At 70.1% G+C, this 57,671-nt stretch carries 42 protein-coding genes, 1 tRNA gene and 3 rRNA genes (1 of these 46 running past the window's edge); 21 read left to right on the plus strand and 25 right to left on the minus strand.

All coding sequences use genetic code 11. From position 1 onward, the window contains the following. The 4 genes from QHF85_RS23690 to QHF85_RS23705 all read left to right on the plus strand — a co-directional run. A 23S ribosomal RNA gene (locus QHF85_RS23690) occupies nt 1-123 on the plus strand; the annotation flags it as partial. Between the two features lie 128 nt (nt 124-251). After that, nucleotides 252-368, plus strand: a 5S ribosomal RNA gene (gene rrf / locus QHF85_RS23695). 177 nt (nt 369-545) lie between these two features. After that, nucleotides 546-662: ribosomal RNA gene (gene rrf, locus QHF85_RS23700) — 5S ribosomal RNA — on the plus strand. A gap of 270 nt (nt 663-932) precedes the next feature. Continuing rightward, nucleotides 933-3,299 (plus strand): biosynthetic peptidoglycan transglycosylase, encoded by a 2,367-nt coding sequence (locus QHF85_RS23705; RefSeq protein ID WP_281329561.1) that lies wholly within the window; start codon nt 933-935, stop codon nt 3,297-3,299. Between the two features lie 52 nt (nt 3,300-3,351). Here the strand turns inward: QHF85_RS23705 and tadA are convergent, their stop codons facing one another. The 3 genes from tadA to QHF85_RS23720 all read right to left on the minus strand — a co-directional run bounded on the left by tadA (nt 3,352) and on the right by QHF85_RS23720 (nt 5,198). After that, entirely contained in the window at nt 3,352-3,888 is a 537-nt protein-coding gene (gene tadA, locus QHF85_RS23710; protein WP_281329562.1) for a tRNA adenosine(34) deaminase TadA, read from the minus strand. 64 nt (nt 3,889-3,952) lie between these two features. Then, nucleotides 3,953-4,029: transfer RNA gene (locus QHF85_RS23715), tRNA-Arg, on the minus strand. A 635-nt stretch (nt 4,030-4,664) separates the two neighbouring features. Further along, nucleotides 4,665-5,198, minus strand: coding sequence for a hypothetical protein (locus tag QHF85_RS23720; protein WP_281329563.1), 534 nt, complete (start codon nt 5,196-5,198; stop codon nt 4,665-4,667). Nucleotides 5,199-5,220: 22 nt separating this feature from the next. Here QHF85_RS23720 and QHF85_RS23725 point away from each other — a divergent pair, with 22 nt between their 5' ends. From QHF85_RS23725 to QHF85_RS23740, 4 genes are read left to right on the plus strand one after another with little or no spacing between them, the layout of a single operon-like run. Beyond that, nucleotides 5,221-6,102: a redoxin domain-containing protein gene (locus QHF85_RS23725; RefSeq protein WP_281329564.1), complete on the plus strand. Its 882-nt coding sequence runs from the start codon at nt 5,221-5,223 to the stop codon at nt 6,100-6,102. A gap of 10 nt (nt 6,103-6,112) precedes the next feature. After that, the gene (locus QHF85_RS23730; protein WP_281329565.1) at nt 6,113-7,513 is read left to right on the plus strand and encodes a VWA domain-containing protein; all 1,401 of its coding nucleotides are present in this window, start codon (nt 6,113-6,115) and stop codon (nt 7,511-7,513) included. Between the two features lie 18 nt (nt 7,514-7,531). After that, nucleotides 7,532-9,067 carry an acyl-CoA carboxylase subunit beta gene (locus QHF85_RS23735; protein WP_281329566.1) on the plus strand — a complete coding sequence of 512 codons (1,536 nt, stop codon included), beginning with the start codon at nt 7,532-7,534 and terminating at the stop codon, nt 9,065-9,067. Nucleotides 9,068-9,088: 21 nt separating this feature from the next. Further along, a complete protein-coding gene (locus tag QHF85_RS23740; RefSeq protein WP_281329567.1) occupies nt 9,089-11,563 on the plus strand; it encodes a S8 family serine peptidase in 2,475 nt (824 codons plus the stop codon). A gap of 4 nt (nt 11,564-11,567) precedes the next feature. Here QHF85_RS23740 and QHF85_RS23745 read toward each other — a convergent pair whose 3' ends face one another. Next, nucleotides 11,568-12,509 carry a CAP domain-containing protein gene (locus tag QHF85_RS23745; protein WP_281329568.1) on the minus strand — a complete coding sequence of 314 codons (942 nt, stop codon included), beginning with the start codon at nt 12,507-12,509 and terminating at the stop codon, nt 11,568-11,570. Between the two features lie 140 nt (nt 12,510-12,649). Here QHF85_RS23745 and nagZ point away from each other — a divergent pair, with 140 nt between their 5' ends. Next, entirely contained in the window at nt 12,650-13,768 is a 1,119-nt protein-coding gene (nagZ, locus tag QHF85_RS23750; RefSeq protein WP_281329569.1) for a beta-N-acetylhexosaminidase, read from the plus strand. Further along, complete coding sequence (hutI, locus tag QHF85_RS23755) at nt 13,765-15,024, plus strand: imidazolonepropionase (RefSeq protein WP_281329570.1); 1,260 nt, start codon at nt 13,765-13,767, stop codon at nt 15,022-15,024. The genes nagZ and hutI overlap by 4 nt, the downstream gene beginning before the upstream one ends. Nucleotide 15,025: 1 nt before the next feature. Here the strand turns inward: hutI and QHF85_RS23760 are convergent, their stop codons facing one another. The 4 genes from QHF85_RS23760 to QHF85_RS23775 all read right to left on the minus strand — a co-directional run bounded on the left by QHF85_RS23760 (nt 15,026) and on the right by QHF85_RS23775 (nt 20,652). Next, nucleotides 15,026-16,381, minus strand: coding sequence for a sigma 54-interacting transcriptional regulator (locus tag QHF85_RS23760; RefSeq protein WP_281329571.1), 1,356 nt, complete (start codon nt 16,379-16,381; stop codon nt 15,026-15,028). A 133-nt stretch (nt 16,382-16,514) separates the two neighbouring features. Further along, nucleotides 16,515-18,374 (minus strand): acyl-CoA dehydrogenase, encoded by a 1,860-nt coding sequence (locus tag QHF85_RS23765; RefSeq protein WP_281329572.1) that lies wholly within the window; start codon nt 18,372-18,374, stop codon nt 16,515-16,517. Between the two features lie 206 nt (nt 18,375-18,580). Next, entirely contained in the window at nt 18,581-19,987 is a 1,407-nt protein-coding gene (locus tag QHF85_RS23770) for a HAMP domain-containing sensor histidine kinase (RefSeq protein WP_281329573.1), read from the minus strand. Continuing rightward, nucleotides 19,984-20,652, minus strand: coding sequence for a response regulator transcription factor (locus tag QHF85_RS23775; protein WP_281329574.1), 669 nt, complete (start codon nt 20,650-20,652; stop codon nt 19,984-19,986). Before QHF85_RS23775 ends, QHF85_RS23770 begins: the two co-directional genes overlap by 4 nt. Before the next feature lie 220 nt (nt 20,653-20,872). Here QHF85_RS23775 and QHF85_RS23780 point away from each other — a divergent pair, with 220 nt between their 5' ends. Genes QHF85_RS23780 through QHF85_RS23790 form a run of 3 tightly spaced genes read left to right on the plus strand, consistent with a single transcriptional unit; the run spans nt 20,873 to nt 26,463 of the window. Beyond that, nucleotides 20,873-22,192, plus strand: coding sequence for a TolC family protein (locus QHF85_RS23780; RefSeq protein WP_281329575.1), 1,320 nt, complete (start codon nt 20,873-20,875; stop codon nt 22,190-22,192). Beyond that, nucleotides 22,189-23,331 carry an efflux RND transporter periplasmic adaptor subunit gene (locus QHF85_RS23785; protein ID WP_281329576.1) on the plus strand — a complete coding sequence of 381 codons (1,143 nt, stop codon included), beginning with the start codon at nt 22,189-22,191 and terminating at the stop codon, nt 23,329-23,331. Before QHF85_RS23780 ends, QHF85_RS23785 begins: the two co-directional genes overlap by 4 nt. A gap of 3 nt (nt 23,332-23,334) precedes the next feature. After that, a complete protein-coding gene (locus QHF85_RS23790) occupies nt 23,335-26,463 on the plus strand; it encodes a CusA/CzcA family heavy metal efflux RND transporter (protein WP_281329577.1) in 3,129 nt (1,042 codons plus the stop codon). A 20-nt stretch (nt 26,464-26,483) separates the two neighbouring features. Here QHF85_RS23790 and QHF85_RS23795 read toward each other — a convergent pair whose 3' ends face one another. Next, nucleotides 26,484-28,103: a RecQ family ATP-dependent DNA helicase gene (locus QHF85_RS23795; protein WP_281329578.1), complete on the minus strand. Its 1,620-nt coding sequence runs from the start codon at nt 28,101-28,103 to the stop codon at nt 26,484-26,486. Nucleotides 28,104-28,244: 141 nt separating this feature from the next. Here QHF85_RS23795 and QHF85_RS23800 point away from each other — a divergent pair, with 141 nt between their 5' ends. The 5 genes from QHF85_RS23800 to QHF85_RS23820 all read left to right on the plus strand — a co-directional run bounded on the left by QHF85_RS23800 (nt 28,245) and on the right by QHF85_RS23820 (nt 36,060). After that, complete coding sequence (locus QHF85_RS23800) at nt 28,245-29,711, plus strand: amidase (protein ID WP_281329579.1); 1,467 nt, start codon at nt 28,245-28,247, stop codon at nt 29,709-29,711. Further along, nucleotides 29,708-30,382: a YqiA/YcfP family alpha/beta fold hydrolase gene (locus QHF85_RS23805; RefSeq protein ID WP_281329580.1), complete on the plus strand. Its 675-nt coding sequence runs from the start codon at nt 29,708-29,710 to the stop codon at nt 30,380-30,382. The genes QHF85_RS23800 and QHF85_RS23805 overlap by 4 nt, the downstream gene beginning before the upstream one ends. Before the next feature lie 170 nt (nt 30,383-30,552). Further along, nucleotides 30,553-32,142: a PAS domain-containing protein gene (locus QHF85_RS23810; protein ID WP_281329581.1), complete on the plus strand. Its 1,590-nt coding sequence runs from the start codon at nt 30,553-30,555 to the stop codon at nt 32,140-32,142. A gap of 94 nt (nt 32,143-32,236) precedes the next feature. Beyond that, the gene (locus QHF85_RS23815; RefSeq protein ID WP_281329582.1) at nt 32,237-33,823 is read left to right on the plus strand and encodes an Ig-like domain-containing protein; all 1,587 of its coding nucleotides are present in this window, start codon (nt 32,237-32,239) and stop codon (nt 33,821-33,823) included. Continuing rightward, nucleotides 33,820-36,060 (plus strand): hypothetical protein, encoded by a 2,241-nt coding sequence (locus tag QHF85_RS23820; RefSeq protein WP_281329583.1) that lies wholly within the window; start codon nt 33,820-33,822, stop codon nt 36,058-36,060. The genes QHF85_RS23815 and QHF85_RS23820 overlap by 4 nt, the downstream gene beginning before the upstream one ends. Before the next feature lie 81 nt (nt 36,061-36,141). Here QHF85_RS23820 and QHF85_RS23825 read toward each other — a convergent pair whose 3' ends face one another. The 16 genes from QHF85_RS23825 to rpmH form a co-directional block, all read right to left on the minus strand. Beyond that, nucleotides 36,142-36,348, minus strand: coding sequence for a KGG domain-containing protein (locus QHF85_RS23825; RefSeq protein WP_281329584.1), 207 nt, complete (start codon nt 36,346-36,348; stop codon nt 36,142-36,144). A 212-nt stretch (nt 36,349-36,560) separates the two neighbouring features. After that, nucleotides 36,561-37,268: an STAS domain-containing protein gene (locus QHF85_RS23830; protein ID WP_281329585.1), complete on the minus strand. Its 708-nt coding sequence runs from the start codon at nt 37,266-37,268 to the stop codon at nt 36,561-36,563. 10 nt (nt 37,269-37,278) lie between these two features. Next, nucleotides 37,279-37,848, minus strand: coding sequence for a hypothetical protein (locus QHF85_RS23835; protein ID WP_281329586.1), 570 nt, complete (start codon nt 37,846-37,848; stop codon nt 37,279-37,281). A gap of 60 nt (nt 37,849-37,908) precedes the next feature. After that, nucleotides 37,909-38,142, minus strand: a complete 234-nt coding sequence (locus QHF85_RS23840; RefSeq protein WP_281329587.1) for a hypothetical protein — start codon at nt 38,140-38,142, stop codon at nt 37,909-37,911. Between the two features lie 2 nt (nt 38,143-38,144). Further along, the gene (locus tag QHF85_RS23845; protein WP_281329588.1) at nt 38,145-39,221 is read right to left on the minus strand and encodes a hypothetical protein; all 1,077 of its coding nucleotides are present in this window, start codon (nt 39,219-39,221) and stop codon (nt 38,145-38,147) included. A gap of 25 nt (nt 39,222-39,246) precedes the next feature. After that, nucleotides 39,247-41,949 carry a TonB-dependent receptor gene (locus tag QHF85_RS23850; protein WP_281329589.1) on the minus strand — a complete coding sequence of 901 codons (2,703 nt, stop codon included), beginning with the start codon at nt 41,947-41,949 and terminating at the stop codon, nt 39,247-39,249. A 4-nt stretch (nt 41,950-41,953) separates the two neighbouring features. After that, nucleotides 41,954-45,022: an FHA domain-containing protein gene (locus QHF85_RS23855; RefSeq protein WP_281329590.1), complete on the minus strand. Its 3,069-nt coding sequence runs from the start codon at nt 45,020-45,022 to the stop codon at nt 41,954-41,956. A gap of 106 nt (nt 45,023-45,128) precedes the next feature. Then, nucleotides 45,129-46,496: a protein phosphatase 2C domain-containing protein gene (locus QHF85_RS23860; RefSeq protein WP_281329591.1), complete on the minus strand. Its 1,368-nt coding sequence runs from the start codon at nt 46,494-46,496 to the stop codon at nt 45,129-45,131. Nucleotides 46,497-46,547: 51 nt separating this feature from the next. Then, nucleotides 46,548-48,728 carry an FHA domain-containing protein gene (locus QHF85_RS23865; protein WP_281329592.1) on the minus strand — a complete coding sequence of 727 codons (2,181 nt, stop codon included), beginning with the start codon at nt 48,726-48,728 and terminating at the stop codon, nt 46,548-46,550. A 256-nt stretch (nt 48,729-48,984) separates the two neighbouring features. Next, entirely contained in the window at nt 48,985-50,253 is a 1,269-nt protein-coding gene (locus QHF85_RS23870) for an FHA domain-containing protein (protein ID WP_281329593.1), read from the minus strand. Between the two features lie 377 nt (nt 50,254-50,630). Then, nucleotides 50,631-50,987 (minus strand): 50S ribosomal protein L19, encoded by a 357-nt coding sequence (gene rplS, locus QHF85_RS23875; RefSeq protein WP_281329594.1) that lies wholly within the window; start codon nt 50,985-50,987, stop codon nt 50,631-50,633. 183 nt (nt 50,988-51,170) lie between these two features. Then, on the minus strand, nt 51,171-51,746 hold the full coding sequence (locus tag QHF85_RS23880; protein ID WP_232379609.1) for a R3H domain-containing nucleic acid-binding protein: 576 nt from the start codon (nt 51,744-51,746) through the stop codon (nt 51,171-51,173). Next, the gene (gene yidC / locus QHF85_RS23885; RefSeq protein ID WP_281329595.1) at nt 51,739-53,508 is read right to left on the minus strand and encodes a membrane protein insertase YidC; all 1,770 of its coding nucleotides are present in this window, start codon (nt 53,506-53,508) and stop codon (nt 51,739-51,741) included. The genes QHF85_RS23880 and yidC overlap by 8 nt, the downstream gene beginning before the upstream one ends. Nucleotides 53,509-53,620: 112 nt before the next feature. Then, nucleotides 53,621-53,980, minus strand: a complete 360-nt coding sequence (gene yidD, locus QHF85_RS23890; RefSeq protein ID WP_281329596.1) for a membrane protein insertion efficiency factor YidD — start codon at nt 53,978-53,980, stop codon at nt 53,621-53,623. 123 nt (nt 53,981-54,103) lie between these two features. Further along, nucleotides 54,104-54,541: a ribonuclease P protein component gene (gene rnpA, locus QHF85_RS23895; protein ID WP_281329597.1), complete on the minus strand. Its 438-nt coding sequence runs from the start codon at nt 54,539-54,541 to the stop codon at nt 54,104-54,106. Nucleotides 54,542-54,545: 4 nt separating this feature from the next. Then, the gene (gene rpmH / locus QHF85_RS23900; protein ID WP_271917600.1) at nt 54,546-54,695 is read right to left on the minus strand and encodes a 50S ribosomal protein L34; all 150 of its coding nucleotides are present in this window, start codon (nt 54,693-54,695) and stop codon (nt 54,546-54,548) included. A 298-nt stretch (nt 54,696-54,993) separates the two neighbouring features. Between rpmH and QHF85_RS23905 the strand changes: the two genes are divergently transcribed. The 3 genes in view from QHF85_RS23905 to QHF85_RS23915 are tightly spaced (at most 52 nt apart) and all read left to right on the plus strand, a layout consistent with a single transcriptional unit that may run on beyond the window. Further along, nucleotides 54,994-56,811 carry an OmpA family protein gene (locus QHF85_RS23905; protein WP_281329598.1) on the plus strand — a complete coding sequence of 606 codons (1,818 nt, stop codon included), beginning with the start codon at nt 54,994-54,996 and terminating at the stop codon, nt 56,809-56,811. After that, the gene (locus QHF85_RS23910) at nt 56,789-57,100 is read left to right on the plus strand and encodes a hypothetical protein (RefSeq protein WP_281329599.1); all 312 of its coding nucleotides are present in this window, start codon (nt 56,789-56,791) and stop codon (nt 57,098-57,100) included. Before QHF85_RS23905 ends, QHF85_RS23910 begins: the two co-directional genes overlap by 23 nt. A gap of 52 nt (nt 57,101-57,152) precedes the next feature. Beyond that, nucleotides 57,153-57,671 carry the 5' portion of a PEGA domain-containing protein gene (locus tag QHF85_RS23915; RefSeq protein ID WP_281329600.1) on the plus strand. Its footprint extends 138 nt past the window's final position, so the window shows 519 of its 657 coding nt (coding positions 1-519); its start codon is at nt 57,153-57,155; the stop codon falls past the right edge of the window.

The following is a 57,671-nucleotide window of genomic DNA, read 5'->3' on the forward strand; positions in this document are numbered from 1 at the left end:
TAGGTGTCCCGAGCCGCAAGGCTCCTAAAGACCCCTCGTAGACCACGAGGTTGATAGGCCGGGTGTGGAAGCGAAGTAATTCGCGGAGCTAACCGGTACTAATCGGTCGTGCGGCTTGACCATACCTCTAAGGCAACATTGAAGCTCGCGCGCGGAGTTCGGGTGACGAATCCGCGCAGCTCGAAGCTGCAATAGGACGCAACCATGAAGACAACCCCACAGCCACGGGGCCTTCGTGGTCACCCAAATTTTCCGGTGGTGATATCGAGGAGGCCACACCCGATCCCATCCCGAACTCGGAAGTTAAGCTCCTTGGAGCCGATGGTACTGCTGGGGTGACTCAGTGGGAGAGTAGGACGCCGCCGGGTCTTTTTCTAAAGCCTGCAAACGAAAGTTTGCAGGCTTTTTCTTTTCCATCGCCGCAATTTCCCTGAAGCTCCCGCGGGGAGTATGGATGAGATGACGTGTCCGCGCAGCTCGAAGCTGTGAGGACGCAACCATGAAGACAACCCCACCATCAAGGGGCCTTCGTGGTCATCAAGTTTTCCGGTGGTGATATCAAGAAGGCCACACCCGATCCCATCCCGAACTCGGAAGTTAAGCTTCTTGGAGCCGATGGTACTGCTGGGGCGACTCAGTGGGAGAGTAGGACGCCGCCGGGTCTTTTCTAAAGCCTGCAAGCGAAAGCTTGCGGGCTTTTTCTTTTCCATCACCGCGCATCGCGTCCAAGGTCTCACCCGCGCAGCGGCTCTCCAGGCCTCGCGCCCGCGGTCCCGCAGCGCCGCCACTCGGCCGACCTTCGGACCGTCGAACGGCCCCTCTGTCCGTCCGCACGCCCGCCGACTGTGGTGCAGATCGCTTCGGCGGTCTACTGCTCGGCTCGCTGATTTATTTTCCTGCGGACAGGCGTTGCTACCCTAGGCGAGGGTTTCGTGGCTTCTCGGCGCGTCAAGGTGGCACTGGCAGGAGGCGCGGTCGCAACGCTGGCGGCCGTCGTTTCCTTCGGTCCGATCGTGCGCCACGAGGCCGCGCGCGCCGCGGAACGTTATGGCGCGGTCGTCGCCATCGACGAGGTTCGTCCTTCGCTGCACGGCGTGAAGCTGCGCGGCGTGGAGGTGTCGCTGCCAGACGTGCCCAGCGCGCACGTGCGGTTCGAGACCATCGACGTCGCGCTCGGCTGGAGCGGCAAGAAGATCGCCCTGCAAGGCGGCGACGTCTCCGCCGTGGGGCCGCGTGACGTCGTGCTCCGCGAGGCCGAGCAGTGGCAGAAACGCTACCTCGGGAGGTCCTCCGCGGGCAGCGGGGAGAGCACGAGTTCGGGCAAGACGGACGCCGAATTCGAGGGGCTGCGTCTCGCCTGGCAGGACCGCAAAGACGCCCCCACCGAGTCCGTCCGCGCGAACGACGTGAATTTCGCCCGCCAGGAGGGCAAGGTCGGGCTCTCGGCGGCCGAGGCGACGATCACCGTTGGTCCCGTGTCCGTGGCGGTGCAGGGCGGGTATCTCACGCTGATCAAGCAGCAGGAAGGTGGGTACCGCGTCGCCGCCCTCTCGGCGCGTTCGCTCGACGCGACCCTGACGCTGCCCGCTCCGCTCGAGGAAGCGAAGCCCGTCGAAGGGGCGTCCGCGCCGCCGAACGAGCCTGAGCCCCGGGAGCGACGCGAGCCCGCGCCGAAGCAAGCGAAAGCCGCGCAGCGAGGCGCCGCCGTGCGGGCCCAGCTCGTCCGCGGCGCGACCTTGCTCGACGCCGTCCTCGAGCAGGGAGCGAAGGTCGAGCTCGATAGCCTTCACGCGCAGGTGCGTCGCGGGCGCGACACGCTGAACCTCGGCCCGGGATCGCTCGTGGTTCGCCGCGACGCGGGCCGCATGCTCGTCGAGCTCTCGCCGCGCGCGCGCGCCGAAAAAGAAGAGCAAGCGCTCACCTTCTCGCTGAGCGTGCCGTTCGGCGAGGCCGACGGCGAGATCGTCGCCGACGTGAAGGGCGGGCCCCTGTACCTGTCCACGCTGGGCATCCGCGACGGGGATTTTGGCCTCTTCGACGTGGCCAAGACCTCCCTGACCACGCGCTCGCACCTCGTCCTTTCCGCGGACGGCAAGCTGCTCCGCGCGGACGGAGACGGCCGCGTGCAGAACCTCTCGCTCCGCAGCGACGCGCTCTCCGACGAGCCGATCGCGGGCCTCGAGCTCGCCTTCCGGCTGCGCGGCGAGACTGCGCTCGACGGCTCGTCGATCCGCGTCGACGAGGGCGAGGTCGATCTCGGCGCCGTCCGCCTGCTCGGAAGCGGGCGCTACGATCGCGTGGGCGAGGGGCACCGTGTCCGTGCCGAGTTCGACGTGCCGCTCACGGCGTGCCAGTCGATCCTCGACGCCGCCCCGCGCGGACTCGTGCCGAAGATCGCGGGCATGCGCATGGCCGGTTCGTTGGCGGTCAAAGGACATGCGCGCTTCGACACGGCGCGGCTCGATCGTGACTTCGACGTCGCGTGGGATCTTTCGAACACGTGCCGGATCACCGAGGTGCCGCCCGAGGTCGACGCAGCGCGGTGGCGCAAGCCGTTCCGCCGCTCGGTGCTCGGCCCGGCCGGCGAGCGCGTCGAGATCGAGAGCGGGCCCGGCACGCCTGGCTGGGTGCCGTTCAGCGTGATCTCGCGCTTCATGGAGACCGCCGTGCTGACCACCGAGGACAGCGGCTTCCGGCGGCACAGCGGCTTCGACAACGAGGCCATCCGGAACTCCATCCGGGAGAACCTGCGCAAGGGCCGCTTCGTGCGCGGCGCGAGCACGCTCAGCATGCAGCTCGCGAAGAACCTCTATCTCGACCGCGTGAAGAACCTCTCGCGCAAGCTCCAGGAGGCCGTGCTCACGACCTACCTCGAGCAGGAGCTCACGAAGGAGCAGATCCTCGAGCTCTACCTGAACATCGTCGAGTTCGGCCCGATGATCTACGGGATCGGCCCGGCCGCGCGGTACTACTTCAACACGTCGGCTTCCCAGCTCTCGCTCGGGCAAGCGCTCTACATCTCGTCGATCCTGCCGAACCCGAAGCAGCAGCACTTCGCGGTCGGCGGCGCCGTGAGCCCGGGCTGGATGAACTACCTGCGCAAGCTCATGGACGTCGCGCATCGCCGCAAGTGGGTCAGCGACGAGGAGCTCGAAGAGGGGCTGCGCGAGACCGTGGTCCGCGGGCAGCCCGCGCCGGAGCGCGCCGCGCGTCCGTCAGAGCCCTCGGGGAGCGAGGGGGCGCCGGCGAGCGAGGGGAGCGGCGACGCGCCGGAGGCGCCGACGCCGCCCGAGGATTAGGTGCGTCCTCCTCCCTCGCTCCAGGGCGCTCGCGGCGTTTCTTGACAGCCTGCTAGCGGCCGGGCTCGGCCTTTTCCTTGCGGCGCGGGGCGAAGAAGGCGCGCAGGAGACCGGCGCATTCGTCGGCGAGGACGCCGCCCGTGACCTCGTAGCGGTGGTTCAGGCGCAGGTCGCGGCCGATCGTGAAGAGCGTGTCGACGGCGCCCGCCTTGGGGTCGGTGCAGCCGTAGACGAGGCGCGAGACGCGCGCGTTGACGAGGGCGCCGGCGCACATGGGGCAGGGCTCGAGCGTCACGTAGACCGTGAGCCCTGCGAGCCGCCAGGCGCCGCGCTGGCGGGCCGCGTCGCGCAGGGCCTCGACCTCCGCGTGCGCCGTCGGGTCCTGGAGCAGCTCGCGCCGGTTGCGCCCGCGGCCCACGATCGTGCCCGCCGCGTCCACCAGCACGGCGCCGACGGGGACGTCACCCGAGTTGGCAGCGGCCACGGCTTCCTCGATCGCGGCGCGCATGAAGGCCGCGTCACGTGCGAGGGCCGACTCGTCGGCGGTCGCAGCGACCACGAGTGCTGTGGGATTCTCGGAGCTCGTCATCGAATGACCCATCCGTCAGGCGAGCCGCTCACGAGCGGCCGAAAGGATGGGGTTTGAAGAGGTTTGGCGCGCCCAGGAAGATTCGAACTTCCGACCCCCGGCTTCGTAGGCCGATGCTCTATCCAGCTGAGCTATGGGCGCAATCGTCGAGTTGTACCGCGGGATACACGAGTTCCCCCGCGGGTGCGTCGCGTATTGCTGCGCGACAACGAGGTGGGGCGTTTAAGCGGCTCGCGCGGTTATGTCAAGAAGAAATCGTCCGGCTCTTCGACGACCCCTGTTTTTCGGGGCGTTTCGCGTGGAGATTTTTTGGCCATCGCCCGGACGAGGGCGCACAAAAAGCAACGCGCGGCGGTCCAGGGGATCCGCCGCGCGCTTTGTACGCTCGTTCAAGCGATGTCGAGGGAGGCAAAGACAAGAAGTCAGACGAGCAAGCCAAGCGTCAGCAAGCCAAGTGTCGTAAGCCAAGCGATCCGCCGGGCGTAGCCCAACACCCGGGGGATAAGCGAAAGCAGCGGCCGAAGCCGGGGCTCTCGTAAAAAGCGGTCGTGCAGAGGAAGGTAAGCGGACACCGCCGGAGACCGACGATGCAGCGACCTCGGCTAGAGCAGCAGCCGTGCCATCCGATCCGGTTTCCCCCGTCCCGCACGCGCTCTCCAAGGAATGCGGGCGTTTCCTCGCGGGTTTCGTGCTGGAACGGGCGACGACGTTCCCGCGGATCCGGGCATCGGTGTCGTGGTGCTCGATCTGGGCCGCAAAGTTTGCATACCTGGGGCTCAGCGCGCCCGACCGAAGATGTGGTCCTCGGGCGCCTCGGCGTGGCAACGCTCACACAAGGGCAGCCGCCCGCGTTGCTCGACCTGGCCGTCGGCACGTACGACGAGGTACTCCCACGTCCCACCCTGCGCCGGGGCCTGTTTGGCCATGGCGAAGTACAGGGCGACGTCCGAGCTGCCCGCCGTGTAGAGCGCCTCGACGAGGACCGCGCCGGCGGCGAGCGGGCGCTGCGGGCCGAGCCCCGGGTAGGCGGCGGCCTCGTCGTTGGTGAGGACCTCGGCGTCGTGCTCACCGGCCAGGTGCTGCGAGCGCGCCCGGGGCGTGGCCTTGCGGAGCGAGCTCAGCCGATCGGCGAGCTCCCAGCGATGCGGAGCCCTGGAGACGGCCGGGGCGGAGGAGGTCGGGCGTGGCGCGGCGCCTTCGGTCGACCATGCGGACGGGTTGGCGGCGGAGGAGCTGCTCGTGTCGGCAGAAGGCGTGCAAGCGGCCGTGAGCGTGGCGAAGACGGCGAGCGCTCGGCAGGAGCAGCGCATGGCCGCATGCTACACTCGAACGATGCAAAACGCTGAATCCCGGGCGAAATCCCGCAGGGGACGGTCTGCGGCGAAGGCGGCCGTGCTCCGCGGGGTGCTCGGGATCGGGGTCGTCGCGGCGATGACCGTGGCCCCGGCGGAGCAGGCGTCGGCCGAGCAGCGAGCCGCGCGGCGCGCCTGGATCGGGGTCGAGCTCGCGCCGGGGCCCGCAGGCAAAGGGGTCCTCGCGAAGCACGTGGTGACGAGCTCGCCCGCGCGCTCGGGCGGGCTCGTCGATGGAGACGTGATCCTCTCGGCGGACGGCGTCGCGCTCGACAAGCCGGAGCAGCTCATCGCGCGCGTGGCCATCGCGGGGCCCGGCGCGGCGCTCAAGCTGCAGATCCGGCGCGGAGGGGCCGAGCGCGAGCAAGTCGTGGTCCCGATCGAGCATCCGGGCACGGACGAGGTCCTGCGCCTCGACAAGGTCGGGACGTTCGCGCCGACGTGGAAGGCGCTCGACCAGGTGGCGGGGAGCGTACCGGACAACATCGGCAAGCTGCGCGGCCGCGTGGTCGTCCTCGATTTCTGGGCGTCGTGGTGCAAGCCGTGTCGCGCGATCTCCAAGGATCTGACGCGGCTCCACGCAGCGTACGGGGACAAAGGGCTCGCGATCGTGGGGCTCACGGGCGAGTCGAAGTCCATCGCGGAGAAGGCGGCGACGGAGCTCGGGATGAGCTACTCCGTGGCCTCGGATCCAAACGACGGGACGGCCGTTTTGTACGGGATTCGCTCGCTTCCCACGATGTTCGTGGTGGACAAGAAGGGCGTCATCCGCGAGGTCTTCGTGGGATACGGGCCCGGTCAGGGCGCGACGCTCGAGAAGGTCGTCGCGAGCCTGCTCGCCGAGCCCTCGCCTTCGGGCTGAGCGAACGAGCGTGTTACGCGTCCTCGACGAGCTTCTGTGGGTGCTGCGCCGCGAGGGCCTGCCGGTCTCGACGGCGCAGGCCATCGACGCGGCGCGCGTGGCCGCGCTCGTGGGGTTGTCCGATCGGCAGACGCTGCGCGACGGGCTCGGCTCGGTGCTGGCGACGAAGAAGGACGAGCTCACGCTTTTCCGGGCGTGCTTCGACAGGTTCTTCGCGGAGGAGCGCGCGCACCTCGGGGACCTCTGGAGCCGGCTGCGGGTGCGAGGCTTCTCCGAGGCCGAGCTCGGCGCGCTGCGGGAGCTTCTTACGGCGGCGGCGCAGCGCTCGTCGGGGGACGCGGCGGGGATGCTGGCGTTCACCGGGGAGGCGTTGGAGCTCGATCAGCTGCTCGCGTCGGCGGGGATCGCGCGCGCGCTCGCGCCGATGACGAGCGCGCTGCAGACGGGGTTTTTCACGCAGGACGTCAACAAACGGCTCGGCATCCCGGCGCTCGGGAGCGCGCTCGCGCGGATGCGTGACGCGCTGCGCGAGGCGCTCGGCGAGGAGCGGGGCGCCGAGCTCGCGGCGGCGCTGCGCGAGGAGCTCGACGCGATGAAGCGGCGCGTGCGAACGCACGTGGAGGTGTCGCTCGCGCGCAAGCTCGGCGAGGCGGACGAGCAGGCGGCGCGGGCCGTGGATCGGCCGTTCTCGTCGCTGTCGCCGGAGGAGATGGCCGAGGTGCGGCGGGCGCTCCGGCGGCTCGCCGAGCGGCTGCGGGGCGCCGAGCGGGTGCGGAAGAAGCGCAGCCGGCGAGGTCGGATCGATCCGCATCGCACGCTTCGCCGGAGCCTGCGCACGGGAGGCATCCCGTTCCGGCCGGCGCGGCGCGTGCGTCGCCGGGACAAACCGCGGCTCGTGCTGCTCTGCGACGTGTCGGACTCGGTGCGGCTCGCGTCGCGCTTCATGCTGGAGCTCGTCGCGGCCTCGCAGGAGCTCTTCGCGGAGACACGCTCGTTCGTGTTCGTGAGCGACGTCGGCGAGACGACCGATCTCTTCCGGCGCAAGTCTCCCGAAGCGGCGCTCGCGGCCATCGAGAGCGGGCGCGTGGTCGATCGGACGCGCAACTCCAACTACGGCCGCGCGCTCGTCGCGTTCGAGGAGCAGCTCGGGCGCGGCGTGGACCGGCGTACGACCGTCGTGATCCTGGGGGACGGGCGTACGAATTTCCTTCCGGAGGAGGTTTCGGTGGTGGAGCGGCTCGTCCGGTGCGCGGGATCGGTGCTCTGGATCTGCCCCGAGCCGCCTGCGACCTGGGGCACCGGGGACAGCGCGATGCCGCGGTATGCGGCTGCCGTGAGCCGCGTGCTCGTGGCCCGGACCGCGCGTGAGCTCGAAGGCGCAGCGAGGGAGCTTTTGGCGCGACGAAAGTAGCGCTATGCCGCGCGGGACATGTCCCTCGACGATCAGAAGCTCCGTGACCTTTCCGCGCGCGTGGAGCGCGGGGGGGCGCCCAAGTACCACGAGAAAAACCTCGAGCAGGGCAAGCTCTTCGCGCGCAAGCGCATCGAGCTCCTGTTCGATGAGAACAGCTTCGTGGAGGACGCCGCGCTGGCGAACGCCGTCGACCCCGAGCTGCCCGCCGACGGCGTGATCATCGGGACGGGGACGATCGGCGGTCGTTTGGTCGCCGTGATGGCGAACGACTCGACGGTGAAGGCCGGATCGTGGGGCCGCCGCACGGTGGAGAAGATCCTGCGCATCCAGGAGACGGCCGCGCGCGAGCGGTGCCCGCTGTTTTACCTCGTCGACTCCGCGGGCGCGCGCATCACCGACCAGATCGAGATGTTCCCGGGCCGCCGCGGCGCGGGGCGCATCTTCTACAACGAGGTGCAGATGAGCGGGCAGATCCCGCAGATCTGCCTCCTCTTCGGGCCCTCGGCGGCGGGCGGCGCGTACATCCCCGCGTTCTGCGACGTCGTGGTGATGGTCGACAAGAACGCGAGCATGTACCTCGGCTCGCCGCGCATGGCCGAGATGGTCATCGGCGAGAAGGTGACGCTCGAAGAGCTCGGCGGCGCGCGCATGCACTGCTCGGAGTCGGGCTGCGGCGACGTGCTCGTGAAGACCGAGGAGGAGGCGATCGCCTGGGCGAAGCGCTACCTCGCGATGATGCCGCAGAACTGCACGGAAACGCCGGCGCAGATCGCCGCGAAGCCGCCGAAGCCGGGGCAGAAGCCGCTCGAAGAGGTGATCCCCATCGACGAGAACAAGCCGTTCGACATGATGGCGGTGATCGACGCCGTCATCGACGAGGGCAGCTTCGTCGAGATCAAGAAGCTCTGGGCCAAGGAGATCCTCACGGGCTTCGCGCGCATCGACGGGCGCGTCGTGGGCATCGTCGCGAACCAGCCGAAACACAAGGGCGGCGTGCTCTTCGTCGACTCGGCCGACAAGGCGGCGCGGTTCATCTGGCTCTGCGACGCGTTCAACGTGCCGCTGCTCTACCTCGCCGACGTGCCGGGGTTCATGATCGGCACGGTGGTCGAGAAGCAGGGCATCATCCGCGCAGGCGCGAAGATGATCGCCGCCGTGAGCGAAGCGACGGTGCCGAAGCTCTCGGTCATCGTGCGCAAGGCCTACGGCGCGGGCCTCTACGCGATGTGCGGGCCTGCGTTCGAGCCCGACGCGTGTATCGCGCTGCCGCGCGCCTCGATCGCCGTGATGGGCCCGAGCGCCGCGGTGAACGCGGTCTACTACAACAAGATCCAGGCCGTCCCCGAGGGGCCCGAGCGCGACGCGATGGTGAAGCGGCTGCGCGACGAGTACCGCGAGGACGTGGATCTCGTGAAGCTCGCGAGCGAGATGGTGATCGACGGGATCGTGCCGACGACGGCGCTGCGCGACGAGATCGCGCGTCGATTCTCCCGTTACGCCGGGAAAGTCGAGGAGCGGCCGCGCAAGAAGCACATCGTGCCGCCCGTCTGAGCCCTGCGGTAGGATGGGCACGTGCGTGCCCGCCCGCTCCTCGCCTTCGCCGCGGCCCTGCCGCTGACCCTCCTCTCTGCCTCGTTCGCCCGCGCGGACGGCGCGCCCGCGCGATCCCTCGTGCGGCTCCTGCATTCGCCGACGAAGGTCCATCCGCTCGCGGACGACGCCGGCCGCGTGGCCGTGAGCGTCGCGCTGCCCGCGGGCGTGGACGCGCGCGCGCTCGGGCTCTTGCAGGTCGCGCCGGGCGTGGGCTCGATCCGCCTCGCGCCCGAGGAGGTCGACACGTTCGCCGCGGCGCACCCCGAGCTCGCGCTGACCATCTCGCCGCCGCTCCTGCCGCTGCTCGACGTGTCGGGGCAGTGGACGCGGGTCGACGTCTTTCGGGCCGCGACGAACCTGGGCACGGGCCAGAACGTGGTCGTCGGGATCATCGACACGGGGCTCGACGTCGCGCACCCGGACTTCCGCACGGCGACGGGCAAGAGCCGCGTCGCGTGGATGTTGCAGTCGGGCAGGGCGCCGGCGGGGTTGCATCCGGAGATCGAGGAGCGGTTCGGCTGCACCGACCCGAAGCAAGCAGAGTGCGCCGTGTTCTCGGGCGAAGATCTCGACGCGATGATGAGCGGGCAATCCAAGCTCGCGCTGCCGCGGGATGTCCTGGGGCACGGGACACACGTGACGGGCATCGCGGCGGGCAACGGCGGGATCATGAACGGCCACACGCCGAAGTACGTGGGGCTCGCGCCCGAGGCGACGCTGGTCATCGCGAGCCCTTCGACGGACGGAGGTTTCAGGGAGCCGGACATCCTCAACGCCGCGCGGTTCATCTTCGAGGTCGGTGATGAGCTCGGCTGGCCGACGGTCGTGAACCTCAGCGTCGGCGGGGATTTCGGGCCGCATGACGGCACGAGCCCGGTCGAGAAGGGCCTCGCCGCGCTCGTCGGCGACGACAAGCCGGGCCGCGCGATCGTGACCGCCGCGGGCAACAGCGGGACGCTGCACGGAGGCGGCGATCGTGGGCCGTTCGGCATCCACACGGAGGTGCGCGTGACGCCGGGGGCCGAGGTGCGCGTGCCCATCGCGACGCCCGTGTCGAAGAAGGGACGCGGCTACGTGTGGATCACGTTCCGGCCCGGGGACGAGGTGAGCGTCGGGCTCGAAGGGCCGGGCGGATCGAGCTGGATCGGGCTCGTCGATCCGGGCGACGAGCGCGGCTACAGCGAAGGCGACGAGACGACGGCGGCCGTGATCAACCGACTCGTGAACGGCAAGACGCCGATGACCGAGGAGACGAACAGCGCGGTCGTGGCGTTCTCCGGCGCGTGGGACAAGGGCGCGTTCACGATCCGGCTCTCGGGGCACGGCGACGCGCACCTCTGGGTGACGGGGCAGGAAGACGTGTCGCCGTCGCGCGGTCCGGGGCTCGCGTTCGAAAAGGCCGTGCGGCAAGGGACGATCTCGATCCCCGCGAGCGACCCGAACCTGCTCGCCGTCGGCTGCACGTTGAACCGGATCGGCTGGGATCCGCTCACCCTCGAGGCGATCGAGCTCGTGCCCGCGAACGGGATCGACTGGCACCCCGACGACGTCTGTTACTTCAGCGCGGCCGGGCCCACGCCGTTCGGCGTGGCGAAGCCCGAGATCAGCGCGCCGGGCGGGTTCATCGCGGCGGCGATGAGCCGCGACGCCGACCCGCGCCTGAGCCCGGGCGGGCTCTTCGACGGAGCCGGTTGTCCCAAGGGAGAGCCCTGTTACGTGGTCGACGAGACGCACGCGGTCACGGCAGGGACGTCGATGTCGGCGCCGCACGTGGCGGGCGCGGTCGCGCTCCTGTTCGAGCTGGATCGGCATCGCAACGGGGGGCAGTCGACGCTGACGCAGGCGCGCGTGACGGAGCTGCTCCAGGCCGGCGCGCGGTGGCCGACGGGGACCGTGCGGCACGAGACGCAGCTCGGCGTGGGCGCGCTCGATCTCGAAGGGGCGCGGCTCGCGTTCGAGCAGGAGCCGGGGCCGTCGGGCCCGCCGAGCGTCGAGAAGAGCTGGTGGGTGCTGTCGAGCGCATACGCGCGGCCCGACGAGACGTGGCCCGTGTGGGGGACGGTGGAGCTCCGGCGCGAGGACGGCGAGATCGCGAGCGGGATCGCCGGCACCGAGCTCGAGCTCTCCGTGACGAACGGGGTGATCTTGCAGCCGATCACGAAGGTGCGGCACGGGCTCTTCCGGTTCGCCGTCGCGGGCGAAAGCGGTCGGGCGGGCTCGAAGATGATCGTCGACGTGCGGTACGCGGGCCGGTCGATCGAGTCGCCGCGGGAGCTGTCGATCGGCGAAGATGTTTGGAGGTCCAACGGTACGTTCGACGCGACGTCGGGCGGCTGCGCCTGGTCGGATGAGGCGCGCACGGCGAGCCGGAGCCCGCTCGGGCCGTCGCTCGGCGTGGCGCTGGCGGGGATCGGGCTCTGGCGCAGGCGCCGCTCGCGGAAGAACGAGGGCTAGGCGATCAGCGCGCGCGCGGAGCGACCTCGATCGTGCGCAGCGAGACGAGCCGCTCCTCGTTCACGCCGGGAAACCGCGCCCAGATGCTGATCTCGTAGAGCCCGGGTTTGCCCTCGTCGTCGAGGTAGGTCCCGAGCGAGAACGTGCTCCCGAGGAGGGAGAGCACGCCCCGGGGACGCGGGAACGGCGTCCTCAGGCGGCGCGGCAGGTAAGCCTCGTAGGCTTCGGGGACGAGGTAGTCGCTCGTCTGGTTGAGGTCCTGCGGGGCGCGCGGCGCCGGCGTTTCGGTCCGCGCGATGCCGATCACGGCGAGCTCGGCAGGTTCACGGAGCTCGCCCTGGATGTCGACGAAGTCGCCGACCGAGACCTTCCGGGGCAGTGATTCGTATGTGCCCCAATCATCGACGAACTCCTGGGCCACGCAGGGGATGCGGCTGCCTTCGACCTGCGCCACGCCGACGCCCACCGCGGTGTGCCACCGCGACAGGATGTTGCGGCGATGGCCGTCGTGCGGGGGCTCTTCGTCCATGAACGCGCGCTCGAACCGATCGAGCCCCTCCGCCATGTACGGCGCGTCGAGCGCGAGCGGCGAGGCGCTCGCGTCCACGAAACAACCGACGTTCTCGAAGGCGACGTCCTCGCCGCCCGCCTCGGTGTAGCGCTGCTCCGGCACCGATCCGTCCGAGCCCCAGTGCGCCGTGAACCCGCGCGCCGCCATGTCCTCGGCCTGGCGCCGCGCCGCGCGCGCCGCGGTCTCGTCCCACGGCAGCGCCGGGAGTCCCTGCGCGGCGCGATCCCGGTTGATGAGCTCGAGCATGTAGCGCTCGGCGTCCGCGCGGCTCATCGGTCGGCCGGCGATCGCGCTCCGGATCCCGATCGAGCGCTCGTCGGCGGGGACGTTCGGGTCGAGCGCGGGGGAGGCCGCGCAGCCCGCGACGAGGGCCATGAGCGCGAGCGCCAATCGGCGGCCTTCCGCCCGTCTGCCCGTTCGTTCGCCTTGGATCGCCACGCGCCTTCCGCCTCAGCATAAGCAATCGTGCGCCGCGTGGTAGCGGCGGGCGCCTCGCTCGGCTAACCCTCGCGCCGATGCCCCCGACGCGCCTGTCCGACCTCACCCTCCCGATGATCTGTGGTCAGCTCATCGTCGGCGGATTCGACGGCCCGAGATTGCCCGAGCCTTACGCGGAGGCCCTCGGCGCAGGCTTGCGCGGCGGCGCCATCCTGTTCCGGCGGAACATCCCCACGGTCGAGGCGGCGAACCACATCTGCCGCGACATCGTGCAGGCCACACGTTCGTACTTCCCGCCCTTCATCGGCGTCGATCAGGAGGGCGGGCGTGTCGCGCGGATGCCGAGCCCCTTCCCGAAGCTCCCGCCGATGCGCTTGCTCGGCGCCGTGGGGGATGCGTCGCTCGCGCGGCGCGCGGGGCGGCTGATCGGCGAGGAGCTCTTGGCGACGGGGTTCAACCTCGATTTTGCGCCGGTGCTCGACGTCGATTCGAATCCGGACAATCCGATCATCGGGGATCGCGCGTTCGGACGCACGCCAACCGAGGTCGCCGAGCTCGCGGTGGCCTTCGGGCTCGGCCTGGAGGACGCCGGCGTGCTCTCGTGCGGCAAGCATTTTCCGGGGCACGGCGATACGTCCGTGGATAGCCACGTGGGTTTGCCCATCGTGCAGCACGGCAAGGAGCGGCTCGACGCGATCGAGCTCGCGCCGTTCCGGGCCGCCGCGCGCGCGGGGCTCGGCACGATGATGACGGCGCACGTCGTGGTGACGTCGATCGACGCGCAGGTGCCGGCGACGCTCTCACGCGCCGTGTGCACGGATCTGCTCCGCGGCGACGTGGGCTTTCGCGGCGTGCTGTTCTCGGACGATCTGGAGATGGCCGCGGTCGCCGCGCAGTACCAGGTCGAGGTGTCCGCCGTCGCGGCCGTGCGAGCGGGCTGCGACGCGCTGCTCATCTGCTCGAACATGGAGTGGCAAGAGCGCGCGCTCGCGGCGCTCGTCGCCGAGGCGGAGCGTGATCCAGCGTTCCGCGAGCGTTGCCTGGAGGCCGCGGGGCGTGGAATCGAGGCGCGCCTGCGCATGCCGCCGAAGCCCGCGCGGGATGCCGAGGAACTCGCTCGGCTCGTGGGTCGACCCGAGTCGGTCGCGCTGTACGAGGAGATCACGCGGCGCGCGGCCGAGGCAGGCGTCGCGTGAACGCGCGCTCGTTCGTCCTGTTCGCGCGCCGGATCGTGACGTGTGATCCCGCGCGAGCCACCGAAGCGGATCCGCTCGGCGTGATCGAGGAAGGCGCCATCGCCGTCGAGGGCGGCGCGATCGTGGACGTCGGCCCGCGCGAAGACGTGCTCTCGCGCCGCGGCGCGCTCCCGGTCGTGTCCGGCGCACCCGCGCCGCTCGTCACGCCGGGCCTCGTCGATGCGCACACGCATGCCCCCTGGGTCGGCTCGCGTGACGCGGAGTATGCGCTCCGGCTCGCGGGTGCGGGGTACGAGGCGATCGCCGCGGCGGGCGGCGGGATCGTGTCGAGCATGCGCGCCGTGCGGGCGGCGAGCCCGGACGAGATCGGCGGGGCGCTCTCCGCGCGGCTCCGGCGCATGGCCTCGCTCGGCGTCACGACCGTCGAGGCGAAGAGCGGCTACGGCCTCGACGAGGCCGGCGAGACGAAGCAACTCGAGGCCCTCGAACGCGCCTCCGCGCGGAGCGATCTCCCGCGCGTCGTGCCCACGTTCCTCGCGCTCCACGCGATCCCGCCCGAGGCGCGCGCCGATCGCGCGGCGTACATCGAGGCCGTCCGCGAGCGCACCTTGCCCGCCATCGCGGCGCGGCGCCTCGCGCGGTTCGTCGACGTGTACGTCGATCGCGCGGCGTTCTCGGTCGACGAGGCTCGCCCCGTGCTCGCGCGCGCAAAAGCCCTTGGGCTCGGCGTGCGCGTGCACGCGGGCCAGTTCGCCGACGTCGGAGGCGCGGAGCTCGCGGCCGAGCTCGGCGCGGCGTCCGCCGATCACCTCGAACAGGTGAGCCCCGAGGGCGCGCGGGCCCTCGCCGCGGCCGGCGTGCGCGCCGTGCTCCTGCCCATCGCGAGCTTCACGCTGCGCCAGGATCCGCCGCCGATCGCGCTCCTGCGCGCCGCGAACGTCCGGCTCGTCGTGGCGAGCGACGCGAACCCCGGCACGGCGCCCACCGAGAGCCTGCCGCTCGCGCTCGCCCTCGCGGCCCGGATGTACGGCCTCACGGTGCCCGAGGTGATCCTCGGCGCGACGCGCGAAGCCGCGGCGTCGCTCGGGCTCGGGGACCTCGTGGGCGTGGTTCGTCCGGACGCACGCGCCGACCTCGTCGCCTGGGATCTCCCGCACGAGAACGCGCTCGTTCAACCCTGGGGCGTCTCGCGGGCCCTCGTCGTCCTGCGCGACGGCGCGCAGGTCGCCGGGGAAGCGCCCTTCTCGCTCGGCTGATTCACTCGGTCTCGATCGTCATGTGCCCGTCGGCGCTCCCCGCGACCGCCTGCGGATAGCCGCCCCGCCGCGCGATCCAGCGCCGGAGCTGGGTCCGGTGCATCCCGAGCGCGCGCGCCGCGGCTGACACGTTCCCGCCTTCGCGGCGCAGGACCTCCGCGATCCGCTCGTCGCTCGGCTTCGACGCGTTCTGCGGCCCCGACTCGTTATCCTCGGCGAGCGCGAGGCCAGCCGAGGCGTCGAGATCGTTGGGCTCGACGACGGTCCGGCCCGCGGCGAGCGCGTTCTCCGCGGCCTGCCGGAGCTCGTGGGAGAGCTCGCGGACGTTGCCGGGCCAGGCTCGGAGAGCGCAGGCCTCGACGAGCAGCGGGTGCGGTTCGAGCGCCGCGCCCGATTTCTGGAGCGTCGCGCGGATCAACCACGGCATCTCTTCGAGCCGCTCGCGCAGCGGCGGCAGGCGCACCTCGGGGTTGCCGATGCGGTAGTAGAGGTCCTCGCGGAAGCGGCCCTTCGCGGCCTCGGCGCGCAGGCTCTTCAGCGTCGCGCCGACCACGTGGATGTCGACCTTCACGGGCCGGCTCGCGCCGAGCGGCAGGATCTCGCCCACCTCGAGCAGGCGCAGGAGCTTCGGCTGCACGCCGCTCTCGAGCTCGGCGATCTCGTCGAGGAAGAGCGTGCCGCCATGCGCGGCCTGCGCGTACCCCTCGGCGTCGCTCGTCGCGCCCGAGTACGCGCCTTTGCGGGCGCCGAAGAGCAGGCGCTCGGCGACGCCCACGGGGATGGTCGCGCAGTTCACGGCGACGAACGGTCCGGCCCCGCGGGGCGAGGCCCCGTGAAAATGGCGCGCCGCGAGCTCCTTGCCCGAGCCGCTCTCGCCCGTGACGAGCAGCATGCTGCCGAGCGTCGCCGACCGGGCCACCCGCGCGAGCGCGTCGGCGAGGCGCGGGCCCACGATCATGTCGTTCCGCGTCGTCACCGTCCCTTGCTGGTACGGGCGCGCATCGGCGACGAACATCAAGATCGTCCGGCCGATGCGGAGCACGCGGGGCGCGTCGAACGTCGCGGTGCCCTGCACGCGCGCGCCGTCGACGTAGGTACCGTTGCGGCTCCCGAGGTCTGTCACGACGAACCGCCCGTGCTCGTGCTCGACGCGTACGTGGAGCCGGGAGAGGCGGTCGTCGTCGAGCAGGGCGCCATGCGTGGTCCGGCCGAGCTCGATGGGCCCGCGCGACAGGGCGAGCGGGACGAACTGCGGGGACTTGCACGAGAAGATCCCGACGAGGCCGGGGATGGGCTCGCCCGCGGGCACGAGCGGCTCCCCCTGCTCCTCGATCGTCTCGTGCACCTGCGGCTTCATGACGGCCGAAAGCATACGGCCGCGAAGGGGGTTTTTATAGGGCAGAGAAGCGGGCCGCCCCCGAGCATCGACGGCTGTTCGGGGGCGTAGCTCGGGTTGTCCGGGCGTAGCCCCCGCGCACGGGGAACGACGATCAGAGCGTGGCGAACGCGTCGGTGGGGATGTCGAGCGGCGAGCGATCCTCGCGACCGAGGATCTCGGCGTGGGAGCGCACCTCGGGCAGGACGTGGCGCGCGTAGTAGGCGGCCGCGTGGCGCTTGCCCTCGTAGAAGGCGCGATCGCGCGCGGACGACTCGTCGTTCGGGAGCGAGGCGGCCTTCTCCGAGGCGAGCACGGCGCCTTCGAGCAAGAGCCAGCCCACGGCGACGATGCTCATCATCTCGAGGAAGCGATTCGCGGCGAGCGGCACCATCGCCATGCGGCCCGTCTGGAACCACGTGAGCATCCGCATCGCCGTGCCCGCGAGCGCCTCCTGCGCGGCGCCGAGCTCCGCGAGGTAGGGCCCGACCGTCGGGTGACCCTGGTTCTTTTGAACGAACGCGGCCACGTCGCCGAGGAACTCCTGCAGGTTCTGCCCGCCGCGCTGCGCGAGCTTGCGGCCCACGAGATCCATCGCCTGGATGTGGTTCGTCCCCTCGTAGATCGAGAAGATCTTCGCGTCGCGGCAGTACTGCTCGACGGGGTAGTCCTTGATGTACCCGGCGCCGCCGTAGGTCTGGATCGCCATCTCGCAGACGCGGAAGGCTTGATCCGAGCCGTACGCCTTCACGAGCGGCACGAGCAGATCGACCTGGCCCTGGTGGTACTGGGCCTTCTGATCGTCGGAGCCCTGGTGGACGTGCACCTGGTCCTGGTGCAGCGCGAGCTTCACGATGAGCGCGCGGATGCCCTCCACCTTCGCCTTCATCTCGAGCAGCATCCGCCGCACGTCCGCGTGCTCGACGATCGGCACGCGCGGCGCCGTCGGATCCTTCCAGTGGTCGATCGACGGGCCTTGCTTGCGGTCGCGCGCGTAGTCGAGCGCGTTGAGGAAGGCGCTCGACGCGACGGCCACGCCTTGCACGCCCACGGCGATGCGCGCGCCGTTCATCATCTTGAACATCTGGGCCATGCCGTGGTTCTCGACCTCGCCCACGAGCTCGCCGATACACCCGTCGTTCTCGCCGAAGTTGAGCACGCACGTCGCCGAGCCGTTGATGCCCATCTTGTGCTCGATGCTGCCGACGGCGACGTCGTTCGAGCCCTCGATCGTGCCGTCTTCCTTCACGCGGAGGCGTGGCACGATGAAGAGCGAAAGGCCCTTCGTGCCGGGCGGAGCGCCTTCCACGCGCGCGAGCACGAGGTGCACGATGTTGTCGGCCATGTCGTGATCGCCGCCGGAGATGAAGATCTTCGTCCCGCGGATCTGGTAGCGGCCGTCTTCGAGCTTCTTCGCCGTCGTGCGCGACGAGCCCACGTCCGAGCCCGCGTGCGGCTCCGTGAGGCACATCGTCCCGCCCCAGCTGCCGCCGTAGAGGGGCGGCAGGAAGAGCGACTTCTGCCGCGCCGTCCCGAAGAGCTGGATCACCTCGGCCGCGCCGTGCGCGAGGCCGGGGTACATGTTGAACGCCGTGTTCGCGCCCGAGAGCAGCTCCTCGACGAGCGCGTAGACCGCGTGCGGCGCGCCCTGGCCGCCCCATTCGGGGTTGACCGAGACGTTCTTCCAGCCCGCCTCGTAGAGCTTCGTCCACGCGGTCTTGAAGCCCTCGGGCGTGTAGACGCGTCCGCCTTCGAGGCGACACCCGGCGTGGTCACCCACCGCGTTCAGCGGCCCGAGCACGTCGCAGGCGAACTTGTACGTCTCGTCCAGCACCATCGAGATCTCTTCGACCCCCCAGGCCTCGAAGGGTGCGCGTCCGAGGATGTCGCCCAGACGGAATTGCTCGAAGAGCAAAAACTTCATCTCGCGGAGGTCGGCTCGATAGCGATTCTGGCTTGCTTGCGGGTTCGACACGGGGGCCTCCTCGGTGGCGCGCGCCGTCCGCCAATGAGCTTGGCAGGCGCGTGCAGCGAACGGTCGATCGGCTCGTGTCCGGGTAGCATGTCGATGCGTTGCGTCAATCTTGTTCGTGCACGAAACATCGTGCTGCGAAAAGATTTCCGGAAAGGGCCGTGTTGCGATCGTCCCGACATACCGCAGAAGCGGTCGAGCTCGTGCTGTCAGGCCTCGGCGTCGGAGAGCGCGGGGAGCGAAAGGACGAACCGCGCGCCGCCCTCATGGCTCCGATCGAGCCACACGTCGCCGCCGAGGTTTCGCGCGATGCCACGCGCGATGGCGAGGCCGAGACCGGCGCCGGGGCGGTCGTCGCCGCGGTCCCTCGTGCCGCGATAGAACGGCTCGAAGATGTGGGGCTCGTCCTCCTTCGCGACCCCGGGGCCGCGATCGATCACGGCGATCTCCACGGAGGCGTCGCGGCGCGTGGTCGTCGTGAGGACGGGCGCCTCCGCGGGGCCATGCGCGACCGCGTTGTCGACGAGGTTCCGGAGCGCGCGGACGATCTCGCTTCGATCCCCGCGGACGAGCAGCGGCGTGGCGCTCGTGTTCCCTGAGGCCTGTTCGAGCGAGACGCGCCGCGCTTCGGCAGGTCCGCGCGCAAGGCGGAGCGCCTCGGCGACGATGTCTCCGATGGCGACGACCTCGGCGCCCTGCGAGCGCGGAGCCTGCACGCGCGCGAGCGTGAGCAGATCCTCGGAGAGGCGCGAGAGGGCCTCGACGTCGACGAGCGCCTCCTCGATCGTGCGCTGGTAGCCGGCGGCGTCGCGGGGCCTGCGCAGCGCGAGCTGGAGCTCGCCCCGCAGCGTGGAGAGCGGGGAGCGGAGCTCGTGCGCCGCGTGCGAGACGAAGAGGCGCTGCGCGGCGACGAGCGCGCCGAGGTGCTCGATCATGTGGTCGAGATCGGCCGCGAGCGCGCGCGTCTCGGTGCTGCCGCGGGCGCTCTCGCCGACGCGCGCTTCGAGGTTGCCGCGCTCGACCTCGCGCGCCACGCGGGCGATCGCGTGCACGTCCACCGCGAGGCGACCGCCGAGCCAGCGGGAGAAGAGCGCGGTCGCGATGGTCGCCGAGAGGAACAGCACGCCGAGGGTGCGGTGCAGAAAGCTCGCGTCCTCGTCGACGGTCCGGCGCGAGGCGGCGTAGAGCAGCGCAGCGCCCCCGTCTCCGACAGGCACCGTGACGCCGCGGAGGGCCTTGCCGCTCACGTCGAGATCGACCGGCACGCCGTCCGTGGGCAAGCCAGTCGATGCTTCGAGGGTTTCGAAGGTCGGCACCTCGCTGCCGAAGTTCGTCGTCGCCGAGAGGAGCGCGCCGCGCTCGTCGTAGACCGCGATGTAGCGCTGGGTCGGGCGCAGGCTCTCGGGCACCTCGGCGACGCCGTCGAGCACCACGGGCCGGCCCGGGTTCTTCGCGTCCGCGATCTGCGCGAGCGCGTGCGCCTGCGCGACGAGGGCGAGGTCGAGGTCGCGTGTCTCGTCGCGGCGCACGAGGACGTAGACCGTGAGGAACGAGGTGAGCAGCGTCGCGGCGCTGACGACCGTGACGGCGAGGCTCAAGCGATTCTTGAGCTTCATGATCCGCTCGGCGAGAGGCGATAGCCGATCCCGCGCACCGTCTCGATGAGCGAGGCGCTCGGGCCGAGCTTCTCGCGGATGTTCTTCACGTGCACCTCGACCACGTTCGAGCCGGGATCGAAGCTCGTCTCCCAGACCTTCGCGAGCAGCTCGGTTCGCGGCACGACGCGGCCCGCCTCGCGCGCGAGATAGGCGACGAGCGCGAACTCGCGCGGCGTGAGATCGAGCCGGCGCCCGTCCACCGTGGCGCGGCGATCGGCGCGGTCGACGACGAGCGGGCCCACGCGGAGGACGGTGTCGACGAACGACGCGCGTCGGCCACGCGCCCGGACGCGCGCGAGCAGCTCGCCGAGATCGAAGGGTTTGGCCAGGTAGTCGTCGGCGCCAGCGTCGAGGCCGGCGATCCGCTCGGGGACCTCGGCGCGCGCCGTGAGCATGAGGATCGGCACCTGGCAGCCTCGCTGCCGTACGGTGCGACAAACCGAGAGGCCGTCCATTTCGGGGAGCATCCAGTCGAGGATCACGAGATCGTAGGAGAGCGCCTGGATCTGCTGGATCGCCGTGGCCCCGTCGGCGACCACGTCGACGGCGTAGCCCTCTTCGCTGAGCGCCCGAGACAAGAAGCTGGCGAGCTTCTTGTTGTCCTCCACGACGAGGATTTTCATCGAGGGACGAGCTTAGCCTGGAGCCGCGCGAGCGCCGTTCGCAGGCGCGCCGCGTTTCGCCTCGATCCCGCGGTTTTCCAGCGGCGACGCGAGCGCGCGTATGAAGACTTCTTCATCTGCGCTTCATCTTCCGCCTCGGGCGCACGAGGAGGCTGAAGGAATCTTCATCGGCCGTTCATGCTCGGCCGGGCCGAGGGCCTTAGACGGTACCTCGATGAGCATGGCCCATCGGAAAACATGGCTCTGCGCGGCGCTCACGTTCGCCGCGTGCTTGCCGTTCGCCTCCGCCGCGGGCGCCGCGAGCGCGCCGGAGAAGGGCGCGCTTCGTCCCAGCGCCGAGCTCGATCTCGGATCCCTCGAGGCGCTCGTGCGCGCTCGTGCGCGAGGCGTGGAGAGCGCTTCACTCGAGGTGGATCTGGCCGCGGCCGAGGTGAAGAAGGCCCGGACCTTGCCGAACCCCACGCTCGAAGCGAGCTGGGGGACGATCCCGATCGGACCGACGAACCCCGCGGGGCTCTCGTCGCCGATGACGCAGGTGCCGAACTACGGCGTCTCGCTCGCGTACACGTTCCCGATCGGCAAGCGCGGGCCGCTCGAGGATCGGGCGCGCGCGCTCGAACGCGCGGCGCGGGCGGGCCTCTCCGCGGACGTGCGCGGGCGGGCGCTCTCGCTCGCGCGGACGCTCGGCGTCCTGGCCGCCACGACGATGCGGCTCGAAGGCCTGCGGCGCATGGCCGACGAGGGGCGCAAGCAGGCCGAGCTCGGCGAGGCGCGCCTCGCGGCCGACTTCGCGTCGGGGCTCGACGTCGAGCGGCTCAAGATCGAGGCGAGCCGCCTGGAGCAGGACGTTCGATCGGCCGAGAGCGAGGTGAGCGCGGCGCTCGCCGCCTGCACGGCGACGCTCGGCGCGCCCTGCGAGCCCTTCGCGGACGCAGGCGCGGCGCGAGCGTTCCTCGCGCGCTGGATCGCACGCGCGGGCGCCGCCGGGCGCGTCGAGGACAGGCCCGACGTGCGCGCGCTCGCGGCGTACGGCGAGGCCGCGTCGGCGGAGGCGCGATGGGCGAAGGCGCAGGCGATCCCCGATCCCACGGTGCGCGTCGGCTACATGCGTGATCAGTTCGTCATCTCGGGCAACCAGCTGAACAGCCTCAACGTGAGCGTCAGCATCCCGCTGCCGATCTTCGATCATGGGCAGGCGGAGCTCGCGGCCGCGGAGGCGAAGCGCACGCGCGCCGCGGCCGAGCGGCAGAAGACCCTGGAGACGAGCCGCTCGCGGCTGCCCGTGCTCGAGCAGCAGCTCTCCACGCAGAAGAAGCGCCAGCGCTCGCTGTCGGAGGAGATCCTGCCGCGCGCGGAGGGGACGCTGACGGAGCTCGCGCGCGCGGCGGAAAAACGGCTCTTGCCGCTCACGGACGTGATCCAGGCCCGGCGCACGGTGAGCGAGCTCGTCGTCGCCGAGGCCCAGAGCTTCGCCGAGGCCTTCGATGCGGCGCTCGAGATCGCCGCCGAGCTTGGAAAGACGAACGAGGACCCACGATGAACCAATCTGCACGAAGCCCCCGACGAACCCTCTCCCTTTCGCTCGTGCTGCTCTGCGCGACGGGCGTCGCATGCCACGGCAGCCCGCAGGAGAAGGCGCGACCGCCGTTCTCGGCGGCCGAGGACGCCGTGAAGCTCGATCCGGCCGCGCCGGGGCCGATGAAGTTCGGGACCACGGAGGCCGCCGCGGGCGAGCCCTTGCCCCTGCCACCGGTGACGGCGCGCGTCTCCACGGTGGAGAGCATGACGGCGCCGAGCTTCGCGCCGCTCGCGGGGCGCGTGGTGACGGTCAACGTGCGGCTCGGCGATCGCGTCGCCGAGGGGGATCGGCTGATCGAGGTGCGCACCGCGGATCTGCCGACGCTCCAGCACGAGCGGCGCGCCGCGGAGCTCGCGATCAAGACGCGCAAGGCCGTCGTCGAGCGGATCGAGAAGCTCGTCGAGGCGCGCGCGGCGTCGCAGAACGAGCTGACGGTGGCGCAGAGCGAGCTCGACGAGGCGCGCCTCGCGGCGCAGGCGGCGGCCGAGAAGATCCGCAGCCTGTCGATCAAGACGGCCGGCGCCACGTCGTACTGGGTGCTCGCGAACCGGGCCGGGACCGTGGTGCAGCTCGATGCGACGCCGGGCAAGCAGGTCGGGCCGGACGGGGACAAACCCATCGCCACGGTGGCCGAGCTCGGCGAAGTGCTGGTGCTCGCCGACGTCGCGCAGCGGGACGCGGCCGCGCTCACGCCGGGCCGCACGGCCGAGATCCGCTTTCCGGACGGCGCGGAGGCCGGGATCAGCGGGACCATCGAGTCCGTGTCGGACGTGGTCGATCCAGACCGACAAACCGTGCCCGTGCGCGTGCGCGTGAAGAACGATCGAAAGGCGCTGCGGCCGAACGCCTTCGTGAGCGTGCTCTTCAAGCCGCCCGGCGAGGCGCAGATCGTGGGGGTCCCGGCGTCGGCGATCGTGAGCGACGGCGCGCGGTCGATCGTGTTCGTGGAGACCACGCCGGGCACGTTCCAGCGGCGCCAGGTGGAGGTCGGGCGTCAATCGAAGGAGCGCGCGGAGATCCTCTCCGGCGTTCGTCCCGGCGAGCGCGTGGTGAGCAGCGGCGCGCTCCTCTTGCTCAACGCGCTCGACGTCGAGGGGTGAGCCGTGTTCGAGAAAATCGTGGCCGCGGCGCTCCGTCATCGCGGCGCCGTCCTGCTCGTCACCTTGATCGTGGCCGCCTTCGGGGCCTGGGCGTTCACGGGGGTCACCATCGAGGCGTTCCCCGATCCGACCGACACCCAGGTCAACGTCATCACGCTCTACGCCGGGCAACCCGCGGAGGAGATGGAGCGTCAGGTCTCCGTCCCCATCGAGCGCGCCGTCAACGGCACGCCGGGGCTCGTGCGCGTTCGCGCGATCAACCTCTTCGGTTTGTCGTTCGTGACGCTCACGTTCGGCGACGGCGTCGACCCGATCTTCGCTCGCGCGCAAACGACGGAGCGGCTCCGCAACGCCGAGCTGCCCGAAGGCGTGCGCCCCGAGCTCGGCTCGCTCTCCACGCCGATCGGCGAGATCTACCGGTACACGCTGTCGTCGGAGAAGCGCGACCCGCTCGAGCTGCGCACGGTGCAGGACTGGGTGGTGCGCCCGCGCCTGCTCCGCGTGCAGGGCGTGGCCGACGTCGTGAGCTACGGCGGCCTCGTGCGTGAGATCCAGGTCCACCCGGATCCCGGGGCCATGGCGGCCAAGGGCGTCGGCATGAGCGAGCTCGTGCGTGCGCTCGAAGCCTCGTCGGAGAACGCGTCCGGCGGCATCGTGGAGCGCGGCGCCGAGGCGCTCGTGATCCGCAGCGAGGGCCTGTTCTCCGGCCCCACGGACATCGGCCGGATCGCGGTGACGACCCGCGGCGGCACGCCGATCTACCTCTCGGACCTCGCGAGCGTGCAGGAAGGGTGGACGCCGCGGCAGGGCATCGTGGGGCGCGCGGACGATCCGGACGCGGTCGAGGGCATCATCCTCATGCGGCGCGGGGAGAACCCGAGCGAGGTGCTCGCCGCGGTGCGCGCCAAGATCGACGAGCTGAACGGCAAGGTCCTGCCGCACGGCGTGAAGATCTGGACCTTCTACGATCGCACCGAGCTCGTGTCGAAGACGCTCGACACCGTGGCGAGGAACCTCGCCGAGGGCGCCGTGCTCGTCGTGCTCGTGCTCTTCGTGGTGCTGCTCGACCTGCGCGCGGCGCTCATCGTGGCGAGCGTGATCCCGATGTCCCTGCTCTCGGCCTTCATCTACCTGAAGGCGCGGGGCATGAGCGCGAACCTCATCTCCATGGGCGCCGTGGACTTCGGGATCATCGTCGACGGCGCGGTGGTGATCGTCGAGTCGATCGTGCATCGCATGTCGCACCACGCCCCCTCGGAGGCGCCTTCGAGCGCGCGGGAGCGCATCGAGCGGGCCGTCGGGGACGTGGTTCGTCCGACCGTGTTCTCGCTCCTGATCATCATCGCGGCGTACCTGCCGATCTTCCTCCTGCAACGCGTCGAGGGCCGGATCTTTGCGCCGCTCGCGCACACCGTGGTCGCGGCGCTCGTGGGCAGCCTGCTCTTCTCGATCACGCTCGTGCCCGTGCTGGCGACGTTTGCTTACCGCAAGCCGAGGCCGCATCGCGAGTCGCCCGTGCTGCGCTGGGCGGCGCGGCTTTACGTGCCGGCGCTGCGCGCGTCCTTGCGCCGTCCGCTCGCGGTCCTGCTCCTCGCGATGGCCTCGCTCGGCGCGAGCGGGGTTCTCCTCGCGCGACGCGGGAGCGAGTTCTTGCCCGAGCTCAACGAGGGGGCGCTCTACCTGACATTTACTTTGCCTTCCAACGTTTCCCTCAGCGAGGGGCGCAGGCTCGCGCCGATCGTCGCCAAGATCGTCGACGCGTTCCCGGAGGTCGAGGCGCGCGTGAGCCAGCTCGGCCGTCCCGAGGACGGCACCGATCCGACGATGTCGAACAACCTCGAGATGTTCGTGAAGCTCAAGCCCGCGACGGAGTGGGGGCCGGACGCGCCCACGCTCGGAGCCCTCATCGCCAAGATGCAGGCCTCGCTCTCGGTCGTCCCCGGGCTCGAGGTGAACTTCTCCCAGCCCATCCGCGACAACGTGAACGAGAACATCTCGGGTCAGTTCGGGCAGGTGGCGCTGAAGATCTACGGCGACGACATGCCCAGGCTCCAGGAGGCCGCCGAGAACGCGAAGCGCGCGCTCGCCGACGTGCCGGGCATCGCTGACCTCGGCATCGTCAAGAGCGGCGAGGTCCCGCAGGTCCGCATCCGGCCGAGCCGCGAGGCGCTCGGGCGCTACGGTTTGTCGATGGAGGACGTGCAGGGCTTCGTGTCCACCGCGCTCGGAGGGCGCGCCGTCGGCAAGCTCTGGGAGGGCGATCGATCCTTCGACGTCGTGATTCGTTTCCCCGAGGCTTCGCGGGATTCGCTCGAGCAGATCGAGAACCTGCGCGTGCCGACGTCCTCGGGCGCGCTCGTGCCCCTCTCGTCGCTCGGCGAGATCGCCGTGGATTACGGGCGCGCCTCGATCAACCGCGAGAACGGGCAGCGGTACATCGGCGTGCGCATGAACGTGCGCGGGCGGGATCTCGGGTCGTTCGTGGACGACGCGCGCAAGGCGGTGGAGGCGAAGGTGCCGCTCGAGAGCGGGATGAGCGTCGAGTGGGGAGGGGAGTTCGAATCGAAGGAGCGCGCGATGCACAGGCTCGCGCTCGTCCTGCCCTTGGCGCTCCTGATCACGCTGGGGCTCCTGTTCAACGCGTTCCGGTCGATGCCGCTCGCGGTCCTCGTGCTGCTTAACGTGCCGTTCGCGCTCGTGGGCGGGGCCGTCGCGCTCTGGGCCTTCGACATGCCGGTCTCGATCGCGGCGGCCGTCGGGTTCATCGCGCTCGTGGGGCAGGCCTCGCTGAACGGCGTGCTCGTGCTCTCGGCGATCGTCGAGCGCAGGGCCCAGGGCCTCGGCCTCGACGAGGCGGTGATGGAAGGGGCAAAGGATCGCCTCCGGGCGGTGCTGATGACGGCGGCGCTCGCGGCGCTCGGGCTCTTGCCGGCGGCCGTGTCGAAGGCGATGGGCGCGGAGACGCAGCGTCCGATCGCGGTCGTCATCGTGGGCGGCACCGTGTCGGCCGCGCTGCTCTCGCTCGTGGTCCTGCCCGTCATGTACAGGCTCGCCGTCGAGCTCTCCGATCGGGCGCGCCGCGCGCTCGCCCGGCTCCCGGCTCCCGTGGAGGCCTCCGGCGACGCCGAGTAGCCGAAGCCCGACGCGCGCGCTCACGCCTCGACGGCCTCCCCGCCGATCACCCGCAAAAAACCCTGTCCGTGCGCCGCGACCCGGCCCTTTCCCATGCCGCGGACGCCGAGCAGCTCCTCGGTCGAGGCCGGCCGTAGCATCGCCATCTCCACGAGCGCGCGGTTCGGCGCGACCACGTACGCGGGGACGCCGAGCGCGAGCGCGCGCGCCCGCCGGTAGCGGCGCAGCGCCTCGAAGAGCTCCGGAGGCACGCCCGCGGGCGCGGCGAGCTCGAGCCGTTTCGTGGGCGAGGTAGGCTCTCTCGGGGGTGCTTCTTTCGGCGGCGGCTCGGGTTCGTCCTCGAAGCGCGGCGGATCTCGCACCGTGTCGGGAGCCTCGGCCTCGACGCAGACGTCGCAGCGCCCGCAGCCGCCGTCGATCACGCGTGGATCGTCGCCGAAATGCCGGAGCAAGATCCGGTGGCGACAGCTCTTGCCGTCGATGTACCGCACGAGCTCCGCGAGGCGCCCGAGCGCGCGTGAGGCCTCCGCGCGCGTCGCGAGCGCGCCGTCGGGGCCGAGGCGGCAGAGCCTGCGCCGGAGCGCGAGGTCCTTCGGCGTCACGAGGAGCAGGCCGCGCGCGTCGAGGCCGTCGCGCCCCGCGCGTCCGACCTCCTGGTAGTACGCCTCCAGCGAGCCGGGCGCCTCCGCGTGCACGACGATCCGTACGTCGGGACGATCGACGCCCATGCCGAACGCGTTCGTCGCGACGAGCACGCGCGTCTCGCGGGCCGCGAACGCCGCGGAGATCCGCGCGCGTTCCGCAGCAGCCGTCCCTCCGTGGTAGGCGGGCGCGTCCCACCCGTCCTGGCGCAGCGCCGCCGCGAGGGCCTCGGCCGATTTGCGCGTCGCCGTGTACACGATGCCCGCGCCGGGCCCGGCGAGCGCCTCGGCGAGCGCGCGCCGCACCTCGGCGAGCACCTCGCGCGGGGCCCGCGCTCGCGCCACGCGGAGCGTGAGGTTCGGTCGGAAAAACCCCCGCAGCACGGTGACGACCTTCCGCGGATCCCAGCCGAGCCGCCGCACGATCTCCCCGCGCGCGGCCCGCGTCGCCGTCGCCGTGCAGGCGATCATGCGGGCCTTGCCGCGCTGGGCGAGGGTCTCGCCGATGCGCAGGTAATCGGGCCGGAAGTCGTGACCCCATTGCACGATGCAGTGCGCCTCGTCGATCGCCACGAGCGACGTGCCCGCCGCGGCGAGCGCCGCGCCGAGCCCCGCGTGCCCGAGCCGCTCGGGCGCCGCGTACACGAGCTTGAAGGCGCCCCGGCGCAGCGCGGCGAGGCGGCGGCCGTTCTCCTCGGGCGGGAGCGTCGACGCGAAATACGTCGCCGGGATCCCGCGCGCTTCGAGGCCGCGGACCTGATCCTCCATGAGCGCGACGAGCGGCGAGACGACGAGCGCCGTGCCGGGCAGCGCGAGCGCGGGGAGCTGGTAACACAGCGATTTGCCGCCCCCGGTGGGCGCGACGAGCAGCACGCGGCCCTCTTCGTGTTCGGCGAGGAGCGCGCCGATCGCCTCGCGCTGGAAGGGCCGGAGCTCCGCGAAGCCGAAGTGGGCCGCGAGCAGGGCGTCGAGATCGGGCTGGGGGGCTTTGGCGTTCACGAGCGCCGTCGCAAAGCGAGCGCTGTGCCGCCTCGAATTCCCCTGGTTTCGTGAGGGTTCGTCGGGAGAACCGCTCGCCGCGAGGGGGCGCCGCCATGGCGGACCCCTGGCGGACACCATCTGCTTTAGTATCCCGCCTCCATGTCGTTCGCCGGATCCGACGAGCTGCTCTCCGCCTCCGCCCAGAAGCACGCGTCGCTCGTGCGTGAAGGAAACCTCTCGCCGGTCGATCTCGTCGACCTCTACATCGCGCGCATCGAGGCGGAAAACCCCGCCCTCAACGCCGTCGTCGCCGATCGGTTCGAGCTCGCGCGGCGGGAGGCGAGGGACGCCGCGGACAAACTCGCGCGGAACCGCACGAGCGAGCCGCTCCCGCCGCTCTTCGGCGTCCCTTGCACGGTGAAAGAGGGCATCGCCGTCCTTGGCATGCCGCACACCGCGGGCGTCTTCGCCCGCAAGCACCTGCGCGCCGAACAGGACGCCCGCGTCGTGCGCCGCGTGCGTGAGGCCGGCGCGATCGTCCTCGGCGTGACGAACATGCCCGAGGGCGGCCTCTGGCTCGAGACCGACAACCGCGTCTACGGCCGCACGAACAACCCCTGGGATCTCTCGCGCATCCCCGGCGGATCGAGCGGCGGCGAGGCCGCGATCCTCGCGGCCGGCGCGTCTCCGTTCGGCATCGGCTCCGACATCGCAGGCTCGATCCGCATCCCCGCCGCGATGTGCGGCGTGTTCGGCCACAAGCCCACCGGCGGCCTCGTCTCGAACAAGGGCTACTGGCCCGACGTGCCCGGCGCGCTCGACACGTTCCTCTGCACGGGCCCCATGACCCGCCGCGCCGAGGACCTCTGGCCGCTGCTCGGCCTCATGGCCGAGCGGGATCTCGAAGGGGATCCGGGCCGCATCGACCTGCGTGGCGTCACCGTCTACCCGCTCGAATCGACCGGCGCCGCGCGCATCCGTCCGAGCAAGCGGCAGGCCGTGCGTCGCGCGGCGGCGGCGCTCGAAGCCCGCGGCGCGCGTATCGCCGAGCTTCGCACGCGAGGCCTCGAAAAGGCGCTCTTCATCTGGACCGCGATGATGGAGGAAGAGGCCGGCGCGCTGACGTACGGCGAGGTCCTCGGCAACGGCCGCCCGATCCGCATCGTGCGCGAGCTTCTCCGCGCGCCGTTCCCCTCGGCGCCGCACACGGTGCAGGCCCTCATCGTCGCGGGCGTCGAGGCGCTCCTGAAGAGCGTGCCCGCGCCGATCGCCACCTATTCGACCGCGGGCAAACGGCTGCGCGAGGAGCTCGAAGCCGAGCTCGGCCCGCGCGGCATCCTCCTGCATCCGACGTACACGCGCTCGGCGCCGCGCCACTGGGAGCCGCTCCTCACGCCCCTCGACTTCGTCTGCACGGCCCTCTTCAACGTGCTCGGTTTCCCCGTCACGCAGGTGCCCGCGGGCTTCGACGACAGCGGCTTGCCCCTCGGCGTGCAGGTCGTGGGCCGGCGCAACGCCGACGCGCTCACCATCGCCGTCGCGCGCGCCCTCGAAGAAGACCTCGGCGGCTGGACGAAGGCGCGCCGAAGGACGCGAGACGAGCGCCGCGCTACGATCTCGGCGTGACCACCGCGCGTTTCCTCTACCTGCACGGCTTCGCCTCCGGACCCCGCTCCAAGAAGGGCGTCGCCGTCGCCGAGCACTACGGCCGCCGCGGCATCGACGTCGAGTGCCTCGACCTGCGTTTGCCCTCGTTCGAGCACCTGCGCGTCTCCGCGATGATCGCGGAGGTTCGCCGTCGCATCGGCGGCGATCGAGATCGCGCCGTCCTCTTCGGTTCGAGCCTCGGCGGCCTCGTCGCGAGCCGCGTGGCCGAGATCGACGCGCGCGTCGCGTCCCTCGTGCTCCTCGCGCCCGCCTTCGATCTCTCGCGTCGATGGCGCGCGCGCCTCGGCGAAGAGGGCATGGCGCGCTGGGCCGAGACCGGCTTCCTCGAGGTCGACGACCTCACGACGGGCGGCAAGGCCCGCATCGATTACGGGTTTTTCCAGGACCTCGAAGCCGTGGACGGCAACGACGGCGCGCTCCCCGACGTGCGCGTCCCGACGCTCGTTCTTCACGGCACGCGCGACGATGTCGTCTCGATCGATCGCTCGCGCGATTTCGCCCACGGACGCCGCCACGTCGCGCTCCACGAGCTCGACGACGGACACGAGCTCGTCGCGTCGCTCCCTCGGATCATCTCCGCGTCGGAGTCCTTCCTCGCGCCGTTCCTCGGCTCGATCGCTCGCTCCTGAGTTGCCGCTTCTTCAATCCTCCATCATGCTTGACCTTCCTTGCCCGCGAGGGCGATCATCACCGCGCGCGGCGCACGCTGTGTCGCGGGGACCCCTTCCAACCATCGCGTGCGGCCAGCGGGGGCACGCGGCGAGCTCGTCGACGTCATGCACGTTCGCGCCATGGAGCCATGAACGACGGTCGCCTTTCGGATGCGGCGCTTGGCGTCTTCCCCGAACCGATCGCCATCGTCGATCGAGCCCTCCGGGTCCAGAAGGCCAACGCGGCCTGGACCACGACGTTCGCTGATTCCCCGCTCACCGAGCCTTCCCTCGCCGCCGCCCTCGCGAAGGTGCTTTCGGGCGAAACCACGCGCGCCGACGTCACGTTCGAGGCCCGCGCGTCACACCACGCCGTCACGATCGTGCCCGTGCCCGACGGCGACACGCTCGCCGCGCTCGTGCATGCGCGCGCCGTGCAACCCGCGCGCGAGCCCGCGCCCCGATCGAGGGACGACCGGCTCCCCGCGACGCTCCTGCGCCGCATCCTCGATCGCCTGCCCGTGACGGTCTCGCTCATCGACGCCGAGGGCCGCAGCGTTTTCTCCAACGAGACGCGCGCTCGCTTGCTCGGCGCCGCCGCCAAGCAGGAGCGCGAGAGCGGCACGCGCGCGCTCTTGATCGACCCGGCCGACGCCGACTTCGCGCGCGAGGTCGAGGCGCGTGTCCTCGCCACCGGCACCGAGGAGATCATCACCAGCGACGTGCCGACGGCGCTCGGCACGCGCTCGATGTTCTTTCACCTCGTCCCCGTCGACGGCGAGGGGCCCGAGGAGCGCCTCGTCCTCTGCGTGGGGCAGGACGTCACCGAGCAGCTCCGCGCCGAGCGGGATCTGCGCGAACAACAAGATTTCATCCGTCAGGTCATCGACAGCGATCCGAACCTGATCTTCGTGAAGGACGAGCGCGGCACGTTCCTGCTCGCGAACAAGGCCTTCGCCGACGTCTTCGGCAAGACGGCCGAGGAGATCGTCGGCCAGCACGAGCGCGCCCTGAGCGAGTATGCGGTGGCCGAGGGCTTCCTGAACGTCGACCAGCACGTCCTCGCCACGCTCGAAGAGCGCACGGTCGAGGAGGAGATCCACTGGCACACGGGGGAGCTGCGCTGGTACCAGACGACGAAGCGCCCGCTCGTCCGGCCGAGCGGCGAGGTGCACGTGCTCGGCTGCGCGGTCGACGTCACGACGCGCCTCGAGACCCAGCGCAAGCTCGAAGAGGCGGCGGGCGAGGTCGAGCGTCGCGCCGTCGAGGCGTTCCGGCAGGCCGAGGCCAAGGCCGCGCTCGTCGAGGAGCTCGACCAGAAGCTCGGCATCATCGAGACCCAGCACCAGGAGATCCTCACGCTCTCCGCCCCGCTGCTCGAAGTGGCCGAGGGCGTGCTCGCGGTCCCCATCGTCGGCGCGATGACCCAGACCCGCGCCGTGGAGATCATGCACCGCCTGCTCGAGGCCATCGTCGATCGGCAGGTCGCGAGCGTCGTCCTCGACCTCACGGGCCTCGAGACGATCGAGACCCACACGGCCGATCACCTGATGAGCATCGTGCGCGCCATTCGCCTGCTCGGCGCCGATGCGGTCATCAGCGGCATCCGCCCCGCCGTCGCCCAGACCATCGTCGAGCTCGGCATCGACCTCTCCGGCTTCGTCACGAAGCGGACCCTGCGCGCCGCGATTTTCTCGCGCGAGGTCGCCCGGAACGCGGCCCCGACGCGTCGTCGCTGACCCGCTCGGGGGCTTTGCCCCCAAACCCCCGATACTTCGTTGACGCCTCCGGACCCTTCCGATGTTCTCCTCGGGGAGTTTCGGAGGCAGCGGCATGCAAAAATACGATGTCATCGGATGGGCCCGCCGTGTTTGGCCCGTGCTCGGCGTGATCGCGCTCGTCGGGTGCGGCGGGGACGAGTCGAACGAGCCTGAGGGGCTCGTCTGCGCGGCTCCTGCCACGATTCCGTTGCCCGCGAGCCCTGCGAGCCCTCTCTCGTGGAAAGGGCCCGGCGGCCCGGCGCAGACGTATTCGACCGACGTCCTCGGGGTCAATTGCGCGTTCCTCGACGGCGGCCCCGAGGACGACACGGATCACCACAACACCGTCACCATGCTCGACGGCCACCTCGTCATGCCCTGGGCGCCCGAGTGGGGCGGCGGAGGCCTATCGACGTATCGCTTCGACGACCCCTGCACGCCCACGCAAGTCGGCACGAGCTTCTCGCCGCTCATGCGCGAGACCCACGCGGCCGGGTTTGCCCGGATGAACGGCTGGAAGGCCGTCGTCAATGGCGTGAACGGCATTCAATTCTGGGATCTCTCGAACCCCGAGGCGCCCGCGGTCACGAGCGACCTCACGTTCCGGGGCGTCTTCTGGCCCGACGCGTACGCGCGTGTCGTCCTCTCGGTCTTCTGGCAAGCCCCGTACGTCTACGTCGCCGCGGCCGACAATGGCATCTTCGTCGTCGACGCAAGCGACCCAGCCAAACCCGTGCCGATCACGAAGCTCAAATTCGACCCGCCGCTGCGCGCCGGCGCGATCTTCGCCGTCGGCAACCTGCTCACGGTCATGGCCGCCGAGGGCTCGCGCACCGCGCTGCTCGACATCGGCGATCCGGCGCGGCCCACGCCCATCCCGGGCGGCACGTTCGAGATCCAGGACGGCGCCGGCGTCCGCCAGGAGGCCTATCACGGCCATTTGAACGGCGACAAGACCTGGTACGCCCGCAAATCCGGCGGCGGCGGCGTCATCATCTACGACATCTCGAACCCCGAGGCGCCGAAGTACGTCGGCGATTACCACGCGCCCGACGGGAACGGCGGATACGTCTTCCTCAAGGAGAACGTGGCGTTCGTCGGCGAGAGCCATTTCGCCGAGGCGGTCGACGTCTCCGATCCGACGAAGCCCACGCTTCTCCGCCGCTTCAACCTCACGGGGGACCTCGACACCATCATTCCGATCGGCAACGTCGTGGTCCTCAGCGTCGACGACAAGGCCGACGAGGACCACGGCAGCGCCGTCGCGCCGTTCCTCGAAATGCCCGACACGCGCGGCCCCGAGGTGACGATGGTGAACCCGCGCGACGGCGCCACGGCGCAGCCGCTCACGACCCGGATCGGCCTCACGTTCGGCGAGTTCGTCGATCTCGGATCGCTTTGGGAGGGCTCGTTCCTCGTCCGCAAGGTCGGCACGACCGAGCCGATCCAGGGCCAGTATTCGGGGCAGGAGGGCATCGTCAATTTCTGGCCCGCCGCGCCGCTCGAGCCCGATACCGAGTACGAGGTCGTCGTGCCCGCCGGTGGGGTCGTCGATTTCAACGGCAATCCCACGGCGACCGAGTTCCGCTCGACGTTCAAGACCGGCCCGTGTTTCCTCCCGGCGCCGCCCCCGCCCTATTCGGAGGAGGAGGAAGAATGAGACGCGCGCACGCCGGGATTCCCCTCGCGATTTTCCTCGCCGGGGCGGCCCTCGCCTCCTGCGGCGACGGCGCCACGGACAAACCTCCGCCCGCGCCGTTCGCGCTCGGCGCGATCGTGGGGCCCGCGGTCGCTTACGTCGGCGAAAACGTCTGTTTCTCGCTCCCCATCACGGGCGGCCCGACCGCCGAGGTCGCCTGGAACCTCGGCGACGGGACGGCCGTGCCGCCGGCGATGTTGTTCACGATGGTTTGTCATACCTATACGGAGCCGGGCCGTCGGCTCCTCGGCGCGACCGCGATCTACAAGGGGCAAAAGCTCGTCGCCACGCGCGGCGTGGCCGTGGTGCGGAAGCCCATGGCGATCCGGCCGAACACGTCGAGCACGATCGTCCTCGACGCCAAGCACCGCCACCTCTGGGTCGCGAATACCGATCATGACCACGTCGCGCGGCTCGACGCGGATGTGCCGGCCTTCCTCCCGCAATCGCTCGTGAATTGCGGCGCGCCACGCACGCTCGCGATCTCGGGCGCGATCCTCGCGGCGGCTTGTCAGGGGGACGGCACGGTCGTGTTTTACGATCTCGACAAGGACGAGACGCGCGGGAAGATCGATCTCGGCCCGGGCAGCGCGCCGTTCGGCGTCGTCGCCGATCCGCGCGGGGAAGGCGTGTTTTTCGTGACGCTCTCGGGCACGGGCGAGCTTGCCGCCGTCCGCGCCGAGGACCACAAGATCCTTTCGAAGATCCCCGTTTTTCCGGACGTACGCGGCGTCGCGGCCCTCGCGGACGGGACGGTGCTCGTGACGCGCTGGCGCGCGACGGCCGAGGGCGCGAACGTGGCCGTGATCGACGGGGCGTTCCCTGCGGCGCTCGCGGCGGGCGAGCCGCTCCTGCTCCCGCCCGACGTCGGGCTCGACAGCGACACGAACAACAGCGGCGTGCCGAGCTTCCTGAACCAGATCGTCCCCTCGCCCGACGGCGGCCGCGCCATCGTCCCCTCGCTTCGCGCGAACACCGTGACGGGAATGTACCGGACGGGCAAACCCCTGAGCTTCGAGACGACCGCGCGCGCGATCCTGACCGAGATCGAGCTCGGCGGGCCGACGGGGACACCGTTCGAGCGAAAAGCGGGGCGGTATGCGTTCGACGACCTCGATTTCGCCTCGGCCGCCGTCTTTTCCCCCGAGGGCGACGTGATCTACGTGGCGATCCAGGGCGCCGAGCGGGTCGAGGTGCGCGACGCCGTGAGCTTCGACGTCGCCGGCTCGATCGACGACGTCGGCCACGCCCCCGACGGTCTCGTCCTCAGCGAAGACGGCAAGACCCTGTGGGTCCACGCGTCGCTCTCGCGCCTGGTGAACGTGTACGACGTGAGCGACCTGTCGAGCCCGCCCGTCCCGCTCGGCGGGATCGCGACCGCGGTCAGCGAGGTGCTGTTCGAAGACGTTTTACGGGGCAAACAGATCTTCTACAGCAGCCGCGACCCGCGCATGAGCCGCACGAGCTACATGTCCTGCGCGTCCTGCCACCTCGACGGGGAAGGGGACAACCTCGTCTGGGATTTCACGCAGCGAGGCGAGGGCCTGCGCAATACGACCCCGCTCGCCGGGCGGGCAGGTACGGCGCACGGGCCCCTGCACTGGAGCGCCAATTTCGACGAGGTGCAGGACTTCGAGCACGACATCCGCGGCCCCATGGGCGGGACGGGATTTCTGCCGGACGACGTCTTCCATGCAGGGATGATCGACCAGACGCTCGGCGCCCCGAAGGAAGGTTTGTCCGCGGAGCTCGACGCGCTCGCCTCGTACGTGGCCTCGCTCGGCTCGTTCGGCAAGAGCCCGTTTCGATCGAACGATCCGGCCGCCCTGGCCTCGCGCCAGAAGGGCAAGGACATCTTCTTCTCGGCCGAGGCGGGCTGCTCGACCTGCCACGCGCCGCCGCGCTTCACCGACAGCGCGCTCGCGGCCGACAAGAACTACGTGCTGCACGACGTCGGCACGCTCGGACCAGGCTCCGGGTCGAGGCTCGGCGGCCCGCTGCCGGGGCTCGACACGCCGACGCTGCGCGGGCTGTGGAAGAGCGCGCCGTACCTGCACGACGGCTCCGCACCCACGCTTCGCGCCGTGCTCCGCGATCGCAATGCCACGGATCAGCACGGCAAGACGAGCCACCTCGGCGACGCAGATCTCGACGACCTCGAGCGGTATTTGCTCACGCTCGACGACGACGAGCCCTGAAACGAAAAAAGGGCCGCGGCCCGAGCGCGCGATGCGCCCCGCCGCGGCCACTTCATGGAGCCAACCTCAAAACGGACGCATTCAGCTCTTGTTCGAGCTGCCGCCGCCGCTGCTGCCTCCCTCTCCCTCGGCCTGCTTGCCTTCCTCGATGAGCTCGCGCACGCGCTGGCCGCCCTTGTGGCCGATCTCGGAGTAGAACTCGGAGCCGCGCTCGTCACGGACGGTCTCGCCGCCCTTGCGTCCCGCCTCCTCGACCGTCATCTGGCCCTTTTTCTGCTCCTGTGCCATGACGCACTCCCTTGCGAGTCGAAGGTCGTTCGTCGCAGCGTCCACGCGAGCGGCCCGTCCGCCCGTCGCTTCCCCCCGCGACACCTTCCACACGCGCTTCTCTGGGGTGCGGTCCCCGGGACGTCGAGCGGTCGTCCCGTCGATTCAAGGGTCGTCTCGGGTCGGTCGATACGTTTGTCCGGGGACATCCGCGACACCCGGGCCCGCTTGCCCTAGATTCTTCGCGCCCGACGGAGCTCGGCCCCGATGGCCATTTCGAGCGCGCTGCCGAGATCGGCGCGCAGGATCGCCGGCGCGAAATCGAGGCCCTGCTGCACGGCCGTACGGGCCGCCGCCGCCGACACGCCGCAAAGCACGACGCGCGCCCCGAGCAAGGACAAGGCCCGCGCGATTCGAACGAGGCCCTCGGCCACGACGGCATCGATGGCCACGGCCCCCGTGATGTCGAGGATCACCGTGCGCGCGCCCGCCTCGGAGACCCGCGCGAGCACGCGCCCCTCGGCCTGCGCGAGCATCGCGGCGTCGAGCGCCCCCGCAATCGGGACGAGCAAGACGCCGCGATACACCTCGAGGACGGGCGCGGAGAGGTCCCGCACCGCCCCGAGCAGCCGCTCCTGCTCCGCGCGCGCCTCCTCCAATTCTTGCACGCGCGCCTCGAGCTCGCGCCCCCGTAGCTCGAGCTCCTTGCGCCGCGCCTCGTCCCGCTCGCGGCTCCGGCGTAGCTCCCGCGCCACGCGGGCCACCATGTTCGCCACGATTCCGAGCTCGTCCGTGCGCTCGATGAAAGGCAGCTCCTCGTATCGACCGATGAGGACGCGGCTCATGCGCGAGCCAATCCAGCGGAGGAGATCCATCTCCTCGTCGAGGAGCCGCGCGGCGAGCGGCGGCGTTCCCTCCACGCCCTGGGCCTCGTCGCTCATCGAAGGGCGCTCATTCCTGCCATCGCGTATCGAACGTGCAGAAAGGATCCCCTCGCCGGACACACGTCGAATGCGTGATCTCCACGTCGTACGCGTCGAGCGCCTCGAGGAACCCGCGCAGCCCGCCGGCCTCGAACTGGCAATTGAACGGCTGATGCGACTCGACGATCGCGTGCCGCTCGCCCTTCATCGCGGTGCGCCACGTGCCGCTGTTGCCGCGTGTGGCGAACGTCCACATGCCCGGGAGCTTGGCCACGAAATCGGTCGGGCTCTTGATGCCGAGCTCGTGGAGCTGCGTGCGGAACATGAAATAAATGTTCCGGCCGATGAGCTCCGGGAGCGCAGGATCCCGGTCTTCGAGTTTGTTCAGGATCGTCTCGAGGTCCTGGCCGAGATACCAGGCCGCAGGGTCGATGTTGCGACACGCCGCGACATATTCCGGCGGGACGTCGTCCCCGCCGACCGTCACGAGCATGGTAAACAAGCTCCCCAGCGTCAGCGTCGGCCCGGAGCGGTCCTCCATTCCGGGATCCGGGAAGGCGCGCAGCTCGAGCGGCGCATAACGCGAGAAGCGATCCATGCGCGCGATCCTTTGGCCGCATAGGATCGGCGTCAAGGAAAAAGCACGATTGAACGCGAATCAGTAATGTTGGTCGAGGATGGAAGGATCCGTCGTCACGGAGAACACTTCATTGCAGCGACGACAGCGATACTTCACCTTCGTCGGGCGCGCCGAGATGCCGAAGAACAGGCGGAGATAGCCGGAGAGCGTGTAGACGCCCTCGGGGCTCACCAGATGGTGCTCACGGCCGTGGCCGCAGGCGCAGGTGCGGGCCTTCGATGCGGAAAAGTCGCTCGTGGGTTCCTGGGTCATGGTCACTCCACCCGGATATAGCGCTGCACGACGGTCGATCCACCCCGCGTGTCCCGAACGATGCCCCATATCTGATAAAGGCCGGGCTCGGCGGGCGGGATCCATTTCGTGCTGTGCTCGTCCTTGTAGCCCTCGGTGACGCCGCTGATGAGCGAGATGCCGCCGCCCGTGAGGTCGCCCGCGTCGACGAGCCAGTCGACCCAGACCGCCTCGTAAATCTGCTTGCCGTCGACCATTTCGCCAGGATCGATCTCGCCGATCGTGGGCTCGACCTGGAGGTCGATCTCGTGTTCGGTGCAGCCCTCGTAAGGGTCGCCCGCGAAGCAGCCGACGGCCCGGCGCTCGTCGTCCGTGGAGGGGCAAGCCTTGACCGTCGGCGCCTCGGCGAGGTCCTCGGGGATGAGCTCGCCGTCGAGGATCATTCCGGCGACCGGGGGGTTCTGGTTCGTCCGGCCGTCCTCGAACGTGTAGATCTGCGCGAAGCCGGGGACGAAGCTGTCGGCGGGGAGGCGATTGCCCTCGGGATCGAAGCAGGCAAACGGGAAGAAGCCCGCCTTGCCCGAAGGGTCGAGCTCGATCGGCTTGATCTCACCGGCGCAGGCGAAGAAAAATACGAATTGCAGGCCGTATTTCGATCCGCCGTCCGGCGTCGGGCGCTGGGAGAGGATGTCGGCCGGAATCGTGGTCGTGAACGTCGGCCCGAAGCCGATGAGCCCGGGCGGCAGCTCGCCGCCGCCCTGGCCGAGGCTCTGGAACGTCTGCAAGAGCTGCGGGAAGCAGCCATAATAGAGGTCGCCCGGCGGGTTGTAGCAGCCGCCGATCCAGAGGATCTGGACGGGGCGCGGGCCGTCGCCCTCGGGGTCGGGGTAGCCGTCGTAGAAGGTCATGTCGAAGCGGACCTCCTCGCCTGGCTGCGCATAAGGTTTGTCCGCCGTGACGGCGAAGACGCGCAGGCCATTGACGAGGTTCGACGACACCCAGCCGGGCGAGCATCCGCTCGTGGAGGCCATCGGCGCGGCGAGCGCCGCGGCGGCGAGCGCGCCGAGCACGTGACGTCGGAAGGAGCGTGTCTGCTTCATGCCATTCCCTCCTCGGCGAAAAGGCCTAGAAATCACCACGAATGCCGAAGCTCGGCAGGATCGGCACGCCCGTCACGTATTGCCGCGCGGTGTAGTTGAAGTTGTAATCGATGCCCTCGACGTTCTGGCTGTTGTAGACGTTCTGGACGTCGAGGTAGATCGAGAGCTGCCAGCTCTTGAAGCGGAACCGCCGATCGAGGCGGATGTCGAGCTGGTGGAACATGGGCAATCGCTCGCTGAAGGGGCCGCTGTACGGGATCGGCACGTAGGTGCCGACGGACGCGTTGTAAATGGCGTTCGCGCGATTTGGGATGCAGCCCGCTTCCTCGAAGTTGCAGACGTTCGGCGTCGTGAGGTTGCCCGAGACGAGGCGGAAGCGCGCGCCGAACTCCCAGCCGCCGCCGAGGCGATAGCTGCCGAGCGCCGTGAGGATGTGCGTCTGGTCGAACGAGACGGGCTGCTCCTCGGCGCCGGGGAGCGGCGTGCGCAAGCTGCGCGAGAGGGTATAGGCGACCCAGCCAAAGAAGTTCGAGTCGGCCTTGTACTTGAGCAGGAACTCCGCGCCGAAAATGCGGCCCTTGCCGAGGTTCTCGCGGACGGTGCCGCCGCCGACGTCCGCGGGGCGCTGCGAGACGAGGCGATCGAGCTGCTTGTAGAAACCCTCGACGCTGAGCTCGATGTTGCGCGTGAACTCCTGCTCGGCGCCGATCGCATAATGAATGGCGCGGTTCGCGCGGAGCCCGGACGAGCCAAACGGAGGGATCGTCTCCTGCGGCTGCGGCGGCTGCGTGTACGCGCCCACGCCGCCCTTGAGCGTCGAGCGCGGGAACTTGGAGGTGAGGTCGATGCGACCATTGACGCGCGGAGAGATGTCGACGCCGTCGACGCGGTTGTAGCCGTCGACGCGGACGCCCGGGACGAGCTTGGCCCGGCCCGTCGGCGCGATCTCGAGCTCGACGTAGCCAGCCGGGGCGACGATCCAGCCGCTGAACTGGGACTCGATGAGCGGGCGCGTGGAGAAGGGGCCGCCCGAAGGCTCGCCCGCGCGCGGCGGAGCCGGGCCGCGGTACTTCGCGTCGGCGTAGTTCGTGAACACGTCGAGGCCGGTGTTCAGCGTGATGCCCTTGCTGACGCGGCGCGTGTACTCGGCTCGCCCGCTGATGCTGTAGTTCTTGAGGTTGAAGAAGAAGGGGCCGACGCCGAAATCGAGGTTGTCGATGCCGACCGCGGCGACCGCCGAGAAGCGGTTCTTGTCGTCGATGTCGTTGTCGTAACGGAGCTGGATGCGGTGAAAGCCCGTGTGAAACCCGGCGTTGCCGCTGATCGCAGGCTCGCCGGGCGGGGGCTGATCCGCGATGAGCGCGATCGAGTCGTCCGCGCCGAAGAAGGTGAGGCGCACGCTCGAGCTCGGCGTGGGGTTCGCCTCGAGGCCGAGCTGATAATCCCAGTAGACGGGGAGCTGCGTGATGCCCGCGCCGGCCGCGTCGAGGGCGAGGCCGAGCGTGGCGTCGAGGTAGCTGCGCCGCGCGCCCGCGATGAAGCGGACCTTGTTCTTCGTGCCAGGCACGGGGCCCTCGGCGATGAAGCGCGCGTCGACGAGGTCGGCCTGCGCCATGCCGTGGTACTTGCCGTCGTTCTTGGGCGCGCGGACCGCGACGTCGACGATGCCGCCCATGACGCGGCCATACTGCGCGCTGAAGTTGCCCGGGAAGAAGTCGATGCGCTCGATCATCTCGGTCGGGACGACCGAGGACAAACCACCGAAGTGGTAGATGAGCGGGATCTGCGTGCCGTCGAGGAACGTCTGCGTGTCCTGCGGAGCCGAGCCGCGCACGAGCAAGATGCCCGCGATGGCAGGCGGGCGCGCGACGCCGGGTAGGTTTTGCAAGGCGCGGAGGGCGTCGCCGTTCGTGCCGGGGATGCGGAGCATCTCGCGCTGTTCGAGCGTCCGCTTCGTGACCTCGCGCGGCGCGCGGGCGCCACGCACGACGACCTCGAGGCCGTCGCTCGCCGCGACGAGGCGGTACTTGACCTCGATGGACTCGCCCGCCGCGATCTCCTCGGTGACGTCGAGCGTGTCGTAACCAGGCGCCGTGATGATCACGCGGTACTTGCCCGGCCCGAGCGCGTCGAAGCGGAAGTTGCCGTCGCCGTCGACCGTGGCCTCGTTCTGCCCGGAAGGTCCACTCAAGAGGACCGTGGCGCCGGCGAGCGGGACGTCGCCGCCGCTCGCGAGCACGACGCCGCGGAGCGCCTCGCTCGTCTGCGCGGCGCCGGGTTTGTCCCCGGAGGTCGCGTCGGGCGGGGGCTCGGCCTTCTTCAGCGCGAACGAGTAGCGGTAGAGGATGCGCGCGGGGACGGGCGTGCCGTCGGCCTTGCGTGCAGGGTCGAACTCGAGCTTCTTCGCGGCCTCGACGGCAGACTCGTCGAAGCCGTGTCCCGCGGGCTCGATGACGACGACGTTTTTGACCTTGCCGGTCCTGTCGATGTCGAGCTGGAGGGTGACGGTCGCTTCGAGCCCGGCCTTCTCGGCCTCGGGCGGGTACACCGGCGGCTGGTAGTTGAGCGGCCGGGGCATCGCGGAGCCGGTGGGCGCAGCGGGAGCAGCGGGCGCAGGCGCGTCGCCGGGCGGGGCGCTCTGCGCGAGGGCAGGCGCGGCCGAGGTCCCGGCGACGAGCCCCGCGAGGAGGAAGGCAAGGGCGCTCTTCTGGCGAGGAAGCACGTTCACGTGGTCATACCGGATCGCGGCGCTTCAAGATGACGCAAAGGACGATGACGAGGGAGATCGTGAAGCCCCCGAGCACCGCGAAGGGCAGCCACGTGCTCTCGTAGTTCGTGAAGCCCCAGCCGCCGGCGAGGTTGTCGGAGGCCATCTGCGCGACCGAGCACTTGAACTTGCCAGCCTCGATGAAGTCGGCAGGCGCGCTCTCGGTGCGACCGAGATCGATGACCCACGAGGGATCCTCCTTGAGCGCGATGCGCTCGTGGACGATGGAGCCCTCGAAGCCCCAGCGGGCCGGCATGATCATCATGAGGGGCTTCAGGTGGGGCACCGTCGTCATCGGGACCATGAGCCCCCCGAGCACTACCTGGGGGATGAGCGCGAGGGGCGTCAAGGCCATGGCCGCCTCGGAGGAGGTGACGACGGTCGAGAGGAGGAGCCCGAGCGCGACGGCCGCGAGCGAGGTGGCCACGAGCGAGGCGAGCTGCATCAAGAACGCAGCGGGGCCGCCATGGAAGCCGAGCGTGAAGAACACGATCGCGAGAAGGATCGTGCACTGCACGATGCAGAAGAACGCGAGCAGGATGTACTTCGAGAGGACGTAGTTGAGCAGGCCCAGGGTGACCATGCGCTCGCGCATGTAGATGGCCCGCTCGGCCACGATCTCGCGCGCCGAGTTGGAGGTGCCGAACCAGACGGAGGCGACGACGAGGAAGAAGATGGCGCCGGTGTTGTCGGCGGTGGCCGTCATGCTCTTCAAGACGTCGCCGGTGTTCGTGTTGCCGCCGAACTTCTTGCCGAGCTCCTGGAGCGCGCCGAGGCACCACGCCGGGACGGCCTTCTCCTGCCAGCCGAACACGATCGCGAGCAGGATGCCGATGATCGGCGCCTGCGCGAGCATGATGACCGTGCCGGCCGTGTCTCGCATCTTCGTCTTGAAGTAACGCGAGAGCAGGAGGCCGAGCTGGCCCTTCGTGGTGGCGCGTCGCTCGGGGATCGCGCGTTGTCCCTGGCCGGTGCCGATCTCGCGGCGGCCCGTGTACATCTTGCGGTACGTCGGGTTCTGATCGTTGAAGTACTCGCGGCGCCACTCGAGCGCGGCGTTCTTGCGCGCATGACCACGCGGCACGTTCGGGTCGCGCGCGCGCATCTGGTCGTAGAGGGCTTTTTCGCGCGACGCGATCATCTCGAACATGTCGCGCGGGTTGTCGATGTCGTTGCGCTGGCCCGCGCGCTCCTTCCACGTGCCGAAGAAGCGGTACGACTCGCCCTGCGTGGGACCGAAGAACGCCGGCACGCCGCCGTAGCCCATGATCAGCGTGTGCGAGAACTTCTCGTACTCGTCCTTCGCCGGCTGATGGATCGTCATGATGATCGTCTTGCCGGTGGCCTTCGTGAGGTCGTGCAAGAGCGTGATCAGTGCGGTGGTGTCGTCGGCGGCGAGGCCGGAGGTGGGCTCGTCGAGGAAGAGGATGACGGGGTCCGTGACGAGCTCGAGCGCGATGTTGACGCGCTTCCTCTGACCACCCGAGAGGATCTTCTTCTCGGGCTTGCCGATCTGGAGGTTCTTCACGCCCTCGAGGCCGAGGTCCTTGATCGTCTGCTCGACGCGCGCGTCGATCTCCTCCTCGGAGTAGTCGGGCGGGAGGCGGAACTTCGCGCTGTACTTCACGGCCTCGAAGACCGTGAGCTCGGGGTGCACGAGGTCGTCCTGCGGGACGTAGCCGATCGAGCCGCGCAGGTTGTCGTAGATGTTGTAGAGGTCCTCGCCGTTGATGCGGACGACGCCGCTCGTGGGCGGCAGGTAGCCGTTCAACGTGAGCAAGAGCGTCGTCTTGCCCGCGCCCGAAGGGCCCATGAGAGCGATCATGTCGCCCGGCAGCGCCTTGAACGAGACGTCGTCGAGCAGGCGCTTCATCTCGCTGGGGTTATCGCGATCGGGGACCTCGAGGACGAGGCTCCACGCCTCGATCTCGTAGAGAGGTTTGCCCGCCCAGCGATCGGCCGAGTACTCCTCCTGGACGATCTGGACCGCGCCCGAGGAGCCGAGCTCGATCTGGAGCGGCATCGGGCCGATGAAGAACTTCTCGCCGCTCTGGATGCCGATCTTCTGGCCCGGCGGGATGCGCTGGCCGCGGACGTACGTGCCGTTCGCGCTGCCGCGATCCTCGACGAAGAGCTGCCCGTTCATCTGGTGCACGAGCGCGTGGCGGCTCGAGACCTGCGGGTGCTGAATGACGATGTCGTTGTCGGGCGTGCGGCCGATGCTCTTCTGCCCGCCGCCACTCGGCCCCGCGAAATCGAGCTGGCCAAGGACGGTCTTGTTCTTCTTGCCCGGCGCGCCCGCAGCCGGCGCCGCGCCCGAGACAGGCGGATATCCCTGCGCCTGCGGCTGCGCGGACGGGTAGCCCTGCGGCTGCACGGACGGGTAGCCCTGCTGCGGCATCGAGACGTTCGTCTGCGGCATGGGCGCCGCCGGCTGCTGCGCATACGCGCCGCTCACGACGGGCGCGACGCCACCGCGCGAGGCCTGCGCGAGCCGCGCGAGCAGCTCCACCGGGACGGGCACGGGGCCGAACGCGACGACGCCATTCGGATCGATCGGCGCGGGCTGCGCAGCCTGGAGCTTCGTGGTGCCGACGTACGTGCCGCTCGTCGAGCCGTTGTCGACCACGAGCATGCGATCGAGCATCACGGTCGCGTGCTGGCTCGATACGCTCGGGTGCTGAATGACGAGCGAGGCGCGCGCAGGATCACGCCCGATCACGAGGTGACCCGCAGGCGCGGGCGCGCTGCCCGTGGCCATGATCGACAGGATGATCGCGGGGTGGCTGAGCGGGACGGGCGCGCGTCCGACGACGAACTGGGTGCGGAAGTCGAAGGGGACCTCTTCACCCGGGGCGAGCTGACGGTTGTTCGCGAACGAGGGCGCCGCGCCGCCGCCGATGAACACGAGCCTGCCGCCGCCCTGATGGACGAGGCGCGCGTGCTCGGGCGCGACGCTGGGATCCGCGATGACGACGTCGCACGTGGGTGCGCTGCCGATCGTGAGGGTCTGCTTGCCGAAGCCGGGGACCATGCGGGCTACCTTTCACCACGAACGTCCGCGGAGGGCAACGGGGACGGCCGCGCCTCGCGAGACGAAGGCAGGATAGGCGCGCCGGGGCGGCGTTCGCCAGCCGTGTTCAGCGCAGGAAAAGAGCCCAGATGAGCAGGAGCAGCAGCACCGCGATGACGGCCGACATGCCGATGATCACGTAGACGATGCCCGCCTGGGGAGGACGCGCGCGGGTCGCCATGGAAATCGGCGCTGACGGGACGGGCTGCGGGGCCTCCGGCGGGTGGGTCTTCGAGGGACCCTGGCCCGAAACCTGGGTGGTCTGGGGAGCCGCATAACGCGCCGAGGGCGGCGGCAAGGGGAGCTGGGCCGCGAACGGCGCGAGGCGCGGCTGCTCGGGCATCGTGGGCGAGGGCGCGACGGGGCGATCGACGGCCGTCGGCTGCACGGGCGCGAAGCCCGGCGAGGACGGAGATGCCGGCGGCAAGGGCAAGCCGCCCTGCTCGGGCGCGGTCGGGGCCGCGGAGGCGGCGTTCGGCGAGAGCAACGTGGGGACCGGCACGGGCGGGGGCAGGCCGAGCTTCGGGCCCGTCGTGACCTTCGCCGTGTCGACCGCGGTCATCGGCCGCGTCTCCTGCGGAGGCAGAGGCCGCGGGGCCGCGGGCTCCGGCGCGTTCGCTGGGGCCTGCGGGATGGTGTGCGACGCGCGCGGCGCGAGCTCCACGATGCGCACCATCTGCACGGTGATGTTGTCGTGGCCGCCGCGATCGTTCGCGAGGTGGACGAGCTGGTTGCAAGCGTGCGGGAGCGCGCCGGAGGCGAGGGCCTGGCGCACGGCGCCGAGGATGTCGACGCCGAGGACGAGGTCGGTGAGGCCGTCGCTCGACTGGAGCAAGATGTCGCCCGGGAACATCTCCATCGGCTCGGGCCGGACCTCGACCTCGACCTCGGCGCGCATGCCGAGGGCGCGCGTGATCTTGTTCGCGTCGGGGTGCCCGATGGCCTCGGCCTCCGTGAGCATGCCGGCGTCGATCATGCCCTGCACCATCGAGTGATCGCGGGTGAGCGGGTAGATCTGGCCGGCGCGGATGCAGTAGGCGCGGCTGTCGCCGACGTGCGCGACGTCGAGGCCGCGATCACCGACGAGCATCGCGACGACGGTCGAGCCAGGCCGCCCGCGGTTCTCGGGCGGCCCGCCGAGCTGATACACGCGACGCCCGGCCTCCTCGATCGCGGCCTTGAGCGCCGTCGCGGCCGTGGCGCCGGGCGGAGCCTGGTCGATGACCTCGAACATCGTGGCAATCGCGGTGCGACTCGCCTCCCGGCCTCCGTAGTGCCCGCCCATGCCGTCGCAGAGGACGACGAGGTGGCCGAAGCGCGTCTCGGCGTACCCGCACGAGTCCTCGTTGACCTGCTTGTTCGGATCACGGCCAGGATCGCTGGCCTGGGCGAACTCGATCCGGACGCGGGTGCCGAGGGCCTGGGGTTGGCTCATCGCGGAAGGGCCGGGGGGTGGAGGCCGGGACGACGGTCGTTCGAGCGTAGACTACTCGAAACGGACGTTGAACTCGATGGGACCGAAGCGAAGCATCGCGCCGGGCGAGACGGGCGTCCACACGAGCGGCGGGATGCGGTTGCCGTTGATGCTCGTGCCGTTGTTCGAGTTCTCGTCACGCACGAAGAGCTGGCCGTTCTCGAACTTGATGACGGCGTGGCTGCCGGAGACGCGCGGCTCGTTCACCACGATCTGGCACGTCGCGGCGTCGCGGCCGACGCGCATCTCGGTGCCGGGGTTGAACGTGAAGATGCCGAGCGAGCCGGAGAGCACCGCGCGGTTCGCGGAGCCGCCCACAGGGCCGCCGCCCATCGGAGGAGGACCGTATCCGCCGCCGAAGTCGGGGCCGGGCATGCCGCCGCCCATGGGCATGGCGGGCGCGTAGCCGCCAGGCATCGGGCCGGGCGAGCCACCCGCGGGACGCGGGGCCGTCGCGGGCGCGGCGCCGGCGCGGCGCTTGTTGCCACCGCTGCGGAAGATCGAGACGACGAGCAGGACGAGGACGACGCCGCCGAACGTGATGGCGCCGATGAGCAGGAAGGGCAGCGGCGCCTCTTTCGCCTTCACCGTGATGATCTTGTCGGCGGTGATGGCGCTCGTGCGCTTGGCCTGGTTGTCGTAGACGACGAGGCGCGCGGTCATCTGCTCGCCCTTGCCGGAGAGGAACTTGTCGGTGTTCGGCACTTCGAACTCGACCATGCTCTCGCCGGCCGTCGTGGCCTTGCCGCGCATGCCTTGCTCGATGAGCGTGCGCTGGGCCTTCTTCGCGTCGTCGATGCTGCCGCCCTGGAGCGAAGCAGGAGCGGGCTGGTTCTTCGGGAGCATGTAGAGCTCGGCCCGCTGCGTGTTGCCGCCCCAGCAGAAGTTGCCGAAGACCTTCACGGTGCCGCCCGGATGAACCGGATCCTTCGCGGCGGCGCGCTCGGTGGCCTCACGGTCGATGTCGAGCGGCCACTGCGAGGGATCGATGCCGACGGGCACGTTCTGGAACGTCGCGTCGCCGGCGATCAGCGGATCGGTGTTGAGGAACGCGAGGCGGAAGGTCTGCGTCAAGCTCAGCGCGACACACGAGACGCGCCACTTGACGATGTGCATCTTGTTGAAGCGCGAGCGGACCGCGTTGACGATGTTGGCCGCGCGCGCCTCCTGCCTGTCGCGGAGGATGCTGTAGAAGCCGCCGATCTCGGTGTTCGCGAGACCTTCCATGAACTCGCGCGAGTTCGCGGTGAACTCCTCGACGAGCTTGCTCGGGAACCAGATCGAGATGACCGGCACCGGCGTCTTCGGGAGAACCTCGTTGTTCTCCGGGAAGCGGCCCTTCGTGAGGTAGTCCTTGAGCAGGTTCGAGGCCGCGGCCGTCGAGCTCGGATCGGCGCCGGCCGCGCCGTTCGAGAGCACCACCATGGCCTGGTGCATCGGAACGACGACGTTCGTGCCGACGTTGCCGAGCTCCTTGAAGCCGTCGGTGGCCGCGGTCTTGATGATGTTGAAGAGCGGGCGCGTGCGGCCCTGCGTGGGGAACGTGTTCTTGACGCTCGAGATCGTCTGGAGCGCCGTCTGCTTGTTGTTCACCCACTTCGAGTCTTCGACGACGCTCTTGTCGTTGAAGAACATCACGTCGACGATGTCGTTCGGGCCCATCGCGTTGACGAACGCGGTGGCGACCGACTTCGCCTCGTCGAAGCGCGTGCCCATCGACGACGCGGCGTCGATCAGGATGAGCCACGCGGTGCCGACGCCGGGCTGGCTCGTGCTGTCGCCCCAGCGCGCCTTCGACTCGAACCGGGCGGCGGTGTCGGAGCCGTCGACGACGACGGTGAGCACCGCGTTCTTCTCCGGGAAGTCGAACGACGAGTAGAGCGCGTTCGGCTGCTCGAGCGCGTTCGCCACGCAGTCGTTGAACGCGTCGCCGTTCAGCGCCGCGCAGGGCCGCGTCGCGTCCGACATGCGCTTGTTCTGGACGAGGTCGATCACGGTCGTGAGCACGGGCGAGCCGTCGACCGTGCTCGTGCGCGGATCGATCCGGAGGATCTTGGCCTCCGGAGCTGCGAGGGTGGGCGCGGCGGCGAAGAGGATCGCGGCGAGCGCGGCGAGCGCGGGGAGCGCGAACAGGGGAGCCTTGCGCGCCGATCGAGCGACGGCGCGGGCGGCTCCGTGGGGCAACGGGATCATGCTTGAGCCTCCAACATTGGGGGTCCTCGGCGGGCCGGCGAAAGCGCGGGGTGACGAGCACCGCCGCGCGCGCGCGTGGTCCGCGAGCGTGGCCGCCGCGTGCTCTCGTGCGTCGAGGCAGCGAAGCGCGTCCGCCCTGCGCAGTGAGCGCGGGGGACGGCTGCCTCGGGCGACGCGAGCGCGCGGGGGCGTCATCTCGTCGAGGAGCTGGGTAGGGTGAAAAGGGCGTTTCGCACGGGGCTTCTCCGCGCGACCCCTAGGTCCGAGCGGTCACGATGATGGTGATGACGCTGAAGCCGCCGAAGCGGATCTTGTCGCCGTCACGCAGCTCGCGCCTGCCCTTGAAGCCGATGGCTTCCTCGTTGTGGAAGGTGCCGTTCGTCGAGCCGAGATCACTCAGGATGAACCTCCCACCTTCACAGTCGACCGACGCGTGATGCGTGGACGTCGTGCCGTGCGCGATCTCCACGTCGACCTTCTGACCCGTGTCCGCACGGCCGACCGAGTTCTTGCCCTGCCAGAGCGGCCAGAACTTGCCGAGCGGATCGTCCTGGTAGCTCACCAGGAAGCCTGCGAGCGCGCGGCGGCCGTCGGGGCTCGGCGCGGCTGCTTGCCGACCGGGCATCGGCGGCGCATTCGCCGGCACCGCGGTCGCGGCGTTTCCACGACCCGGCGCCCGCGGTGCCTCGAAGCCACCTTCCGGCTTCGGAGGCGGCCCGTACCCCTCGGGTTTGTCCGCCATCGGCGGCTGGCCGAACGACCGGGCGCCAGGAGGCGGGGGATACCCACCGGGCGCGGGCTCCGGAGGCGGACCATAGCCGGGCGGCCCGGGCGGCGGACCAAAGCCAGGCGGCGCAGGCGGCGGACCAAAGGCAGCAGGCGGCGGCGGGCCGAAGCCACCCGGGGCCGGCGGCGGGCCAAAACCCGCGGGCGGCGGCGGCGGCTCGAGGGGCGTACCGAAGCCCGGAGGCGGCGGCGGCGGACCGAATCCAGGCGGCGCGGGCGGCGGACCAAACGCAGCCGGCGGCTCCGGAGGCGGGCCGAACCCAGGCGGCGCGGGCGGCGGGCCGAAACCCGCGGGCGGCGACGGCGGCTCGGGGGGCGGCCCGAATCCAGGCGGCGCAGGCGGCGGCCCGAATCCACCACCACCTGGCCCAGGCGGAGGCCCGAACGCGGGGGGCGGCGGAGGCGGCCCGAATCCACCCGGCGCGGGAGGCGCGCCGAACGCGGGAGGCGGCGGAGGCCCGAACGCGCTGGGGTTTGCCGTGGGCGAGGGGGGCGGCCCGAAGCCGCCTCCGAAGCCGGGCGGAGCTGGCGGTGGGGGTCCGAAGCCCGGCGGCTCGGGAGGCGGCCCAAAGCCCGGCGGCGGGCCCGGCGGAGGCCCGAAGCCCGGCGGTTGCCCGAAGGCGGGAGGGGGCGGAGGAGGACCGAAGGCGCCGGGCCCCGGGGGCCCGAGCGGAGAGGCACAGATCGCGCAGAACTTGTCGGCGGGTGTGGCAGGCGCGCCGCAACGCGGGCAGTTCATAGTGTCCTTCTCGTGTTGACGGACCAAAGACCTCGTCCGCCTCGGCGGCAGCATACCGTGGGGGCCGGACCGAGGATCAAAAAGAAGTGCTCTTTCACTCGTCGAGGGTGGACGAGGCACTTCGGATCACGACGCACCGCAGCACGTCGAAGGGGCCGCGCGCGGGATTTCGGAGCGACGGAGGACCACCGCGGGCGCGTGGTCGGGCGCGCGGTGAAGGAAGAAAGGGCCCGCGCGGCAGGCGGGGAGGGGGGCGCGTGACCGGCCGAAACACGAAAGGGTGTCCTGGGCTGGATGAGCCCTGGACACCCTTCGTGATGCGTTCGACGAGAGCGGGAGAGAGCGGAGGCGAAAGGCCCCGGGTGGGGCCTTCCGGATCAGCCGTCCTTGGCGTCGCGCACGCGGGCGGCCTTGCCGGCCAGCGAGCGGAGGTAGAACAGGCGCGAGCGACGAACGATGCCGCGCGAGACCACCTCGATCTTGTCGATACGGGGGCTGTGCGTCGGGAAGATACGCTCCACGCCCACGTTGAAGCTCACCTTGCGGACCGTGAACGTGCTGCGCGCACCGGCCCGATGTTGCTTCAGAACGACGCCCTGGAAGACCTGGATACGCTCCTTCTCGCCCTCGACGATGCGGTAGTGGACCCGGACGGTGTCGCCGACCCGGAACTCCGGGAGCCCCTCGCGGAGCTGCGGGGTTTCGATCTTCGCAAGTACGTTCGAGGTGAGCATGTCGCGGTCCTTCGACTGGGGATGGTCCCGGCTGTTGGGGCAAACGGCTCCACGCCTGCCGGAGACGACGAGGGAGCGGCATTATGCATACCGTCCCCACGCTGTCAACCGATCATGGAGCGTGTGGATGCGGTGGATCGCGGGGACGATGAACCCACCGCCCCGCACGATCTCTTCAGGCGACTAACGACGAACGGGGATGATCTGCACGCGGCGCGCGTCGCCCTCGCCGTCGCTCTTCGTGACGACGCCGGGGAACTTCGCGAGCGCGAGGTGCACGACGCGGCGATCCTGCGGGTTCATCGGTTCGAACGTGATGATCTTTCCCTCCTCGACGGCCTGCTTGCCGAGGCGACGGGCCATCGAGGTGAGCGTCTCCTCGCGGCGCGCGCGGTAGCCCTCGGCGTCGATGATCACGTGGCGGCGCTGCTTGCCGGGCCGGTTGATCACGCGGTTGGCGAGGAACTGCAGCGCGGCGAGCGTCTGGCCCTTCTTGCCGATGATGCGGCCGGCGTCCCTGCCCTCGATCTCCAGCCGGATCTCCTCGGGCGGATCTTCCGGCTCGTTCTCGAGCAGGTCCACGGTGCAGTCCATGCCCATCGCGGCGAGCGTATCGATGACGAAGTCGAGCGCTTGATCGGCGCGACCATCCTCCTCGAACGGGGCTTTCGCCTCGGCGGCGCGCTCGTCGCGCTCGTCGTCGTCGTGCCGGGTGCCTTCGGCGTTCACGCTGGTCTTCCCGGGAGCTCCATTATCCACGGACACGTGCCTTTCCCTTTCCAAGAGCAGGCGCCGACTTGGTTTCGTCGCCCGAAGATTTCGCTGGCTTCTCGCGCACCTCGATGCCGGCGGAGCCCTGCGTCTTGCGGCTCAGGTAGCGCTCGACCGCGACCTGCTGGGCGATGCCGAGCCACGTGTTGGTCAGCATGTACACGCCGAGGCCTGCGGGCAGGTAGAGCATCATCACCACGAAGATGCCCGGCAGCATGTACTGCATCATCTTCTGCTGCATCGGGTCGCCCTGCGGCGGCATGAGCCTCTGCTGGAAGAAGCTCGACGCGCCGAGGATCGCGGGGATCACGAAGTATTCGCCCCTGTCCGAGAGGTCCGGGATGATCCGGGCCGACAGGAAGGGCACGTGGTAGAGTTCGACCGCCGTCTGCAGGGCCTGGTAGAGCGCGAACCACACGGGCATCTGAAGCAGCACCGGGATGCAGCCGAGCACCGGGTTCGTCACGCCGTGCTTGCGCCAGAGCTCCTGGAGCGCGAGGCCGCGCTGCGCGGGGTCGTCCTTGTAGCGAGTGTTGAGCTCGTCCATCTCCGGCTTGAGCCGGCGCATCGCCGCGCTGCTCTTGATCTGCGAGATGCTGAGCGGGAAGAGCAGCATGCGCACGGTGATCGTGAGCAGCGCGATCGCGAAGCCCCAGCTCCCCACGGCCTTGTGGAGGACCTTCAGGTAGCCGACGAGGACCTTCGCGATCGGCGAGAACGTGCCGAGATCGATCGTCTCGGTGATGCCGGGACCAACGGCCGCGAGCACCTCGCGCTCCTTCGGGCCGTTGAAGCTCAGGACCTTGTACGTCTGCGTCGCCTGCGGCGCGAGCTCGACCTCGGGGTACGCGAGGCGCGCGCGGTAGACGTGGCCGTGCGTGTCCTTGTCCTTCTCGCGATCGGCTGCGCTGTACTTGGCGCGGTTCCAGTCCTCTTCGATCTGGGTCTCGGCGAACGCCGTCGGGCCCTCGACCGGGATCGCGGCCTTCGTGAAGTAGACGCTGCTGACGGCGACCCACTTCGCGGCGCCGGGGCTACGGCGCCAGAGCTCGTTCGTGAACTCCTTGTCCTTGAAGTCCTTCGGCTCGAACGCGTCGACGTGCAGGCGGTCGACCTTCTCCGTCGTCGTCGCGACGACGTCCGTCATGTGCTCCGAGATGCGGCCGAGGCTGCCCTTGGTCTCCTCGGTCGTGCGCCACGAGGTCTGCTCCACCGTGAGCCTGTGCTTGAGCGGCTCGGCGGACAGGTTCTTCACGTCGAGCGTCATTTCGAGCTCGAAGGGTTTGCCCGTCTCGCGCACGACCTTCGTGATCTTCGAGCTCGCGTCCTCGTAGACGAACGTGCACGACTTGCCGTCCTGCGCCGCGAGCGTCCAGTCGAGGTTGTCGTAGGGCGTCTGCTGCTTCGCGACCCCGGGCAAACGCAGGTCCGTTCGCAGGGGCTGGCGCCACTCCTGCGAGGTCGTCACGAGATCGATCGGCTTGCCGCCCTTCGAGTACTTGCCTTCGTCCGTGAGCCGAAGGTGGCGCAGCGAGCCGCCGCGCGAAGACAGCTCCGCCTCGAAGCGCGGACCGTTGATCGTGCAAATCTGCTCGGGTTGACGCTTGTCGTCCGGCAGTCGGTCGGCGTCGTAGAACGTGTTCGGCTGGACGTCTTCGTGGCCCTTGCCGAACAGGTTGCCGCCGAACTGCCAGAACAGGATGGCAGCGATGCCGATGAGCACCCACTGAACGATTTTGCCGCGTTCCATGAAATCCTTCGGCAATCTCCTTGCCGTCAAACCCTACTGATCCTTGCCCCGCCCCGTGGCCGCGTGATCCCCCCGGACGGGTTCGCTCGCCTGGCGAGCATGCGAGAGGAACCTAGCCAGCCTCATGGACCGCGCCACTGCTCCACGACGAAACTCGAGCGTGCTGGGAAGAAAGGTTCGTACCTTCCACCCTCTGATCCGGGCCGTGCCGCGCGGGCTCCTCCGTGCGCGTGCGACCGATCCGTGGAGGCGGCGGAGGATCGTAGCCGCCCGGATGGAACGGGTGGCACTTACACAGGCGCTTCACTGAAAGCAAGCTCCCGCGCAGCGCTCCATGACCGGCAATGCACGCGGCGGCGTACCGCGAGCACGACGGTTCGAACCGACAGACAGGGCCGAAGAGCGCGAGCAGCACCTTCGAGAGCGTCAGCTGGTAGACGCGGATCAGCAGGAGGAGGAGCTTGGCCAGCATGATGCAGGGCGGGGCGGGCGACGCTGGAGAGCGCGAGGTGTGGCGAGGCAGGACGCGTCGGCCGCGGCTCCCATCACGAGATCGCGAGGCGAAGCTTGGGGGCCCGCGTTCCTGCTTGCAAGCTCAAGGACCGCCTTTGCGCCCATCGCCTGCGCGGTTTCTCGGGCCCGACTCCGCGCTCGGGTTCGGCTTGCCGGTCGCGCGTTTGCGCACGAGCGGCAGCACGGCCAGGATCTCCGCTTCGAGCTCCCCGTAGGCGAGCTCGTCCACGCCCGGACGCACGATCACCACGACGTCGACGCCTCGCGGAAACGACGCCACGTGCCGGCGAAAGACCTCACGGAGCAAGCGCTTGGCACGGTTGCGCTGAACGGCGCACCCCACCTTTCGCGACGCCACCACGCCGAGGCGTGTGGTCGTGTCGTCGGGGCGGGGGGCGATCAGGATCAGGAGGTGACGCGTCGTGACCCGGGCGCCGCCCTCCTGAACGCGCAGGAAATCAGGGCGGCGCCGTAACCGCTGGGCTCGCGTGAATGTTTGGCGAGGGCGTGGCTCGCCCACGACGTTACTTCTTGTAGATCGACGTTGCGAGGCGCGCGCGGCCCTTCCGCCGGCGGTTGTTGATGACCTTGCGGCCACCGCTCGTGGCCATGCGTGCCCGGAAGCCATGCGTACGCGCGCGGCGGGTGTTGTGGGGCTGGAACGTGCGCTTCATCGTAGGACCCTTCGGAACCCTTCGTTTTTCGGGGCGCGCAAAGTAAGCACAGGTCCGCCTGCTGGTCAAGACCGCGAAACGGCCTGGATCGCGCGTCGTCTGTCTGACCTGATCACGGCCCGCTGGCAAGGGAGGAGACGGGCTCGTGCTTGAGGGCCCTCCCTACACCGCAAGACATTCCATGTGCCCGCACGCCTGGTGTAGCCTCCGCTTGCACGGGGGTCCGGTGATGAAACGCGCGTGATCGCGGCCGGGCCCCTCGCTTCCGCGCGCAGCGCGCCGAGGAGACGCCGAAGACATGGCCCAAGTCGACCATCCCCGAGCCCGATCGTCCGCCGGTGACACCGCGGCGCGAGGCCCCTCCGACGAGCGCGCGGCCACGCCCCGTCGCCCGTCCCTCCTGCGCCGCGTTGCATCGGCTTGCTCGGCCGCCCTCGCGGCTGCGGCGTGCCTCCTCGCGCCCGCCGAGGCCGACGCGCAGCAGTCGACGATGTACCTCGATCGCCTCTTCATCGGCGGCGCGCCCGAGGACGCGATCGGCCTCTGGCGTCCGCAGTTCAACCCGCAGACGCGGTTCTTCGGCCAGCTCGGCATGGGCTTCGCGCTGAACCCGTTCCGCATCGAGAACCACCAGGACGATCCGCGGAACGCCGGCATCTTCACCCAGCGCAGCAGCGCGCCCGTCGGCCCGCAGCTCATCAGCTACCTCGACGTCGGCATCGAGGTCCTCGAGCGCTTCGCGTTCCAGGTGAACCTGCCGGTCATCCTCTTTCAGGACGGAGGCACGACGTACCTCGCGCAGGTCTCGGGATCGCAGCCGGTCAGCATGCGGACCGTGGCGCCCATGGATATGCGCCTCGACGGACGCGTGCTGCTTTGGCGGAACCCCGCGCGCAGCTTCAAGCTCGGCCTCGAAGGCGCGATCTGGCTGCCGACGGGTGACAACGACTCGTTCGGCGGCGATCAGAGCGTGAGCGGCGGCTTCCAGGTCGCGGCCGAGTACGACCTCAAGAGCTTCTTCTTCGTCTTCAACACGGGCCTGCAGTTCCGTCCCGCGGGCGGCGTGAACGACTTCAAATCCGGCTCCGAGTGGCGCTGGGGCGTCGGCGGCTTCTTGCCGCTGCGCGGCGGCGCGCTCCGCCTCGGCGCGCAGATCTTCGGCTCGACGGGCATCACCGACGACACGTTCTTCGACGTCGACAACACGCCGATCGAGTGGATGGTCGAGGGCCGTTACGCCTTCGATCAGAAGAAGCGCGCGTGGGTCGGCGCGGGCGGCGGCACGCGCATCACGCCTGGATACGCGCCGGATTTCCGCGTCGTCGCGACCGTCGGGTACGCGTTCCCGATCAAGGACACGAACCCGCCGTCGCCTGGAAAGCGCTTCAAGACGGGCCGCTGGGCCGAGCACGGCGCGGACACGGACAAGGACGGGTTGCCGGACGACGTCGATCTGTGCCCGACGGATCCCGAGGATCACAAGCCGCCGAACACGGACGACGGTTGCCCGCAGCCGCCCGATCGCGACGGCGACGGCATCCCCGACAACGTCGACAAGTGCCCCGACACGCCCGAGGACTTCGACAAGGTCGACGATCAGGACGGCTGCCCCGAGGACGATCCCGACAAGGACGGCATCAGCGACGCGAAGGACGCATGCCCGAAGGAGCCCGGCGACGCGAACCCCGACGCGGAGAAAAACGGCTGCCCGACCTTCATCCGCAGGGTGACCGGCTCGAACGAGATCCAGATCCTCAAGAAGGTCGAGTTCCTCACGGGCAAGTCGACCATCTTGCAGCAGAGCTATCCGATCCTCGACGAGGTCGTGCGCCTTCTCAAGGTGAACCCCGAGATCAAGCACCTCGCGATCGAGGGCCACACGGACAACCGCGGCTCGGATGATCTCAACGAGAAGCTCTCGTCCGATCGCGCGAACGCCGTGATGGAGTACCTCATCAAGAAGGGCGGCATCGCGGCGGATCGCCTGAGCGCCGCCGGCTTCGGCCCGCGCAAGCCCATCGCCGACAACAACACGGCCGCCGGACGGCAGACCAACCGGCGCGTCGAGTTCCACATCCGCGACAAGGCGGCGGATGTCACGCCGCCCAGCCAATAGCGGCCTCGCCGCGCTCCTCCTTGCGCTCGCCGCCGTCCTCGGCGCAGGGTGCGAGAAGGAGCGCGGCTCGCCTTACGCGTGCACCTGTACGTTCCTCACGGACTTCGACGACAACTCCGGGAGCGAGGTGACCGTGTGCTCGCCCTCCGCCGAGCGCGCCCCGGATTTCGCCCGGGGCTGCGCGCAGTCCGGGGCGCCGGCGCCGGTGGAAAAGTGTACCTGCAAGGTCGAAAAAGGGTCCGGGACGTGTGAGGTCGGCCTCTGTCGGAATCGGCCGCGCGGCGAGTGAAATCCGCGTGCATCGCGGCTCCACGCGGGCCGTCGAAGAAGGCACAATGGTCATGATGAAGCACGCCTTTGCCCTGGTGCTCGCCCTCGTCGTCCCCGGCGTCGCGCTCGCCGCCGAGTCGACCCGCCCCGAGTCGAAGCCGAAGCCCGAGGTCTCGCGTTCGAGCGGCTTCGTCACCATCGCGTGCAACCCGGGCTGCGAGGGCGTCCTCGTCGACGGCAAATCGATCGGGCCTTCCCCGATCGTGCGCGCGGAGCTCCCTGCCGGGACGCACAAGCTCACGCTGCGCCGCAAGGGATACGAGGAGAAGAAGGTCGAGGTCGTGGTGAAGCCGGGCGAAACCGCGCTCCTCAACGTCGCGCTCTCGCAGCAAGCGGCGCCTCCGGCCGAGCCTCCGCCGGACATCGCGGCGCGCGTCGCGGCGAAGATGATCAAGGCCGACGGGTTTCTCTCGCTCGTCTGCGATCCGGCCTGTGATCAGGTGATCGTCGACGGCAAGCGCAAGCTCGGCCCCGCGCCGCACACGAACGTGTCGCTCCCCCCGGGCAACCACGAGATCACGATCCAGCGC

This window comes from Polyangium sp. 6x1 (assembly GCF_029946515.1).
GTDB lineage: Bacteria > Myxococcota_A > Polyangia > Polyangiales > Polyangiaceae > Polyangium.

Excerpts from the sequence above, each read along its gene's own strand:
- tadA (WP_281329562.1), bottom strand. The coding sequence starts at position 3,888 with ATGACGAGCTCCGAGAATCCCACAGCACTCGTGGTCGCTGCGACCGCC.
- QHF85_RS23720 (WP_281329563.1), bottom strand. The coding sequence starts at position 5,198 with ATGCGCTGCTCCTGCCGAGCGCTCGCCGTCTTCGCCACGCTCACGGCC.
- QHF85_RS23725 (WP_281329564.1), top strand. The coding sequence starts at position 5,221 with ATGCAAAACGCTGAATCCCGGGCGAAATCCCGCAGGGGACGGTCTGCG.
- QHF85_RS23735 (WP_281329566.1), top strand. The coding sequence starts at position 7,532 with ATGTCCCTCGACGATCAGAAGCTCCGTGACCTTTCCGCGCGCGTGGAG.
- QHF85_RS23745 (WP_281329568.1), bottom strand. The coding sequence starts at position 12,509 with ATGGCCCTCGTCGCGGGCTGCGCGGCCTCCCCCGCGCTCGACCCGAAC.
- nagZ (WP_281329569.1), top strand. The coding sequence starts at position 12,650 with ATGCCCCCGACGCGCCTGTCCGACCTCACCCTCCCGATGATCTGTGGT.
- QHF85_RS23760 (WP_281329571.1), bottom strand. The coding sequence starts at position 16,381 with ATGAAGCCGCAGGTGCACGAGACGATCGAGGAGCAGGGGGAGCCGCTC.
- QHF85_RS23770 (WP_281329573.1), bottom strand. The coding sequence starts at position 19,987 with ATGAAGCTCAAGAATCGCTTGAGCCTCGCCGTCACGGTCGTCAGCGCC.
- QHF85_RS23775 (WP_281329574.1), bottom strand. The coding sequence starts at position 20,652 with ATGAAAATCCTCGTCGTGGAGGACAACAAGAAGCTCGCCAGCTTCTTG.
- QHF85_RS23780 (WP_281329575.1), top strand. The coding sequence starts at position 20,873 with ATGGCCCATCGGAAAACATGGCTCTGCGCGGCGCTCACGTTCGCCGCG.
- QHF85_RS23785 (WP_281329576.1), top strand. The coding sequence starts at position 22,189 with ATGAACCAATCTGCACGAAGCCCCCGACGAACCCTCTCCCTTTCGCTC.
- QHF85_RS23800 (WP_281329579.1), top strand. The coding sequence starts at position 28,245 with ATGTCGTTCGCCGGATCCGACGAGCTGCTCTCCGCCTCCGCCCAGAAG.
- QHF85_RS23810 (WP_281329581.1), top strand. The coding sequence starts at position 30,553 with ATGAACGACGGTCGCCTTTCGGATGCGGCGCTTGGCGTCTTCCCCGAA.
- QHF85_RS23815 (WP_281329582.1), top strand. The coding sequence starts at position 32,237 with ATGCAAAAATACGATGTCATCGGATGGGCCCGCCGTGTTTGGCCCGTG.
- QHF85_RS23820 (WP_281329583.1), top strand. The coding sequence starts at position 33,820 with ATGAGACGCGCGCACGCCGGGATTCCCCTCGCGATTTTCCTCGCCGGG.
- QHF85_RS23825 (WP_281329584.1), bottom strand. The coding sequence starts at position 36,348 with ATGGCACAGGAGCAGAAAAAGGGCCAGATGACGGTCGAGGAGGCGGGA.
- QHF85_RS23830 (WP_281329585.1), bottom strand. The coding sequence starts at position 37,268 with ATGAGCGACGAGGCCCAGGGCGTGGAGGGAACGCCGCCGCTCGCCGCG.
- QHF85_RS23835 (WP_281329586.1), bottom strand. The coding sequence starts at position 37,848 with ATGGATCGCTTCTCGCGTTATGCGCCGCTCGAGCTGCGCGCCTTCCCG.
- QHF85_RS23840 (WP_281329587.1), bottom strand. The coding sequence starts at position 38,142 with ATGACCCAGGAACCCACGAGCGACTTTTCCGCATCGAAGGCCCGCACC.
- QHF85_RS23845 (WP_281329588.1), bottom strand. The coding sequence starts at position 39,221 with ATGAAGCAGACACGCTCCTTCCGACGTCACGTGCTCGGCGCGCTCGCC.
- QHF85_RS23855 (WP_281329590.1), bottom strand. The coding sequence starts at position 45,022 with ATGGTCCCCGGCTTCGGCAAGCAGACCCTCACGATCGGCAGCGCACCC.
- QHF85_RS23860 (WP_281329591.1), bottom strand. The coding sequence starts at position 46,496 with ATGAGCCAACCCCAGGCCCTCGGCACCCGCGTCCGGATCGAGTTCGCC.
- QHF85_RS23865 (WP_281329592.1), bottom strand. The coding sequence starts at position 48,728 with ATGATCCCGTTGCCCCACGGAGCCGCCCGCGCCGTCGCTCGATCGGCG.
- QHF85_RS23870 (WP_281329593.1), bottom strand. The coding sequence starts at position 50,253 with ATGAACTGCCCGCGTTGCGGCGCGCCTGCCACACCCGCCGACAAGTTC.
- rplS (WP_281329594.1), bottom strand. The coding sequence starts at position 50,987 with ATGCTCACCTCGAACGTACTTGCGAAGATCGAAACCCCGCAGCTCCGC.
- yidC (WP_281329595.1), bottom strand. The coding sequence starts at position 53,508 with ATGGAACGCGGCAAAATCGTTCAGTGGGTGCTCATCGGCATCGCTGCC.
- yidD (WP_281329596.1), bottom strand. The coding sequence starts at position 53,980 with ATGCTGGCCAAGCTCCTCCTCCTGCTGATCCGCGTCTACCAGCTGACG.
- rpmH (WP_271917600.1), bottom strand. The coding sequence starts at position 54,695 with ATGAAGCGCACGTTCCAGCCCCACAACACCCGCCGCGCGCGTACGCAT.
- QHF85_RS23905 (WP_281329598.1), top strand. The coding sequence starts at position 54,994 with ATGGCCCAAGTCGACCATCCCCGAGCCCGATCGTCCGCCGGTGACACC.
- QHF85_RS23910 (WP_281329599.1), top strand. The coding sequence starts at position 56,789 with ATGTCACGCCGCCCAGCCAATAGCGGCCTCGCCGCGCTCCTCCTTGCG.